Here is a 44,227-nt window from a genome sequence, read left to right on the forward strand (position 1 = left end):
GCTGTCGAATTATTACCAGGGCCAGCCCAGCTACCGCCTGCTGTGGCGGGGCCGCTACAGCAGGCCGCTGCTGCTCACTCTGCGCCGGACGCCGGACGGGGGCGTGCTGCAAACCCAGTTTCTGAACAAGCATCCGCAGCAGTTCGGCGTCACGACGCTCCCGCCCGGGCCCAACCCCGACCATCCCCACCTCACGCCTGACGAGCGGAAACGCCTCCTGCAGGAGCAGCAGCTGCTGGCCACCAACGATGAGTACCTGGCAACCGCGGCCCGGGCCCGGGCACCAGTAGTGGTGGTGAATGCGGAGCTGGTTGCGCTGAACACCGCGCAGGTTCGGCAGTTTACCACCCTGCTCGACCAGGCCGGGTTCTGGCAGCTGCCCGCCTGCGTGGCCGACACGGGAGCCGCGGAAGGCGGGTGGACGCTGGAGGCGGCCACTGCCGGCGGGTACTACGTGGTAAGCCGGCATCGGCCGGGCAGCGGGCTCCGGCGGTGCGGCGAATACCTGCGGAGCCTGAGCCCCGCCAGAATGGACGAGCTGTTGTAGCGCGGACGTTCAGTTCGCGTTTGTGCCCGTGGAATTGTGTGGTCTCGGCTGGGGTGGCGACTTCAGCAGCTGCTTTCCGTCTGCCTTTGGGCCCGGAGAGTCGTTCTGCCCCGCGGACTGAAAGCCCGCGCTACTTCCTGCCAAACAGCCGGGCGAAGAAGCCGCGCTTCTTCTTGGCTTCGGCTTTCACCTTCACCTTGTCCTCGGCCTGCTTGATTTTGACTTTTACCAGGTCGGCCTCGGAGGGCGTGACGGCCACGGGCGGGGCCATGACGATGGGCGGCGGGGTGCCGGCAGCCACGGCGGGGCTGCCGGCCTTCACCACCTCCACGGGCAGCTTGCCACTGGTGAACAGGCGCACCGGGCGGCTTTCGTTGTGCAGGCGGTCGAAGGCGGTGAGGTAGTAGGCGTAGGCCTGCCCGGGCACGGCCGTGGTGTCGATGTAGGCGCCGGGGTTGCCGGGGGCGGGCCGGGGCAGAGCCAGGATGCTGCGCGGGTCGTTGGGCGTGGGCTGCTCGTCGCCGTCGAAGCGGTAGAGGGCGTAGTAGGTGGCGGCGTCGCCATCGGCGGCCGGCGGGCCCGACTCCCAGCCTAGGGTAATCTGGCGGCCGGCACGGCTGAGTACGGCGTTGGCCACGGGCTGGGGCGGCACGGCATCAAGCCAGGGCATGGTGGGCACCAGGGCCGGGGCCCGGAACAGGTCCTGGCGCAGGCTGTCGGTGGTGCCCAGCGGGTTTTTCACCAGGGAGCGGGCCGAGAAAAACACGCTGCCGCCTACTTCGCCGCCATAGCTGCGGTTGAGGCGAATCTGCCGGGGCAGCTCGCGGGGGTTGCGCCAGGTGGTGTCGGAACGGGTGCTCTCCAGCATGCGGTAGGTGCCGTGCCCGATGTAGAGGTGGCGGTCGAAGCGGTTTTTCACCCACCAGTCCACCAGCACGGGGTAGGGGCAGAGCTTGAAGTTGGTGCTCCAGTAGAGCTGGGGCACGATGTAGTCAATCCAGCCCTTTTGCAGCCAGAGGCGGGTGTCGGCGTAGAGGTTGGCGTAGGAGGGCTGCCCGGCGCGGGTGTCGGAGCCCTCGGGGAAGGCCTTGGACTTGTTCATCCACACGCCGAAGGGCGAGATGCCGAACTTCACCCAGCGCTTGGCTGCCCGGATGCTGTCGTGCAGGTCGTGGATGAGGGCGTTCACGTTCTGCCGGCGCCAGTCGGCCAGCTTGAGGCTGTCGGGGTTGTGGGCCCGGAAGGCGGCGGCGTCGGGCAGCACCTTGCCGGCCTCGGGGTAGGGGTAGAAGTAGTCGTCGAAGTGCACGGCGTCGATATCATAGCGCCGCACCACGTCCATAATCACCCGCTTGATGTAGGCCCGCACCTCGGGCAGGCCGGGGTTGTAGAGGTACTGCCCGTTGTACTTGATAAACCACTCCGGGTGCTGCTTCAGCGGGTGGCTGGGCGCCAGCGTGCGCGTCACCGAGTCCATGGTGGCCCGGTAGGGGTTGAACCAGGCGTGAAACTCCATGCCCCGCTTGTGGGCTTCGGTGATGAGAAAGGGCAGGGGGTCGTCGTCGCCGGCCGGCGCCTTGCCCTGCTGCCCGGTGAGGTACTTGCTCCAGGGCTCCAGGCCCGACTTATAGAAGGCATCCGACACGGGCCGTATCTGCACGAAGGCTGCGTTCAGGCCTGCCTGCTGCCCGGCGTCGAGCAGCTTGAGGTAGTCGCGCCGGTACAGGGCCGGGCTTTGCCCGCGCTGCACGGGCCAGTCGATGTTGGCCACCGAGGCAATCCAGAAGGCCCGCAGCTCGCGCTTGGGCGGCGGGGCGTCTTCGTCGGCCTGGGCGCGGGCGGGGCCGGCCAGGCCGGCTATCAGGAAAAAAAGGAAACAGCAAAAAAGGCCAGCGGCGGGAAAACGAAACATCAACAGAAGTCAGCAACACGAAAAGTCCCGCAAATTACGGCGGTGGCGGCGCGTTAGCGGGGCGGGCGGCTGTAATTATGGCGCCGGTTCCGGGCTTTCTTCGGGGGCAGGCCTTATCTTACGGGTTGTATGAAGCGCATGTGTCACATTCTGGGGGCGGTACTAAGCTTGCTGCCGGCCGTGGGCCGCAGCCAGGCGCTGCCCACGGCCGGCTATGCCAGCCTCGACCGGTTTGCGCGCGAGCTGCCCGATGCGCAGGCCGCCACGGTAACACAGCTGGCTGCCAGCCTGGCCGCCCAGGCCTGCACCGACGAGGAAAAGGCCCGCCTCATCTTCGCCTGGCTGGCTACCCACGTCGCCTACGACACGGCTTTTCTACGCGGCGAGACCGGGCCGGGCCACACCCCTGCGCAGGTACTGGCCGGCCGCCGGGCCATCTGCCAGGGGTATGCCGACCTGTTTACGGCCCTGGCCACGGCCATGCAGCTGCCGGCCCGCACGGTGAGCGGCTACGGCCGCACCTCCGACCAGCCCGACCCGCTGGCCGGCAAAGCCCCCAACCATGCCTGGAACGTGTACCAGGCGGGCGGCACCTGGCACCTGGCCGATGCCACCTGGGGCGCGGGCAGCGTCGACGACAAGCTGGCGTTTACGCAAGGGTTCAACCCGTTCTGGTTTGATACGCCCCCGGCCGCCGCTATTTTCTCGCACCTGCCCACCGAGCCGAAGTGGCAGCTGCTGCCCCAGCCGGCCACTTCGGCCGAGTTCCGGGGCTGGGGCTGCGTGTCGTCGGTGTGGTTTGAGCTGGGGCTCGACGGGACCTACCTGCGGCGGGTGCTGGCGCCGCGCGGGCGTTTTCGGGCCGGGCCGTTGCCGGAGGTGTTCGCCACCCCGTACCCCGTTGGCCTGGTGCGGGTGCCGCGGCGGGCCAGGCTGGTATCGGGGGAGCCGGTGGAGTTTGTTTTCCGGGCCCCGCCCGGGGTGGAGCTAAGCCTGGAGATGGACTGGCGCAGCGTTCCGTTTCGGGACAGCGCCGGCTACCGCCGGGCCTTTTTCGTTGCCGACGTGCGGGACGCCAAAAAAATAGGCGTCGTCATCGGTCAGAAAAACGACGCCCATTCCCGTAAGTACCTGCTGCGGTATTCGGTAGAGCCCGCGGCCCGCGCAGCGCAGCTGGCCAGTGCTGATACCACCGGCTACCTGCGCCGCTAAGCCCCGGCTCAGGAGCCGGTCCGCTCGGTGTCGGTTTCGGGCGAGTCGGGGCCGCCTTCCATGCCGTTGGTCTGGCTGGCGTTGCCGTACTCGCCGCGGATGCCGGCACCGTCGCCCATGTTCTGCTGGGTGCTTTTGCTGGCGTTGGGCGACTCTTTCTGGTTGCTCTTCTGGGTGGTGGACTGCTGCTCCTGAGCCTGGTCAGGGGTATTGCTGGCCGGGGCCTGGTCGGGGCGCGGGTCGGTGGGGGTGGGCTGGGGGTCTGGCATGGCGTATTGAAAAGAGAAAGTGGAAGGTGGGCTGAAGGGCCCTGGTGAAGGCCTTAGTGTTGGGCTTTACGCGGCTTAGCGTAAGCGGTTGAGCGAAAAATTGATTTTGCCGCCCGAACTTGGCTGCCCATATTGTCCGGAAATTCTTCCGTGTTCTTTTTCATTCCTTATTCAGCTATTCCGTGTCGGACGCTTCCTACAATTTGCCTCAGCAGAAAACCCACCCCGATTTCTTATTTCCGGCTTCGGGCTACCGTCCCAATCCCACCGATGCAGAAGCTGCAGCGGGGCGGGGGGGCATCCCTGCGCGCTGGGGCCGGGCCACGCTGGTGCTGGCCCTGCTGATGGGCGCCGCCGGCCTGAGCAGCTGCGACAGCGCCGACGGAAGCAAGCCCGGGGCGGCCGCCAAGCCCCACAAAGACTACAAGCTGGTGGAGGTGCCCACCACGGCCATGCCCAACTACGAAGCGGCCGTAACCCGCAGCGTGGAGCAGCAGCTCAAGAAAGTGCCCGAGTCGGAGAAAGCCGATGCCATGGCCCTGCGTCAGTACCGTGAGCTCACCAAGCGGTTCTGGACGGCCGAGGCCCTGACCGAGTACATCACCGAGCAGGCCCGCAAAGGGCAGGGCGGCGAGCTGTTTGCCAACCAGGTTTCCCTGGTGCAGGGCGCCTGGCAGCAGCTCAACAAAGCCCTCGTGTACAGCTACAAGTTTGGCCCCACCATGACCAACCACCTCGACATTATGTCGCGGGTGTCGACGCAGCAGCAGTCGGCGTTATCCGACCTGCCGGCCCTGGTAGCCTCCCGCCAGCCCCTCGAAAATGCCGATACCAAAAAGCGTGATGCCGACACGTACGACATGCTAAGCGGGCTGCTGCCCAAGTCGCCCGCCACCGGCAAGCCGTACCGGGCCCAGGTGCGTACCATACACCTCTAGGCAGGTGGGCGCCGTACTGGCAAACTGTCGGTATCGCAATTATGGCGTGCTCCTTGCCGGCTCCCAGTAATGCAAGCGCCCTTTCCACCCGACCCGAACGCTGACCAAAGCCCTGCCCCGGGCTCTACTGCCGCTTTGGCTGCGCAGCTGTTTGCGCAGAAATCGGAGGCCGAGCTGCTGTATCTGGCCCAGAATGCGGGCCGCTACCCGCCGGCAGTGGGGGCGGCGGCTGTGGCCGAGCTGCAGCGCCGGGGCCTGCTGCCCGACGCCGCCCGGCCAGCACCGCCCCCGCCTCCCTCGCCCCCCGATACCTGGCTGGGCATGCTCAGGCAGCTGCTGAGTGGGCTGTTTATTCCTTCGCGCGACTTTGCGGCCACGCCCATACTGCTGCATTTTAACCTGCTGGTGTTCGGGGCCATGCTGCTGAGTGGGGTGTCGGCCACCCAGCCCTCGGGCCACGACCTGGTGCTCTGGGGCTCCAACCTCTCGGGGCTAACCCTGCCGGACCAGCCCTGGCGCTTGGTGACCAGTCAGTTTGTGCACGCCGGCACGGCCCACCTGTTGCTGAATATGTTGTCGCTCTGGCTGCTGGGCGTGCTGATTGAGGCGCGGGCCGGGGCCGGCCGGATGGCGCTGGTGTACCTGGTGAGCGGCATTGGCGGCGCCCTCACCAGCTTGTGGTACCATACCGGAGGCGTAAACTCGGTAGGCGCCAGTGGGGCTATTTTTGGCTTGTATGGCTTTCTGCTGGTCTTGCTGCTTAGCCGCCGCCTTGTGCTCGACAAGTTCAACCGGCGGGCCATGCTGGGCCTGGTGCTCTACCTGGTGGTCAGCAACCTCATTTCCGGCATCAACGGCAACATCGACAACGCGGCCCACATCGGCGGCCTGGCCACCGGCTTGTTTGTGGCCGGCCCCCTGGCGCTTATTCGGTTAAAAGGTAAAAGGTAAAAGTCATCTGGCTCCTAGGAATGCGCTGGGGTTAAGCTCCTTCTTTTAAGTATGTAAAAGCGCTGTGCAGCGCAATAATTCATAATTCATAACTCATAACTCAACAAAGCATGCTTGCCCTTCAGCTCGATGCCGTGCACCAGCCGGTAACCGTCCGCGACGTTCCTACGCCCAGCCCGGGGCCCGGCGAAATCCTGGTGCGGCTGCACGCGGCGGCCCTCAACCACCGCGACGTCTGGATTCAGAAGGGGCAGTACGCCGGGCTGCGCCTGCCCTGTACCCTGGGCGCCGACGGCGCCGGCACGGTGGCCGCCTGGGGCGAGGGCGTGGCCGGCTCTGCGCCCGCGGTGGGCACCGCCGTGCTCATCAACCCCGGCCTGGAGTGGGGCGACAACCCCCGGGCCCAGGGCCGGGCATTCCGGGTGCTGGGCATGCCCGACCCGGGCACCTTTGCCGAGTACATCTGCCTGCCGGCCCATTACATCCAGCCCATGCCGGCCCACCTCAGCTTTGAGCAGGGGGCGGCCCTGCCGCTGGCCGGCCTCACGGCCTACCGGGCGGCCTTCACCCGCGCCCAGGTGCAGCCCGGCGAGCGGGTGCTGGTAACCGGGGCCGGGGGCGGCGTGGCCCTGGTGGCCGTGCAGCTCTGCCTGGCCCGGGGCGCCGAGGTGTGGGTAACCTCGGGCTCAGACGATAAGCTGCAGCGGGCCCGGGCGCTGGGAGCCCGCGGCGGCATCAGCTACCGAGAAGAAAACTGGGCCGCCACGCTGGTAAAGCAGGCCGGCGGCCCATTCGATGTCATCATCGACAGCGCCGCCGGGCCGGGATTCAACGCCTTGCTGGACGCAGCCGCGCCGGGTGGGCGCATCGTGTTCTACGGCGGCACGCTGGGCGCCATTCCGCAGCTGCCCCCGGCCCGGGTATTCTGGAAGCAGCTCAGCATCCTGGGCTCCACCATGGGCACGGAGCAGGATTTCGCCCAGATGCTGGCCCTGGTGCAGGAAAAGCAGATTGTGCCGGTGGTAGATGAGGTGTTCTCCCTGGCCGAGGGCGAAGCCGCCCTGCGCCGCCTGGAGCAGGGCCTGCAGTTCGGCAAAATCGTGCTGCGGATTCCGTAGCAGTGCTTAGAAAAGCTGGGCCTGTACCCTTTGATTACGAGGTAGAATAATTGCTTTCTGCCGGGCTTTAAAACCCTGAAAAAGGGAATGAAAACAGCGTTTTTCTGGTTTACTAATCAGCCCGGTCGCCCTATCGGCCGGCTGCCATTTTAGCCATGAAAGCACCCGCCGAATACCTCGAAAATCTCGTCTTCGAAGCCCGCCGTCCGCGCCGTGAGCTGCAGCCGGTTGTAGCTTACCACGACGCCGTTCAGGCCGTAGAAAAAGCCCTGGCCGACGCTGAGCGCTACAAGTACCTGCTCATGCGCGCCCTGCGCCGCCACGCCGACGAATCCACCGGCACCACTCACCCCGTGCCCACTGCCATTCCGGCATCGTCGGTATTCTCCGCCGATGTGCCCGTGGTGCCTCTGTACCCCGGGCAGGAGCGGATGGCCGCCTAAAGCAGGTCGGCATTCCACGGTTTTGAAGTCAGTGGAATTGTAGCGTGGACTCTGCGAGTCCGCGCGGTTGAACGTTCACACGCGCGGACTCGCAGAGTCCACGCTACACCCGCGGCGAAACTGCGCTAAAGGGTAAAACCGGAACAGCTTTTAACTCCCAACTTTTAACTAAACCCCTGCCCTGTGAAGCGCTTTATTCCGGGCGCTTGCTTTCTGCCTACGCGCCCGTTAAGGCTGGTTGGCGGGGGCTGTGGAGGCAGCACCGGCAAGCTCCAGCATCGGTTCCTGCAGTACAACCTGCCCGGTATAGGCATCCACATAAACGTAGCTTCGGCTGCGCGGCTGCTGGGCCTGAACGTCGAATTTCCAGACCAAAGCCTGCGCGTTGGTGCGGGGCAGGCACACGGTAACCAGCTCACCCGTGGGGCGGTAGGTGGCATTCAGGTTGTCCTGCTCCCGCTGCAAGCGGGTTTCGGCAATCGAGTCCTGCCACAAGTAGCGCTGGGCTCCAATAAATTGAAGGGCCTGCCGCAGGGCTGCCGGTGCCCCCATCACCGGCAGCGTACGCGGACCCGAAGCTGGGTGCTGACCATGCGGCAGGCCGTTGCCAGCCCCCCCGCCAGGCTTTAAGGCATAACGGCTGATGTGAACCAGGTTTCCTTTGTAGTCGCGCACATAAGCCGGGTAGTAAGCGAAGGCGCTGTTAAAGCGTCTGTCCCACAGAGATTCTTCATCTGCGGCCTGTCGGCTGGCCTTCCAGTCCTGCAAAGCAGGCGGGCCGTCGGCTGCCGGCAATGCGTCCCAAGCAGGGCCTTGCGGGAATAATACCGGCAGGCTGCTGTGCTGTCGTGGGGTGGAAGTGGCCCCTGTGTGCTGGGCCTGTGCTGGTAAGCCCACCCGGGCATTAACCAGGAGCAACAAGATGAAGAGGTGCTTCATAGGAGGTAAAAAGCGAGTTGTGGAATGCCAAAGCCAGCATTTGTGCCGGCTGGTGGGGAGTAGCTGGCACAAAGGTTTGATGGCGAGCGGGGTTGCTCCAAGCATGGCGGCCCGTGGCTTGGACCAACAACCCGCTCAGCAGGACCAAGTGCTTAGTGCGTTGGATGAAGGGGCGGGTGCCTTTCGTGCAGGCCCTGGCAGGTGCCTTCGGGGCCGCCTGCTGCACGTATTCCGCCGGTTGTTGGCGCCGCCGAACTGGCCAACGGCATAGCGGCTCAGCCCCCACCGGCCCACTTTATGCGTTTCAGGATTCCGCGCTCAGGCAGCCCCGCATCAGCAGCGGGGTTCGGCTCTGGTCGGGCAGGTAGCGAAGTCGCCCCCTCGTCAGCAGGTAGTGGCGGGAGCCGGGGCGGGAAGCATCCTGCCTTTTGCCAGTAGCAGATGCTGCCCATTCGTATCAATCTTCTCTGCAGCCAGCAGCCGGCAGAGGGAAAAGCTTTATTCCTGCTGCAGGCGGACGGTGCGCCCGGCGCAGCGCACCACGTACAAGCCGGCAGGTACGGGCAGCTCGGCCGAGCCGGCCGGCCCGGTGCGCCCCTGCCATACCACCCGGCCCAGCGCGTCCACTACGTGCACCACTGCATTTGCCGGGCCGGTAAGCACGGCGCGGCTGCCCGGGCCGGCGGGGTTGGGCGCCAGGTGCAGCGCTTCCTGCCCGCTGCCTTCGCAGGACACGGCCTGTACCGGCGAGAACCGAAAGCTGCCGTCGGTATCGGTTTGCCGTAAACGGTAGTACACCGTAGCGGTGGCGTAAGCCAGAAGGCCCGGGTCGCGGAAGGTATAGGCAATGGGTGCGCTGCCCGAGCCCCGCCCTGCCACCCAGCCAATGCGCCGGAAGGTGCGGCCGTCGGCCGACGCCTCCACGCCGAAGCCCGCGTTGCGCGTTTCCGAAGCCGTGGCCCACAACAGCACGGCGGCCGGTCCCTGGCGCTGGGCCGTGAAGCGCAGCAGCTCGACGGGCAGCGGGCCGGCGTACTCGTAGGCGCCGAGGTCGTAGCCCGCGCCCACGGGGCGGGTGGCCCCCGTCAGGTCGGTGCCGGGCGCGGCGGTGGCTGTGCCGGCATTAATGGCCGGGCTGCTGGCCAGCAGGCGGAAGTTGGCCGTGGCCGGGTTCAGCGACGGGGCCACGAAGCGAGGGTCGGCCTGCACGGCATTCTGCCCAAGCACGGCGGCGGTGGTGCCACCAAAAAACAGGTTGTTGCGGTAGGCTACGCCAGTGTTGGAATACGCCGTATTGAGCCGGTTGCCAGCGCTGGCAACCAGTATGTTGTTGGCAATGAAGAGGTCGGATGCGGAATTGCCAAATATCTCTCCGCCGTCGATTTCCGGGCTCTGCGAGTTCTGGTAGGCTGTGTTGTTGACGATGTCGACGTGGTCGCTGGAGTAGGCATGAATGCCCGAGCCGCCGTTGTTGACCACCACGTTGTTGGCGATGAGCGTGCGGCTCTGGTAGGCCCCGAGCGCCGAGCCGTTCTGCGTGTTGCGGGTGTCGTCGATGATGATGCCGTTGCCGTCGGTGATTTCGCACATGCCAATCCACTTCACGTAAAGGCGGTTGCCAAAGCAGCGGTTGTTGCGCACCAGCATGTGGTAGCCCGGGGCCGTGTCGAAGTTCCAGCTTTGATAAAGCGAGATGCCGCTGTTGCCAAACAGGGAGGTCCAGCAATTATTGTACACCAGGTTGTCTTCTATCGTCACGTAGTCGCACTGAATGGCCCCGATTCCGCCGCCGCCGCACTCAAACACTTCGTTGCGGACGAAGCGCAGGTGGTGGGGGCGCACCTGACTGCCGCTGGCACTGCGCCCATCGGCTTCGATGCCGTTGCCGTTGTAGATGGGCTCGAACGAACCGGGGCGGATGGTACCGTCGGGGTTGCAGCTTTGGTTCTGCACCTGGGCGGCGGCTACCGTCACGGTACTTACTGCCCCCTGCACGCGAAACCCGCGAATCTCGATGTAGGCGGCACCGGGCCGCAGGGAAAAGCCTCCCCACCCGTTGAAGCGCAGCAGCGGCTGTTCGCCGGGGTAGTTGCGAAAGGTAATCCACTGGCTGGGCGTGCCGCCCCGGGAAATCACCACCACCTGGCATTGCGCGCAGGGATTGGTGTAGGTGCCGCCCCGCACCAGCACCGTGTCGCCGGGCTGTGCTACATCGGCTGCCCGCTGCAGGGTGGCGTAGGGCTGGGCCAGGGTTCCGGGGTTGGCGTCGTTGCCAGCCGGCAGGTTGGTGGGGGCCGATACGTAGCGGTTGGTGGCCCGGGCGGCCTGCGGAGCGGCCCAGGCAATAAGAAGAGCACAGAGCCCGGGTAAAAAACGCATAGCCATAAGGAATAGAGGAGCTGCCATTCCATTCGGAACTTCACATCAAAATTAGATAATAGAAAATATATGCTGCTGTGGCCTGTCCGGTTAGCAGAGCCCGATACATTGCCGGAGCATTTCCACAGCCTGCCACTTAGGGCCAGCCCCGCAGCTGTCAACCCCCTCGTTTTATGGCTGAGGTATAGATATTTAGTGGTTCAGATTTGCGAAGGCCTCGCGGCGTGTACGCCAGGGGAAGGACGTGCTGCCGTTGCTGTTGCTTAAGGCTATAACAGCACCTTGTCTTCTTATCCTTTGCTGCCAAACAGACAGACTTGCAGCAGCGCGGTCTGCCGGCTTACGCTGTCTTGCTCATCCGCTGTGTCAGCTCCCGGGCCAGGGCGGCGGCCTGCTGCCGGAGCTCGGGCACCGCTGTCGACTCGAAGTAGGCCGGGCGGCGGCTGGCACCCAGGGTGAAGAGCTGGGCCGAGGCGTGGCCTTGCCGGCTGAGCAGGGCGCCGTGCTCGTCGGTGAGCATGCCCAGGCGCAGGGGGTCGGGGGTGAGCTCGCCGGCCTCGCGCAGCTGCTGCACCAGGGGCTCCTGAATGCGGCTGTAGTCGAGCAGGGGGCCGGCGCAGCACACTACGTGCTGCATGGGGTACCAGGTGCCGGGCCGGTTGCCGGGCTTGATGCGTACTTCGAGGTGGTTGCCAAAGGGCTTTATCTCGCTTACCCGGCCCAGGGTGAGGCGCACCTTGCCGGTGCGGGTGAGGGCCGCCAGCGCGGCCGCATTTTCCGGCGGACTGCGGTGCCGGGCCGCCGACCAGATGCCGGCCCAGTGCCGCAGAAACAGACGCTGCTCGGCCAGGGGCCAGGCGGCCCAGATGTGGCCCAGGTGGGGCCGCAGCGAGTCAAGCACCGGGCGCCAGTCCAGGCCCTGCGCGGCGGCCTCACGCATGTGGCGGCGCACGGTGCGCAGCACGCCGCTGACGGTGGTTTCGCCGGCCAGCTCGGCGTAGAAGCTGGGGTAGGCGGGGCCGGGCTTGCCGTGCGCGGCGGGCCAGCGGCCGTGGCCGGCCACCACCGTCACTGGGGCTTCGTGCCCGTCCTGGCGCAGGGCCAGCAGCACGTCCACCGCCGTCAGGCCCGAGCCGATGAGCAGCACCGAGTCGTGGGCGCCAATGCGGCGCAGGTTGCCGGCAGCCCAGGGGTCGGCGTGGTAGCCAGGGTGCTCCAGGTAGGCGAGGTCGGGGCCGGCCGGGGGCGGGGGCGGGAAGTTGCCCAGGGCCAGCACCACGTAGTGGCTGGCAATTACCTCGCCGCTGGCCAGCTCCACCGCCCGCAGGCCAGTGGGTAGGGGAGAGGCGGCCAGGGCCTTGCTGTGGTGCCAGTGCACGCGGTTGCCGCTGGGGCTGGGCGCGGCCAGCACGGCCGCCACTTCCTCGGCCAGGTAGCGGCCGTAGGTGGCGCGGGAAGCAAAGTCGGGCAGGCCCTGCCGGGCTTCGGGCTGCTGCTGCAGCCAGTGCAGAAAGTGAGCGGGCTGCTCGTGGTAAAAGCTCAGGGCGCCGGGGCGCACGTTGAGCAGGTACTCCGGCCGCCGCGCCGTGTAGGCCAGGCCGGGGCCGGGCTTTTCCCGCGGCTCAATCAGGTGAATGTCGGCCCCGCTCAGCCCCGGCTGCCGGTACAGCTGCACGGCCAGCGCCGAGCCCGCAAAGCCGCCGCCCACAATGGTAATGACGGGACGAAGCGAAGACGGAGTCACAGTCGGGGGCACGGAAAGCGGATAGGTGTAGCCTGAAAGGCATTCAAACGGCTGGGTGAGCGGGCAGTACCGCGGACTCTGCGAGTCCGCGCGCAAGAACAATCGGGTGGGCCGGCAAGGCGCGGACTCGCAGTGTCCGCGCTACTAATAATACCTGCCCGGTAGCAGGTAGTGCTGCACGTAGTCGGCAATGCCGTCTTCGAGCCGGGTGAAAGGCTGGCTGTAGCCAATGCTTTTAAGCTTGCCCATCTCGGCCTGGGTGAAGTACTGGTACTTGTCGCGGATGTCCTCGGGTGTGTCCTTAAAGCGAATGTCGGCCGTGCGGCCCAGGGCGTTGAAGGTGTTCAGGGCCAGGTCGAGGAAGGTGCGGGCCTCGCCGCTGCCCAGGTTGTAGATGCCTGAGTCCTTGCGGTGCTGCATCAGGAAGAAGCACACGTCCACTACGTCCTTCACGTACACGAAGTCGCGCATCTGCCCGCCGTCGGTGTAGTCGGGGTGGTGCGACTTAAACAAGGTCATGGACCCCGACTGCTGAATCTGGTGGAAGGCGTGGAAGATTACCGACGCCATGCGGCCCTTGTGGTACTCGTTGGGGCCGTACACGTTGAAAAACTTCAGGCCGGCCCAGAAGTAGGGCTTTTCTTCCTGAGCCAGGGCCCAGTTGTCGAAGTCATTTTTCGACTCGCCGTAGGGGTTGAGGGGGCGGTAGAGCGGGAACAGGGCGTCCTCGGTGTCGGAGTAGCCCAGCATGCCGTCGCCGTAGGTGGCGGCCGAGGAGGCGTACACCAGCGGCAGCTGGTAGCGCACGCAGGCCTGCCACATCTGCTTGGAGTAGTTCAGGTTCAGCAGGTCGAGCACGGCGTGGTCCTGCTCGGTGGTGTCGGTGCGGGCGCCGAGGTGGAAGATGAACTCCACCTGCGCATGGTTCTTGTCGAGCCAGTCGAAAAACTCGTTGCGGTCGACGTACTCCCGCAGCTGCTTGCCCTGGATGTTGGGCAGCTTTTTTTCCACAGAAAAGTTGTCGACGACCACGACGTCGTTGAAATTGGCCGCGTTCAGGCGGGAGACAAGGCAGCTGGCAATAAAGCCGGCCGCGCCGGTGACGACTATCATACTGGGCAGGGTTGGGGAGAGGGCAAAGGTAGCGTAGCGCGGAATTCCAGTCCGCGCCGGGTGTGACAGGGCGCAGAATGGAATTCCGCGCTACCCGGGCGCCTACCTTTGCGGCATGCGTTTTTACCCTTTTCTGCTGCTGTTGCTGCTCGTCGTTGGATGCGAATCGGCCTCTCCCGGACGTGAGGACCCGGCTCATGCAAGCCTACCTGCCTCAGCGGAGATGGAGAAACAATCACCACGCTACATCGATACGCTCGACTTCCAAGCCCACCCGCGCTACGAAATTAGCGGTGTCTACCAGCGGAGCGATACCCTGGTCGTTGTGTCGGGAAGTAGTGCCGTGGCTTATCCATTGGGAAAGTTTGAAACCCCCAAGGCATTTCTGACTCGCTACCCAGGCTTCACCCTTACCTCTGAGCTCGAAAACCCTGGCAATACCGGGCCGGTGCGCGTCTACACCTTTACCAGGGGCACGAACAAGGTACGCATGGTTAAGATGTCGCCTGGTGAGGAGTATGACTACGGGCCCTGGCTGGATATAACTTCCGGCCTATTGACGGAACCAGCCATACCGCTAGCCACCGGCATACACGTGGGCATGACTCAGCGCGACGTGCTGGCCGCGCTTTTTCAATCGTTGCACCTGGAAGAGGCGCACCCTTTACGCATTATAGCCCTCACATATGTAGTCGATGGTCAAATCCAGTACTGCCATCTCGACCAAGGTGTAGTGACGGAAATTCAACTCATATCTGATTACACCATTAAGTAGGCATGCTCCGTTTCCCTTTTCTGCTGCTGTTGCTGCTGGCCGTAGGCTGCCAGTCGGAACACCCCCAAACCCCAGCCGCCCCCCTGCGCGACGACCTGGGCCGCACCGTCAACCTTCCCGCTCAGCCGCGCCGCATCCTGGCCCTGGCCCCCAGCATGACCGAGATGCTGTTTGCCGTGGCCGACACCAGCACCATCATTGCCCGCGTGCCCCAGGACAACTACCCCGTCGGTGCCCTGCGCAAGCCCGTGGTGAATAACTACCCGCTGGACCTGGAAAAGCTGGTAGCCCTGCGCCCGGATGTGGTATTCACCATTGAAGGCATCACCTCGCCCGACGACGCGCAGCGCCTGCAGGAGCTGGGCATCCCGGTGTATTTCCAGCGCTACCAAAAGGTGGAAGACGTATTTCGCGGCCTCGACGACCTGGGCCGCCTGCTGGGCCGCGCAAGCCAGGCCAAAAAGCTCACCGACTCGCTGCGTCGGGAAGTGCGGCAGCTAACCAAGTCCCCAAGTCCCCAAGACTCCAAGACCCCCAACGTGCTGGCCATCACCTGGCAGGACCCCATCTACTGCTACGGGCAGAACACGCTGTTCACCGACCAGATTCGCCTGGCCGGCGGGCAGAATGCGGTGCAGGAAACCTTCGCGCAGCCTTTCCCGGCCCTCACCCGCGAATACATCCTCAAGCTCAACCCCGACGTGCTGCTGGGCGGCAGCTTCGGCAAGCTCGACAGCACCTTCTTCAAAAACTACCCCGAGCTGCGCCGCATCCGTGCCTATCAGACCCGCCGCGTGTATCCCATCACCGGCGACCTCATGGAACGCCCCGGCCCGCGCGTAGTGGAGGCCGTGCGGGAGCTGCAGAAGTTAATTAAAAATTAAAAATTATGAATTAAAAATGGTCTGCTCCGGTAACAAGTCTGCCTCAATTTTTAATTTTTAATTCATAATTTTTAATTGAAAGCCCGCCCCGTTTTCTGGCTCATCGCCGGCCTGCTGCTCACGCTGGCGCTGCTCATCCTGGGCCTGCGCGTGGGCAGCTTTGCCACCGACTACGGCTTTATCCTGAACACCCTGCGGCACTACGACCCCAGCGACCCTGCCCAGCTAGTGCTGGTGGAGCTGCGCCTGCCCCGGCTGCTGCTGGCTTTGCTGGCCGGCGCCAGCCTGGCCCTAAGCGGCTACCTGCTGCAGACGCTCGTGACCAACCCCCTGGCCGACCCCTACCTGCTGGGCACGGCCTCGGGGGCCTCGCTGGGGGCCATTGCGGCCTATGTGCTGTTTCCCTCGCTCACCGTGGCCGGGCTGTACCTGCCGCCCGTGGCCGCTTTGCTGGGCGGCGTGGGCACCACGCTGCTGGTAGTAGCCCTGGGCACGCGGCGGGGGCGCATTCTGCCCGCGCCGCTGCTGCTGGCCGGCGTAGCGGTGGGCGCCCTGGCCTCGGCCCTGGGCAGCCTGGCCACGTTTCTGGCCACGCCCGAGGGCAGCCTGCGCACGGTGGTATTCTGGGCCTTCGGCTCCTTCGAGCGGGCGGGCTGGCGCGTGCTGCCCTACCCGGCCCTGGCTTTAGCTGCCAGCCTGCTGCTGCTGAGCTTCCTGCAAAAAGATTTAAACCTGCTGCTGCTGGGCGAGGAGCGGGCCGCCGCCCTGGGCCTGCCCGTGGCCCGACGCCGCTGGCTGCTGGTGCTGCTGGCAGCCGGCCTCACCGGCGGCGTGGTGGCCCTCTGCGGGCCCGTAGGCTTTGTGGGCCTGCTCATTCCCCACCTCACCCGGGGCCTGCTGGGCACTACCGGGCGCTACAACCTGCTGTTTTGCGCGCTGCTGGGCGGCAATTTCCTGCTGGCCTGCGACCTGCTGGCCCGGCTGCTCTACCCGCCCGCCGGCCTGCCCGTGGGCCTGGTAACGGCCCTGTTCGGGGTACCCTTCTTCGTATATTTGCTGCGGAAAAAGTTTTAGTTGTCAGTTGTTCGTTGTCAGTTGTCAGGATTGTTCTGGTAGCACCTGTCAGAACAATCCTGACAACTGACAACGAACAACTGACAACCAGAGAATGATATACATCAGCCGCCAGGAGCATTTCAACGCCGCGCACAAGCTCTACAACCCCAAGTGGAGCGAGGAGCGCAACCGCGAGGTGTTCGGGCCCTGCGCCAATACCAACTGGCACGGCCACAACTACGAGCTCATTGTGACGGTGAAAGGCCAGCCCGACCCGGAAACCGGCTTCGTGGTCGATTTGAAGGCCCTCTCCACCCTTATCAAGCACCACATCGTCGACCAGGTCGACCACAAGAACCTTAACCTCGACGTGCCCTTCATGGCCGGGCAGATGGCCAGCACCGAAAACCTGGCCATCGCCTTCTGGCAAATCCTGGCCCGGGAGCTGCCGGCTATTACGCATGCCCAGCTGCACTGCATCAAGCTCTACGAAACCCCCCGCAACTTCGTGGAATACTACGGCGAAGGGAGTTATGAATTATGAGTTATGAATTATTTGACCGGCATTCGGTATGAACAACTCATAACTCATAACTCCTAACTCATAACTCAACCTTATGAAGTACTACCTTATTGCCGGCGAACGTTCGGGCGACTTCCACGCGGCTCACCTCATGCGGGAGCTTAAGCTTCAGGACGCGGAAGCGCGGTTCCGGTGCTGGGGCGGCGACATGATGCAGGCCGAAGGCGGCGAGCTGGTGCACCACTACCAGGACCTGGCCATCATGGGCTTCTGGGAAGCGGCTACCAGCATCCTGAAGTTTCGCGGCTACCTTAAGGAGTGCGAGCGCGACCTGCTGAGCTACAAGCCCGACGTTCTGATTCTGGTAGATTACGCCGGCTTTAACCTGCGGGTGGCCCGCTTTGCCAAGCAGCACGGTATTAAGGTGTTTTATTACATCTCGCCCAAAATATGGGCCTGGAACCAGGGGCGGGTGGAGAAAGTGAAAGCGCGGGTTGATAAGATGTTTCTCATCCTGCCCTTTGAGAAAGAGTTCTACCAGGGGCATGGCTACGAGGCCGAGTTCATCGGCAACCCCACCGCCGATGCGGTGGCGGAGTTTGAGCCTTCGCCCGACTTTTTCCTGAGCAACCAACTCGACCCGGAGCGGCCTATTATTGCCGTGCTGCCGGGCTCGCGCAAGCAGGAGATTGAGGAGATGCTGCACGAGATGCTGGCCATTCTGCCCGCCTTTCAGGAGTACCAGTTTGTGGTGGCCGGCGTCAACAACCTCGACCGCAACTACTACGCCCACTTCGAGCGCAACGGCATCCGCCTGGTGTTCGACCAGACCTTCGACCTGCTCAGCCACGCCAAGGTGGCCCTGGTTACCAGCGGCACGGCCACCCTGGAAACGGCCCTGTTCGACGTGCCCCAGATAGTGTGCTACCGCACCAGCGCCGTGAGCTACGCCATCGGCAAGATGCTTATCAAAGTGCCCTACATCTCGCTGGTCAACCTCATTGCCGGCCGCGAAGTGGTGAAGGAGCTGATTCAGCACGACTTCACGGCCCGCAACCTGATGGACGAGCTCAAGAGCCTGCTCACCGACGAAGCCTACATGGCCCGCATGAAAGCCGGCTATGCCGAGCTGCGCCAAAAGCTGGGCCAGCAGCAGGCCGCCCGCAAGGCCGCCGAGCTGATGGTGCGCTACCTGAAAGCCTAAGCCGGAGGCCTGCCGGCCAAAGGCACCTACTACCTGTTAAGCCAGGTCTTGAAGCCCGCCGTCAGCGGGCTTCTTTCATTACTATAGAACCCCGGAACTACGCTTGAAAAGCACGTTAGTCGGGCGGCAAGCGGATTCTGTCGAGTGTTATAAGGTTTTGTCGCTTGGAGCGGAAAAAGCCTGCATGGATGCGCGGCTTTTTTCTTAGCTTTACAGCAACTTTTTTTTCGTCAACTAATTCTACATGAAGCAAGATTACATGCGTTTGCGGGGCACGCATAGCCCGGCCAAGCCATTTTTCGCGGGGGCCGGTTTTCGGCGGGCAAGCGCGATTCTGGCCATCCTCGGGCTGTCGCTGGGCAGCCAGGCGCAGCAGCGCCAGGCCCCGTCCTTTTTCCAGGAAGACGGCGCTGCCCGGGCAGCCGCTGCCAACTCCCCCCTGGCCGCAGCCCTGTTCAGCTCCCGCCCGCTGACGCTGGACCTGACCGCCATTCGGGCGGCGCTGGCCACGGCACCGCGCGAAACCCAGGCCGGCACCGCGCCCCTGGTACTGGCCCTGCCGCTGCCCGATGGCAGCACCGCCCGCTTTGCCGTGCGCGAGGCCCCGGTGATGGCGCCGGCCCTGGCCGCGCAGTTTCCGGCCATCAAGACCTACGCCGGCGTGGGCCTCGACGACGTACACGCTTCGGTACGCCTCGACGTTACGCCCCAGGGCTTCCACGCCCAGGTACTGTCGCCCACCACGGGGGCTTTCTACATCGACCCCGTTAGCCGCACCGACGTGCAGCACTACCTCAGCTTCTTCAAGAAGGATATGAACCGCGCTGCCGTGGGCGGCGTGACCCCTTGCGGCTTCACCCCCAGCGCCGAAGACGTGGCGGCCTCCAAGCAGCGCGAGGCCCTGGCCAGCAGCACCGCCGGCCGTAGCCTGGCCGCCCCCAGCGGCTCCCTGCTGCGCACCTACCGCCTGGCCCTGGCCTGCACCCCCGAGTACTCGGTTACCAAAGGCAACACCATGGCCGGCGTAATGGCCGGCGAGGTGACGTCCGTTAACCGCGTAGTGGGTGTGTACGAAAAGGAGCTGGCCGTGCGCCTGGAGCTGGTAGCCAACAACAACCAGCTGGTTTTTCTTAACGGCACCGGCACCCAGCCCAACCCTGCCTATTCCAACAACAACGGCTCGGCCATGCTCACGCAGAACCAGAGCAACGTGGACCGCATCATCGGCAATGCCAACTACGACATCGGCCACGTGTTCAGCACCGGCGGCGGCGGCGTAGCCGGCCTGGGCGTGGTGTGCAACAGCACCCGCAAAGCGCAGGGCGTGACCGGCTCGGCCAGCCCCGTGGGTGATGCCTTCGACATCGATTACGTAGCCCACGAGATGGGCCACCAGTTTGCCGGCAACCACCCCTTCAACGGCGATGCCGGCAGCTGCGCCGGTGGCAACCGCAACGCCAACACGGCCTGGGAGCCGGGCTCGGGCTCGACCATCATGGCCTATGCCGGCATCTGCACCGCCACCAACGACCTGCAGCCCAACTCCGACGCTACCTTCCACACGGGTAACTTCCAGGAGATGCGCACCTTCATCGAGAACTCGACCTGCAACACCACGGCCAACCTGATGACGGGCAACACCGCCCCGGTGGTAACCGTGCCCACGGTCAGCAAGACCCTGCCCATCGGCACGCCCTTCAAGCTCACGGCCACGGCTACTGACGCCGACAACGACCCGCTGACCTACTCCTGGGAAGAAATGGACCTGGGCGCCCAGAGCTCGCCCACGGCCACGCAGGTAGCCGGCCAGAACGTGCCGCTGTTCCGCTCCTTCAACCCCACCGTGTCGGGTACGCGCTACTTCCCCCGCCTGAGCAACCTGCTGGCCAACACCACGGCCATCGGCGAGCGCCTGCCCACCGTGACGCGCACCATGCGCTTCCGTGCCACGGCCCGCGACCAGCACAGCGGTCCGGCCGGCGTTATCGGCGGTGTCGACTTCAGCTCCTTTGTCAACCTGAACGTGAGCAGCACGGCTGGCCCCTTCGTGGTAACGGCTCCCAACACGGCCGTCACCTGGACCGCCGGCGCCGCCCACACGGTTACCTGGAACGTAGCCGGCACCACGGCTGCTCCCGTAAGCTGCGCCACGGTTAACCTCCTGCTGAGCACCGACGGCGGCCTGACTTATCCCACCGTGCTGCTGAGCAGCGTGCCCAACAACGGCAGCGCCGTAGTGATAGCTCCCTCGGTTACCAGCTCGCAGGCCCGCCTGATGGTAGAAGCCGCCGACAACTACTTCTTCGATATCTCGAACGTTAACTTCTCTATCGCTCCCGCTTCGGGTCCGGTTATCACCAGCTTCTCGCCGGGTGGCGGACAGCCGGGTACGGTGGTTACCATCCTGGGCGGCGGCTTCACCGGCGCCACGGCCGTATCCTTCAACGGTACGCCCGCCACGTTTGTCGTAAACTCGGCCACGCAGATTACGGCCACCGTAGCAGCCGGTACTACCACCGGTACCATCACCGTAACGGCGCCCTCGGGCACGGCTACCTCCACGCAGAGCTTCGTAGTAGGCAACCCGCCCTCCATCACCAGCTTCACGCCGGCCTCGGGCGCAGTAGGCAGCACCATCGTTATTACGGGTACTAACTTCCTCGGTGCTACCGGCGTTTCCATCGGCGGCGTCAACGCGCCGATGTTCACCGTGAACTCGGCCAACCAGATTACGGTAACGGTTCCCGCCGGTGCCATCACCGGCCCCATCACCGTGACCTCGCCCATCGCCTCGGGCACCTCGGCTACCAACTACACGGTAATTCCGGCCCCCACCATCACTTCGTTTACGCCCACGGCTGGTCCTATCGGCTCGGTGGTTGTTATCACCGGCACCAACTTCACCGGGGCTACCCAGGTGGCTTTCAACGGGGTTAACGCGCCGATGTTTACTGTAACCTCGGCTACCAGCATCACGGTAACGGTGCCGGTTGGTGCCACCAACGGCCCCATTTCCGTAACCGGCCCCGGCGGCGTTGCCACCTCCACCACCAACTTCGCTATTCCGCCCGCAAACGACCTGTGTGCTAACGCAATTCCCATCATGTGCGGGCAGACAGTAACGGGCACTACGGTGGGCGCTACCACCACCGGCGACCCCACCGCGACCTGCACTACCTCCATCACGACGGGCGGGGTGTTCTACACCATCGTGGGCACCGGGGCTAACATCACCCTCAGCACCTGCAGCGCTACCACTACTTACGACAGCAAGCTCTATGTATTCACCGGCACCTGCGGCAGCTACACCTGCGTAGCCGGCAACGACGACAACGCGGCCTGCACCGGCAACACGCTGACCTCCCTGGTGACCTTCCCCTCGGTAGCGGGCACCACCTACCTGATTTTTGTGGCCGGCTACAACACGGCGGCCGGTCCGTTCGGCCTCTCGGCCACCTGCGCCCCGGTAGTGCCGGCTCCGGCCATCACCAGCCTCAACCCCGTTACCGGGCCCGTGGGCACGGCCGTGACCATCACCGGCACCAACTTCACCGGTGCTTCCCGCGTGGCCTTCAACGGCACCAACAGCATCTACACGGTTGTGAATGCCACCACCATCACCACCACCGTGCCCACGGGCGCTACCACCGGCAACGTGGTAGTAACCACGCCGGCCGGTGCCAGCAACGGCAGCCTGTTCACGGTAACTATTATTTCGAGCACCGCCAACGCTTCGGGCAGCCAGTTCAGCGTGTACCCCAACCCGGCTTCGGCCAAGGTGGGCCTGCACATCACCCTGGCCTCGGCTACCAAGGCTGCTACCGCTACCCTGCACAACGTGCTGGGCCAGGTAGTAAGCACGCGCAGCTTCAGCGGCAACTCGGCCGACCTGGCTACGGCCGGTCTGGCCGCCGGTACCTACCTGCTCACGGTGCAGGTAGCCGGCCAGTCGCCCACCATTCAGCGCGTGGTGCTGGAGTAGTGAGGCTTCTGCCTGAGTAAAAGAAAAGGCCCGTCGGAAGACGGGCCTTTTTTTGTGGCAGGGCTAAGCAGGAGCGCACATTCTACAGGGTATCACTCGGTGGCATTCTGCTTAAGGATGGTTGTTCAAAGTCCCATCCATACACCGTGCTTGCCTTTGGTGTTGAGCTTGGGCAGGGGCACAATCAGCTCCTGAAGCCAGGTAGGGCGGGGTGGGGGCGACTTGGCCAGGCGGGCCTGCCATTCCTCGTCGGTAAGCCGGTTGGGGCTGCTAAACTCGTAGTAGCTGAATACCGGGCCCACCGCTACCACGGCCGCGCCGTTGATGTCGACAATGGTGTAGAGGGCATCGGCCGTGCCCACGCCCACTTCCAGAATCGTGTTGTTGGATACGTCGGCGTTGTGCGCGTACACATCGGCCACCACGCCCATGTGCCGCTCCCGGTCGGGCATCTGGTCGGTTTTGAGGATTTGGAAGGTGAGCCGCTCGGCCCAGCCGCCGACGTAGGCCATTTCCCTCATGTATTCCTGGCTTACTTTCTCGCCGCGCAGCTCCAGCTGGGAGATGGTGCGCATCTTCTCAATTGTTTCGCGCAGCTCTTTGTTAATCTCGCTCAGGTGCTCGGTGTTGACTTTGAGGCGGGTGAGGGTGCGGTCTTGGTAGGCCAGCAGCTCCAGGGCCGCTTCCCAGAAGGGCAGGTTGGGCTCTACGTAAGCCAGCACGTCCGGCTCAGGCGGGCCCTCACCGCCGCCGCCCATCTCGGCGGCTATCGGTTGCTCGGTGTACAGCAGCAGGTCGTGCTTGAGCTCGGCCCAGCCGGCCAGGGCGGTGCTCAGGTTGCGCTTCTGCCAGGCCGGGGTGCGGGCAAACAGCGGCGTGCCTTTGGCCACGGGCGCGGGCTTGTTGAGGCTCAGCAGGGTTTGCAGGGTTTTGTTGTAGAGGTTGCGGTCCCAGGCCGCGGTGCGGCCGAAGTACTGCTGCAGCTTGCGCAGCGTGTCGGGGTAGGCCGGCCAGCGGGCCGCCTCGCGGTAGTGGTTGCGCAGCACGTCCTCGGCCGTGCGGTCGCCGAAGGTGGCGAATACGTCCAGGCCCCTGGGCACCGGGCGCATGGCCTTGGGCCGGAGCACGTGGGTGAGGCGGGAGAGGATTTCCGCGTCGAAGGAGTAGCGGCCGGCCGTGAACAGCAGCGTGGGCCGGGCCAGGGCCTCTTTCGCGTTTTCCGTAATGGGCTTGGCTTTGATGCGGTCGGTGCCGGTAGCCAGCAAAGCCGGGCGCAGGCGGGCCAGCACGGCGGGGTCGGCCAGCTCGTCGAGGCTCTTGCCCGCGTAGCCGGGGCCGGCCAGCAGCCGCAGCAGGTTGGTCAGGGAGCGGTTGTCTTCGTCGCCGGCCAGCACGTCGAGCACCCCGGTAAAGGTCTGGAAGCCGCGCGCGGCGGCCGGGCTGCCGGCCAGCGCCTTGGCCAGGGCCACGGCCCGCAGCAGGCCCGCGTCGGTGTCGAGGAATACCGGGGCCGTGTTCAGCCACTTCACCGTGCGGAAATAGCGCCTGGTGGTATCGGTGCGGGTGTACATGCCGCGGGGCTTCAGCATTTCATACTGGTAGAGGGAGTCGCCGAGCAGCCCTGAGCCTTTGCCGCTGGCCTCGGTAGCCTTGGTCACTTCGTCTCGCACGGCGTCGACGTAGGCGTCGGGGATTTGGCCCGAGCGGCTGGTGAGCAGGTAGTGGCCCACGGAGTAGTAGGCGGTGGCCCACTCGGCCGCGTCGCGGGCCGCGGGTTGCCGGCTTTGCTGGGCCAGCCGCTGGGCCTGGGCGCTGCCTTGCGCCAGCATGTCGGTTACTATTGGCCCCAGCTTCTTTTCCTCTACGTCCATAAGGATGCCGTTCAGGTGCTTGTGCAGCAGCTGCAGAAACAGGTCGGTGGTGACGAAAGCCGGCGTGTAGGCATACTCGCCTTTGTCGTAGATGTAAAAAAGCTGCTCCTCGCGGGTGGGCACGATGGCAAAGTTGTTGCGGGCCAGCCCCTGCCGCAGGGCCGGCGGCAGCAGAAACTCGTGCTGGTTGGTTACGAAGTCCGGGTTAATCATTGCAAAGCCGCCCTGCGGCGCGATGCGGCCGGCCAGCAGCCTGGCTTCCAGGGCCTGCACTTTCTGCTCAAACGCCACTTCCTGCCGGTTGAGCGGCACGGCAATGGCCACGGAGTCCCACAGCGGGGTGTACCAGCTGGTTTTGTCGAAGTAGCGCCGCAGCGTGGCGTTCATGAAGCAGTAGCCGTTGCGGGCGTACAGCGTGTTGCGCAGCAGCACCAGGTCGAGGTAAGACTTGCCGTCCAGCGGCTGGTTGTAGTCGAACGCGGGCAGCGCCGTGCGCTTCGCCGGGCTGGCGTTGGGGTACTGGGTGTAGTCTATTTCGTAGTACTCCTTGATATCGGGCCGGGCGTAGATGCGGGCCAGCTCCGATTTGTCTTCGGTAAACGTTACCGGTACCTGCTCGCCAAAGCCATTGTCGTGGAACACACTGCCGGCGGGGGCTTGGGCGGGCACCGTACTGGTGGAAGTAGCAGCCGGCGCGGGCACTGCCCGGCGCTGCCAGAAAAAGTAGGCCGTGCCCAGGGCCAGCAGCACCAGAAGGCCAATGAGGGGTAGTAAAACTTTACGATTCATAAAAGCAGCTGCGGAAAAAAGGGAGTTATAAAAAGAAGCGGCGGTAAGCGGCGTCCAGCCCCAGGCTCTGGCCCAGGAAGCTGTCCAGGGCCAGCCCAAAGCCCTGCCAGCGGTAGCGCCCCACACAGTAGCGCCCGTTGGGAGCCCGCTCGATGGTGCGAACATACGTCCGGCCGTCTGCCGCGCGCTCGGCCCGGAAATACAGCAGCTGGAAGGTGAGGCGCGAGCCCCGCCAGCGCGGCTGCAGGCGCCCCAGCGTGTCGAGCGAGTACACGAACAGCCGCCGCTGCCGGCTGCTGTCGAAGCGGGTTGCTTTCACCGGGCCTACCAGCAGGTCACGGTAGCCGTCGTTGTCGACGTCGCCCGCCGCGAAGGCATAAAGCGGAAAGCTGAAGTCGACCACCGAACGCCCGCCATCGGCCGTGGGCAGCCAGGCCTGGTGCTGCCCGGCGTGGCGCAGGTAGCGCAGCCGCACCTGGGCCACGCCGGCCGGGCCGGCCACCGCCACCTGCCGCCGGAAGTAGCCCGTGAGCGAGTCGGTAGCTACCAGTTGCCGGGGCTGCAGCCGCCAGCCGCCGGCCGCAGCGGGCTGTAGCTCTACTTCGGGGGAGTAGCGTCCCAGCCGCGCCGCCAGGGCAGCCCGGGCCCGGGCATCGGCAGGGTGGGGCAAAGCCTGGCGCAGCTGCAGGGGCCGCAGGTAAGTAGCCACCACCTGGCCGCCCTGCAAGTCAAAATCGGCCTGCAAAGCCAGCGTGGTAGCCGGCCCCTGCTGGTCGAACAGGAAGTTGCCGAGGCTGTACAGGATGGGCCGGCCGCGGTAATACTCCACGGTTTGTGCCACGTGCGGGTGGGCGCCCACCACGGCCGCCGCCCCGTGGTCGATGAGGGCGCGGGCCTGCTCGCGCTGCTCGTCGCCCGGGCGCCCCGCGTACTCGCTGCCCCAGTGCAGGTACACCAGCACCGCCCGCTCCGGAAACAGGGTTTTGTAGGCCGCCAGCCGCTCGCACAGCGCCGCGAAGTCGCGCCCGCACACGCAGCCCTCGCCGGGCCGGCCTTCCCGAAAGGCGGAGTACGCCAGCACGGCCACGCTGCTGTCGGGCCCCAGCAGGGTGGGCAGGCAGCCGGCGGTCGAGTCAGGCTGGAAGCCCAGCACGCCCAGCCCGGCGGCGCGGGTAGCAGCATCGGTGTCGCGCAGGCCCGGCAGGTGCTGGTCGAGGCTGTGGTTATTAGCCAGCGAGAGGTGGGTGAAACCGGCCCGACGCAGCCAGCTGGCCCAGCGCGGCTCGCCCCGGAATACAATTGGCTTGGCGGCCGGCTGCCGGTGAGTGGTTAAAGGGCACTCCAGGTTGCCGACTACGTAGCGGCTGCCGGACCAGCCGCGCCGGGTGCGCTGGCTTAGCGCGGCGCTGTCGCGGGCCAGGGCGGGCGCGGCGTCGCGGGCCAGCAGCACGTCGCCCACTAGGCTCACCCGCAGCGGGGGCGGCGGGGTGGGCTGGCAGGCGGCCAGTGTTCCGCCAAGTAAAAAGGCTCCCGCAATCCGAACGCGCAAAATCATAAGTGGAGCTTTCCCGGCACGAAAGATAGGGCCAGCCACCTGGTCAGAAAAAATACCGTCGGTTAATGGATATTTCCAATTAGGCCCTCTAGCCATCAAAACACACCCCTGCCTGGGGCGTACTGTCAATCATGCTGATGGTTAGCATATGGTTTTCGTCGTGTACGGTTTCAAACGACCATTCCCATTCTACTGGTGACGCACCGAGCTCTGGAATGGACAAGCCCACCAGCCAGAACTCAGTGGCAAAGTCCTGAATTTTAAAGTCTGGTTTCCAGTTTTGAAACTCGTCTTCCAGCACTGGAATAAGGGCACTGCGCAGGGTCAAATAGTCCTGCTCAATTTTCTGGAAGAAGGCCTGTTGCTTCTCCGTGGGGCCGTCCGGGCCGGCATCAATTGCGCAGCTTACGTTACGACTAGTCGGCTCAAAGCACAAGCTCTCAGTACGCCAGCTCGTTTGCCGGTTCTTACCATATGTTTTCTGTCTGAGCGTGCCAAAAACCTTGTCCTCAATGGTTATAGGCTTGTCGAATAAAAAAGAAAAGAAGCCCATAGAATGAAGTGCTTGGCTGTATGCCCAACAAAAATGGGAAGCCCGGCCCAAACCGAACTTCCCACTACCAGATACTGACTACTCAGTACCGAAAATAAAGCCTGCTACGCCGCCCGCATGTGCCGCAGCGGCGACTTCTCAAACTTGCTGCGGGCATAGCTCAGGCTGATGGTCAGCTCGTCCGAGTCGGCATCCGAGGGCATCTCGAACATGGCGTCGGTCATAATGCTTTCGCAGATAGAGCGCAGGCCGCGGGCCCCGAGGCGGTACTCGTCGGCTTTCTCCACGATGTACTCCAGGGCCTCGTCGGTAAAGGTGAGGTCGATGTTCTCCATGTGGAACAGGCGCTTGTACTGCTTCACCAGCGAGTTCTTAGGCTCGGTCAGAATCAGGCGCAGCGTGTTGCGGTCCAGCGGGTTGAGGTGGGTGAGCACAGGCAGGCGGCCAATGAGCTCGGGGATGAGGCCGAAGCTCTTGATGTCCTGGGCCGACACGTAGCGCAGGAAGTTCTGCGTATCCACCTGCTCGTCGAGGTTGGTTTTGGCAAAGCCCAGGGGCTTGGTGTTCAGGCGGCCCTTGATGATGCGGTCGAGCCCGCTGAAGGCGCCACCGCAGATGAAGAGGATGTTCTCGGTGTTTACCGAAATCATCTTCTGCTCGGGGTGCTTGCGCCCGCCCTGCGGCGGCACGTTGATGCTGGTGCCTTCGAGCAGCTTCAGCAGGGCCTGCTGCACGCCTTCGCCGCTCACGTCGCGCGTGATGCTGGGGTTGTCGCTCTTGCGGGCAATCTTGTCGATTTCGTCGATGTAGACGATGCCGCGCTCGGCGGCTTCGAGGTTGTAGTCGGCCGCCTGCAGCAGGCGGGTGAGGATGCTTTCCACGTCTTCGCCCACGTAGCCGGCTTCGGTGAGCACGGTGGCGTCGGCAATGCAGAAGGGCACCTGCAGGATTTTGGCCAGCATGCGGGCCAGGAAGGTTTTGCCGGTGCCGGTTTCGCCCACCATGATGATGTTGGACTTCTCAATCTGCACCTCGTCGTCCTGGGGCTTCTGCATCAGGCGCTTGTAGTGGTTGTACACCGCCACGGCCATTACGCGCTTGGCTTCGTCCTGGCCTACCACGTACTGGTCGAGGTGCTCCTTGATGGCCCGGGGCTTGATGAGGTTGAAGCGCGGCGTGGTCGCGGCATTCTGCATCTTGGTTTCCTCGCTGAGGATGTGCTGGGCCTGCCCCACGCACTTTTCGCAGATATGAGCATTGATGCCCGATATCATCACAGCCACTTCGCGCTTGGGCTTATTGCAAAAGGAACAGGTTATTTCAGCCACGGAACAAAGAGTGCGAAAGGGTGGGAGAGGTTGCGTTTTGGCAAAACGGACTCAAAGGTACGACAAGTGCAACGTTGGATGCACACCAAATGGTGTCCAAACCAGATAAGACGCCTGAAGTTGGCCCGGCATGACTCCGCTTGCCAGCGCTTTATTAGATTTATGCAATAATTTGAAGTACAATTGCGGAGTCAGCCCCTTGGGTTGCTATTGCTTAGCTTAAGGCCGTCGTGAAAAGCCTGTTGCGCATCCTGTGTGGTTTACTTGTGTGGCAGCTGGCCGCCCCGCCCGCCCGCGCCCAGACCCTGGCCCTGCACCGCTACACCACCGCCAACGGCCTGCCCCAGACCATTGTCTACTCCATCTGCCAGGACCAGCGCGGGCAGCTTTGGGTGGGCACCCAGGGCGGTGTGGCTTCGTTCGACGGCCAGCAGTTTCGCACCTACGACGGCCGGCAGGGCCTGCCCGACAACCACGTGCGGGCCGTGGCCGCGGCGCCGGACGGCACCATCTGGCTGGGCCACGAGTACGGCGGCCTGTCGTGGCTGCGCGCGGGCCGCATTCGGGCCTGTCGCCTGCCGGCCCTGAAGCTGCCCGGCCACATCCGCAGCCTGCACCCCACGGCCAGCGGCACGGTGTGGGTGGCCACGGCCGGCCAGGGCCTGCTGCGCGTGCAGTGCGGTCCCCGCGACACGCTGCTGGCCCGCATCGGCCTGGCCCAGGGGCTGGCGTCCGATTCGGTAAACTTTGTGAAGCCGGGCCCTTCCGGCCAGCTCTGGGTGGCTACCACTCGTGGCCTGCAGGCCCTGGAGGCGGCCACGGGAAAGGTGCTGCCCGCCACTCGCCTGCTGCCGCCGGAGCTGAGCCGGCAGGGCGTGAATAGCTTTTTTAAAGTCAGCGACACCTTATTCTGGTGTGCCACGCCCAGCGGCCTGCTGCGGCTGAGCCGCGGCCGCGGCGCCTGGCAGACCCGCCGCTACACTGTAGCCGACGGCATCTGCGACAACCTGGTGCTGAGCGTGGTGCAGGACCGCCGGGGGCAGGTGTGGGCCACCACGTCCGAGGGCCTGTGCCGGGCCCCGGCCGCCAGCGGGCGCTTCACCTGCTTTGCCGGGCAGCACGCCTTCGACAGCGACCAGGCCCACGACCTGCTGGAAGACCGGGAAGGCAGCCTGTGGATTGTCGACGACAACGGCCTGGGCCAGCACCTGGCCGACGAGCGGTTTATGCAGTACGGGCCGGCCGACGGATTGCCCGACAACGAGGTGCACGCCATCCTGAAAATCCGGGACGGCGAGTACTGGGTAGGCACCCGGCTGGGCATTGTGGCCCTGCACACGGCCTCGCCGGGCCAGCAGCTGTTTGAGCCCGTGCCGCTACCGGGCGGCCCCGAGGGCCGCTTTGTGCGCTGCCTGCTGCGCGACAGCCGGGGCGGCATCTGGCTGGGCACGCTGGGCGAAGGCGCCCTGCGCTACGAGCCCCGCACCCGCCGCTGGACGTCCTACAACCACGTGCCGGGCCTGCGCAGGCAGCGCATTGCCAGCCTGGCCGAAGACCGGCGGGGACGTATCTGGCTGGCCACGCGGCAGGCAGGCGTGACGGTGTTCGACCCCGCCACCGGCGCGTTCACTACCTACAACAAGCAGCAGAGTGGCCTGGGCAGCAACAGCTTCTGGAAAGCTTTCCGCGACCACAGCGGCCAGCTCTGGCTGGGCTCCGACGATGCCGGCCTTATCCGGGTGGATACCGAGCACGACACCTTTCGGCGGGTGGATGGGCAGCCGGGCCGCCTCAGCGTGGGCTCCATCAGCGAAGACCAGCAGGGCCGGCTCTGGCTGGGCAGCATCGGCGCCGGCCTGCTGCGCTTCGAGCCCCACACCAGCCGCCTGCGTGCCTACGGCCTCGAAACCGGCCTGCAAACCCTCAACCCCTACTTTGCCCAGTGCGACAGCGCCGGCCACGTCTGGCTGGGCACCAACCGGGGGCTGGACTGCTTCACCATTGCTACGGCGAAAGCCGTGAGCTACAGCCTGGCCGAAGGCTTCGCGGGCCTGGAAACCAACCAGAATGCCGTGCTGCTCGACCAGGGCAACCAGCTCTGGGTGGGCACTGTGAACGGCCTCATGCACTACAACCCGGCCCTGGCCCACGCCAACCGGGTGGCCCCCCAAACCCAGCTCACAGGCCTGCGCGTGGCTTTCCGGGACACCACGCTGCTGGGCGGAATGGCGCTGCCCTACCGGCTCAACACCGTGGCGTTCGACTACATCGGCGTAAGCCTGACCAACCCCGGCAAGGTGCGCTACCAGTACCGCCTGCTGGGGTTCGACGACGACTGGGTAGGCCCGCTTTCCGCCACTTCGGCCACTTACACTAACCTGCCGCCCGGCAGCTACACCTTCGAAGTGAAGGCGGCCAACAACGAAGGCGTGTGGAATAGCCGGCCCGCCTCCTTTGCCTTTACGGTGCGGCCGCCCTGGTGGCGCACCTGGTGGGCCTACCTGGCCTACACCGGCCTGTTTGGCCTGGCCCTCTACACGGTGCGCGCAAACACCCGGGCCCGGGAGCGGCAGCGCGCCGACCGCCAGCTCGAGCGCCAGGCCCTGCAGCACCTGCAGGAGCTCGACCGCGTCAAAACCGACTTCTTTACCAACGTCAGCCACGAGTTTCGTACGCCGCTGACCCTGATAATGGGGCCGGCCGAGGAGCTGGCCAGCGAAGCGCCCGACGCCAGCACCCGCGAGCGCAGCGGCCTCATCCTGCGCAGCGCCCGCAAGCTCTTACGCCTCATCAATCAGCTGCTCGACCTGAGCAAGCTCGAAGCCGGTGCCTTGCAGCTCCAGCCCAGCGCCGGCGACCTGGCCGCCTTCGTCCGGCAGCTAACCGCCTCCTTTGCCTCCCTGGCCGAAAGCCGTGAGATTACGCTGACCAGCCAGGTTCCAGCTCAGCCCCTGCCTTTTGTGTTTGATGCCGCCAAGCTGGAAGATGTGCTGACCAACCTGCTGGCCAATGCCTTGCGCTTTACCCCGGCCGGTGGGCAGGTTAGCGTAACGCTACAAGAAACGCCGGCCACGGTGGTGGCGCCGGCCGGGGGCATTTGCCTGCTAGTTCACGACACCGGGCCGGGTATTGAGGCCCAGCACCTGCCTCACCTGTTCGACCGGTTCTACCAGGTGGCGCCGGCCACGGCTGCGGCCCCGCGCACCGGCACGGGCATTGGCCTGGCCCTGGTGCGCGAGCTGACGGAGCTGCACGGCGGCAGCGTAGCCGTGGAAAGCCAGCCGGGTGCGGGGGCCACCTTTACCATTCACCTGCCCCGCCTGCTGCGCGCCACCGATGCCGCCGCAGCCGAGCCCACCCTGCCGCCGGCCGAAGACTGGCATAAGCCGGGTAGCGCTGCTTCCGATGCCACGACGCCCGACGCCGGGCTTATCCTGATAGTGGAAGACAACGACGACGTACGCCAGTACGTGCAGGCCACGCTGGCCCCCGCCGGCTACCGCCTGCTGCTGGCGGCCGACGGCCTGGCGGGCCTGGCCCAGGCCCGCGCCGAGGTGCCCGACCTGGTGGTGAGCGACGTGATGATGCCCGGCCTGAACGGCTACGAGCTGTGCCAGCAGCTCAAAACCGACCCGGCCACCAGCCACATCCCCGTGGTGCTGCTCACGGCCAAGTCCGGGCCCGATGCCCGGCTGGAAGGCCTGGAAACCGGCGCCGACAGCTTCCTGCCCAAGCCTTTCAACCCCCGCGAGCTGCGGGCCCAGGTGCGCAACCTGCTCAGCCTGCGCAGCAGCATTCAAGCCCGCTTCAACCCGGTCCCGGCCGCTAAGCCGGCGGCCCCGGCAGTGCCCGAAGCTCCTGCGGGGGCCGAAGATGATGCCCTGACTCCAGTACCCGGCGGCAGTGCCGCTGCGGTAGGAGGGGAGCGGCCCCCAAGCCTGCTGGTCGACCCCCTGGCCGCGCATGAGGCCGCCGTAGCGGCGCTGCCTTCCCTCGACCAGGAGTTTTTGCGGCGGGTAAATGAGTCGGTGCTGCGCCACCTCGACGACGAGGAGTTTGGCGTCGACCAGCTGGGGTCTGACGTGGCCATGAGCCGTACCCAGGTGCACCGCAAGCTGAAGGCCCTGACCGGGCAGTCGCCGGGTGAGTACATCCGCACCACGCGCCTGAACCGGGCGCTGGCCTTGCTGCGGGCCCGGGCCGGCACGGTGGCCGAAGTCTCGTACCAGGTAGGCTTTGGCAGTCCCACGCATTTTTCCACGGCCTTCTCCAAGCACTTCGGCTATCCGCCCAGCGCCGTGGCCAAGCAGCAGCTGCAGGACCAGGCCGGAGTATGAGCCCGGCCAGCGCAGTCTTCAAACCCCATCGGCACTTGGCCGCTGGGGTTTTTTTCTGCCTTTCTGCCTGCCGCGCCGCCCCTGGAACAAAATCAAACGAATGTGCAACACCGATGAATGGCCATCGGCAGCCGGGCAGGCTTCCTTTGCCAGCAGCAAACAGCACTTCCTTCGCCCTTTGCCTCAGCTTGTTGCTCACGCTCATGTCCGAAGCCCTCACTCTTCATTTCAGCCAGATGCTGGCCCCGGCTACCCCGGCCCGCCACCTGGAGGCCGACGATATGCCGTGGGCCACGGAGCTCCTGATTGCCGCCCTGACCGAGCACCCGGTCATGCGCTACATCTGCCAGGGCCCGGCCGAAGCCGAGCAGAAGCGGTGGCTGCTGCAGGGGCTGCTGCGGTTTGGAATGCGGTACGGCACCGTCTATGCCAATGCTGGCCGCACGGCGCTGGCCATCTGGCTGCCGCCCGGGCGGGTGGCCATCACGCCGGCCCGCCTGCTGCGGGCCGGGCTGCTGCCGGCCGCCCCCTGGCGCCTGGGACTGGCCGGCTTTAAGCGCCTGCGCCGCCTGCTGCGGGCCAGCAGCTGGCTACGCCGCCAAAGCCTGAGCACGCCCCATCACCACCTGCTGGCTTTGGTGGTGCATCCCGATGCACAAGGCCTGGGCGTGGGCCGCCGGCTGCTGCTGGCTACCCTGGCGGTGCGCCGGACAGCCCAGGCTCCCAGCTACCTCAGCACCCAGGTGCCGGCCCACCTGCCTTTCTACCAGCGCCTGGGCTTTCAGGTAGTGGGCCACTGCTCGGTGGGGGAGGGCCCCACCGCCCTTATCGACTGGGGGATGCTTCGTACCCCGCGCGCATAGCTGAATGGCTTGACTTTAAAGAAAATTGATTGAGCACATCCACCATTTCTTACCTATGAAAACCTCATCTCTCCTCCTTTTCGCCGGGCTGCTAGGCGTGGCAGCCTGCTCAAAAGACAAGTCCGACGCCCCCCAGCCGGCGCCCGGCAGCGCCAACAGCGCCGGCAATGTGCTGAGCGCCACCGTGGGCAGTAGCCCTTTTCAAGCCAGCGGCACTTCCGATGTCGACGGCACCCGGGTGGCCGTAATGTCGCCCGACGAAGGCCCGGCCCGGCTGGTGCTGCGCGGCCGCAGCGGCAACAACGACATCACCCTCAGCCTGGTGCGGTTTACCGGCACCGGCACCTACACGGTGCTGCCCGCCGGTCCCAACGTGGCCTCCTACTCCGAGGGTACCAGCAGCGCAACCTCCTATAACTCTCAGTTTATGCCAGGAACTGCCGCCGTGGGGCAGGTAGTGGTCACGAGCTGGGACCCGGCCACCCGCCGCATTCAGGGCTCCTTCAGCTTTAGCGGCCGCCCCCGCATCTCCAGTGGCAGCTACGGCCCGGTGCAGCAGGTAACGGCTGGCTCGTTCACCGTCAGCAATGTCTTCTCATTTTAGAAAGTGGCCTAACCAAGCCCCTGGCCGACAACTCCACTGATGGGGACAAGGCCAAAAACTGCCGCATCAAGCTGGTACGGCGCCAGCCCTTCTTCCATTTTCTGCTATCACCTCTCCTTCTCAAGATGATGAAACTCCATACCTCAATTTGCACGGCTGCCCTGCTGCTCCTGGGCGCCTGGCAGCCTTTGGCAGCCCAGTCCACCACCAAAAGCCCAAGCAAGGCGGCCGACTGGCCCGCTGCCAAACCAGCGGCCCGGCCTGCTGCCAAGCCCGCCGCGAAGCCCGCCGCCAAACCTGCCGCTAAGCCTGCCGCCAAACCAGCTGCCGCTCCTGCTAAACCAGTGGCTACTCCTGCACCCGCCCCGGCACCAGCGGCTGCGGCAGTGCCGCCTCCTGCCGCCACTTCCACCACCCGGGCCGTCGTAGCCGGCCCCTTCGGCGTTGGCAGCAGCGCACTAAACCTCGGCATTGGCTTGGGCAGCCGCTACGGCTACGGCGCCGGCTATTTCGGGGGCAGCTCCTCCGTCTCCCCAGCCTTCAGCCTGTCTTACGAGCGGGGCTTCCGGCAGCTGGGGCCGGGCGTGCTGGGACTGGGCGTATTTGCCGGCTATCAGGGCGCCAGCTACGATTTAGGGGGCAACGACAAAATCAAGTACAGCGACGTCATCGTCATGGTGCGCGGCGCCTGGCACTACCCCGTTACCCCGCAGTTTGATGCTTATGGCGGCCTGGGCCTCGGCATCCGCCGCGGTGCCGTATCCTACTCCGGCCCTTTCTTCTCCGATTTGGCTTCCAGCAGCTACACCGAATTCACCAACGGCCTGTTTGTCGGCGGCCGCTATTTCTTCAGCGAAAGCTTCGGCGCCTTCGCGGAGGCTGGCTACGACCAGACCTTCCTGAAAGTAGGCCTTAGCCTCAAGCTCTGATTCCAGAACCGGCCTAAAGCATCAATAAAAAAAGCCCCTGCCGCAAAGCAGGGGCTTTTAAAATTAACGACTAACTACAGGTAGTCGTCTACAACCGAAGGTCAGCGAAGCCAAAATCCGTGTCAAACGAAGTTCGGCGTAGCCAATCCGTGGTTCAGACTTACTTGGCCGCCGGCTTCTTTTCCAGCACTTCGTCAATCAGGCCGTACTCTTTGGCTTCGTCGGCACGCATCCAGTAGTCGCGGTCGGAGTTGTCGTGGATTTCCTGGTAGGTCTTGCCGGTGTGCTGGGCCAAAATGTCATACAGCTCCTTCTTGAGCTTAAGGATTTCGCGGGCCGTGATTTCAATGTCCGACGACTGGCCTTGCGCGCCACCCGAGGGCTGGTGAATCATGACGCGGGCGTGGGGCAGCGCCGAACGCTTGTCCTTGGCCCCGCCGGCCAGCAGCACGGCGCCCATGGAGGCCGCCAGGCCGGTGCAGATGGTGGCCACGTCGGGGTTCACATACTGCATGGTGTCGTAAATGCCCAGGCCGGCATATACCGAGCCACCGGGCGAGTTGATGTAGAGCAGAATGTCTTTCTTGGCGTCTACCGACTCCAGGAACAGCATCTGCGCGGTCAGGATGTTGGCGATGTAGTCGTCCACGGCCGTGCCCAGGAACACGATGCGGTCCATAATCAGGCGCGAGAACACGTCGATTTCGGCGAAGCGCGTGGGGCGCTCCTCAATCACCGAGCGGGTCATGCCCGTGGGCAGCATCAGGCCGGAGCGCACCTGGCCTTCCACGTGGTTCAGGTACTGGTCAACGCCCAAACCGCTCAGGCCTTGGCCTTTCACGGCAAACTTGCGGAACTCTTGTTTATTCAGCATGGGTAAGAAAAATGAAACGCGGGCCCTTGCCCACGCGGTTAGGTAAGCAGAAGACGGACGAAGCAAAGTAATGTTGCCCCCAGGCAACAAAAAAGCCCTTACCGCCAAAGTAAGGGCTTTTTAAATCAGTAGCGCTGGGCAGCTGAGATTAGCTGTGCAGCGTCCGGAATTCTTCGGCCGTTACGGGCTTGTCCGTAACAACAACTTTGCCGCGCAGGTTTTCGAGCACTTTCTCTGCCAGAATGGCTTCATACTCGCTGATGTAGAGCTTGCCGTTGTCCTGGCGCAGCTGCTGGTCGGCGAAGTTGCGCATGGACTCGCGCAGCTCCTCGGGCATGTTGGGCATGTTGAACTGGGCGGCAATTTTGTCCATGGTGCGGTCCATGATTTCCTCGTTGCTCACCTTCAGGCCGGTTTCTTCCACCACCTTGTTGCGAATCATGCTCCACTTCAGCTCCTTCTCGTAGTCGCTGTAGTGCTGCTCCACCAGCTCGGGCGTGAGCTTGCCTTCGTTGGCGCGCACCAGCCACTTCTTGAAGAACTCCGTGGGCACCTTGATGTCGACGGTGTTCACCAGCTGGTCTACCAGGCGGTTGTTGAGCGAGCCCTCGGCTTCGCGGTCGTAGTTCTGCTGAATTACCTCGCGCACCTTGGCGTCGAACTCCTCCTGGCTTTTCACCGCCTCGGGGCCGAATACCTTGTCGAACAGCTCCTGGTTCATCTCGGGAGCGGCCGTGCGGTTGATTTTCTCCACGCTCAGCACGTAGTCGCCGCTGGCTTCGGCAGCTTCGGCCTTGCTCAGGCCGGAGAAGGCGGCAATGGCCGAGGCGTCGCCGCCGAAAGCCTTGCTCAGGTCAAATGTCAGCGAGTCGCCGGCCTTCACGCCGATGAACTGCTCCTGGCCTTCCGTCACCTTGTTGATGGGCAGCAGCACCATGCGGCCTTCGCCTTCCTCGTCGGCCTTCTTCAGCTTGCCGAACAGGTAGTCGCCGGCTTCCGAAGCCTCGGGGTTGGTGGTTTCGCCAAACTGACGGGTAATCTGCTCGTTGGTCTGGGCCAGGGTCTCGTCGTCGATGCTCACCTGGTGGCGCTCCACTTCGATGCCGGTGGGCAGCTCGAAGTCGGGCAGGAAGCCCAGCTCAAACTGGAATTCGAAGTCCTTGTCGGTGTCGAAGTCCACGTTGCTGGGTACGGGCAGGGGCTCGCCCAGCAGCTTGATGTTGTTTTCCTTGATGTAGCCGTCGACGGCCTTGCCCAGCATCTTGTTGATTTCCTCAGCCATGATGCCTTTGCCGTACATCTTGCGGACCATTCCGGCGGGTACTTTGCCCGGGCGGAAGCCCTTCACCTGGGCGCGCTTGGTGTATTCTTTGATTTGCGACTCCACCGTGGGGGCATAGTCGGCCTCGGTCAGTTGTACGGTCAGCAGCCCGGTCAGCTGCTCGTCGTTGCGGTCCAGCGTAATGTTCATCTAGAGAAAGTTGCAGGGCCGGCACAAGCAAGCCCTCAGCAGGTTGAGGTGGTAAAAAGAAGCCCCCAACCGCAAAGCTGAGGGCCATATCAAACTAAAAAGTGCGGATAGAGGGACTCGAACCCACACGCCTTGCGGCACCAGATCCTAAGTCTGGCACGTCTACCAATTTCGCCATATCCGCATGACTCCGCCCAAAGCCGGTTGCTATGGGCCCGCAAAGGTAGGCAAACAGGACACAAAATCAAACCGTAGTGCAAAGGCCGGAGTAAGCCCAAGGGTGGGAGGGCCGTGGATGCTCTAGGAGTAAAATGAACGTCATGCTGAGCGGAGCGCAGCGGAGTCGAAGCATCTTTACCACGAGAGTATACCAATCGAAAAATTTACTGCTGCGGGCAAGATGCTTCGACTCCGCGGACGCCAGATGAGCATGACGCTCATTCTCGTTGTTCTCGTAATCAAAAACGACCTTTTCCCCGCGCCGTTTGTTACTTTAGTCCTTATGCCACCCGTTATCTCCCCCGAAGCTGAGCGTCAGGAAATCCTGCGCCACTACCGCAAGCTGCTGCGCACGGCCAAGCCTTACCTGAAGGATGGCGACGCCAAGCTGATTAAAAAGGCTTTCAATACCTCCCTGGAAGCTCATAAGGAAATGCGCCGCAAGTCCGGCGAGCCCTACATCCTGCACCCGCTGGCCGTGGCCCAGATTGCCGTGGAGGAAATCGGGCTGGGCACCACCAGCATCGTAGCGGCCCTGCTGCACGACGTGGTGGAAGACACCAGCTGGGAGCTAAGCGACGTAGAGCGGGAGTTCGGCACCAAGGTGATGCGCATCATCGACGGGCTGACCAAGATTTCCGGGGTGTTTGAGTACGGCACCAGCGAGCAGGCCGAGAACTTCCGCAAGATGCTGCTGACGCTCAGCGAAGACGTGCGCGTGATTCTTATCAAGATTGCCGACCGCCTGCACAACATGCGGACCCTGGACTCCATGCCGCGGCACAAGCAGCTCAAGATTGCCTCCGAGACGCTGTACCTGTACGCGCCCCTGGCCCACCGCCTCGGCCTCTATACTATAAAGAGTGAGCTGGAAGACTTGTACCTCAAGTTTACCGACACCGAAACCTACAACGACCTCAAAGCCCGCGTGCGGCAGAGCCGCAGCGCCCGCAACCGCTTTATCAAAGAGTTTGTGCAGCCCATCGAGGACGAGCTCAAGGACCAGGGCTTTGAGTTTGAAATCAAGGGCCGCCCCAAAAGCATCTACTCCATTCTGAAGAAGATGCGCAAGCAGAACATCACCTTCGACGAGGTGTACGACCTGTTTGCCATCCGCGTGATACTGGACGTGCCGCCGGAACAGGAAAAGGCCGCCTGCTGGCAGGTGTACTCCATCGTCACCGACTTCTACCAGCCCAACCCCGACCGCCTGCGCGACTGGGTGAGCACGCCCAAGGCCAATGGCTACGAAAGCCTGCACACCACCGTGATGAGCCGTGCCGGGCAGTGGGTGGAAGTACAGATTCGCTCCCGCCGCATGGACGACATTGCCGAAAAAGGCTACGCCGCCCACTGGAAGTACAAGGACACCGGCAGCATTCAGCCCGAAAGCACCCTCGAAGCCTGGGTGAACAAGGTGCGCGAGATGCTGGAAACCAACAACTCCAGCGCCCTGGAGTTCATGGACGAGTTCCGCCAGAACCTGTTCGTGAAGGAAGTGTACGTATTTACGCCCAAGGGCAAGCTGGTGATTTTGCCCGACAAGGCCACGGCCCTGGACTTTGCCTTCGACATTCACTCCCACATCGGCCTGCACTGCATCGGAGCCAAGGTCAACCAGAAGCTGGAGCCCTTCAGCTACCAGCTGCGCAACGGCGACCAGGTCGAAATCCTGACCTCGCAGAAGCAGCGCCCCACCCAGGAGTGGCTCAGCTACGTCATCACCACCAAGGCCCGCAGCAAAATCAAGGACTTCCTGCGCGACGACAAGCGGGCCAAGGCCGAAGACGGCAAGTACATCCTGGAAAAGCGCCTGGAGCTGATTGGCGTGAAAAACACCCCGGAAAACTTTAACCGCCTGCTCGCTTACTTCAACGTGGCCTCCGCCCAGGAATTTTACTACCGCCTGGCCATCGGGCAGGTAGATGGGCGCGACATCCGCGAGTCCTTGTTTGCCGAAAACACCAACCGGGTGCCCTCGGTACTTGAGCCCAAGAAGTTCGACCACGAAGTGCAGAAAATCCGCGGCGTGCGCTCCGACATGCTGGTGGTGGGCGAGCACACCGACAAGTTCAACTACAGCATCGCCCGCTGCTGCAACCCCATTCCCGGCGACGACGTGTTCGGCTTCGAAACCGACTCGGGCATCATCATCCACCGCACCAGCTGCCCCCGTGCCGTGGATTTGATGTCGAATTACGGCAACCGCATCATCCGGGCCAAGTGGACCGAGCAGCTGGAGCTGGCCTTCCTGGCCGGCATCCGCATTAAGGGCTCCGACCGGGTAGGGCTGGTGAACGACGTAACGCGCATCATCTCCAACAGCCTCAAGGTAAACATGCGCTCCATCACCATCGACGCCAACGACGGCATCTTCGAAGGCCAGATTCTGGTGTTCGTGAACGATACCGACCACCTCAACAAGCTCATCCAGCGCCTGAGCAAGGTCAACGGCGTGCTGCAGGTGGAGCGGTTCGACTCCGGCAAGATGGGGTAGGGGAGAGCGGCGCTTATGATAACGAAAACAGCCGTTTCCGTTTGGTTTAGCTATAATTTCGATTGGGATGTTTGGGCCCGCCAGGCACGTGGAGCAGAAAAGGAAGCCTTAACCTCTGACGATTGGGGTCGCATCGGCCGCTACATCGATGCGATACGCCTCGACCGGCTGGGCCAGCTCACGGCTGACGAGCGAGATGCCGCCGATGCCGAGCTGCGGGCGCACTGCAGCAGCGACGAAGTATGCGCCCACTTAATCCGGGGGGTAGGAGAGCACCTGGATTATCATGCGAAAAAGCCAACCCTGAGCATGCGCATTAAGGGTTGGCTCTTTGACCTGTTTCTTTCAGGGTTATGGATAACTGCAAATGGGGTGCGTTGGCTGGTGGTGCTACTTGTGATAGCGCTGCCCCTGGGAGGACTTGCTTGGCTTACAATATGGTCGTCGCCCTCCAAGCAGATGGTTGAGCTGGAAGTACAGGATATGCTTTACGCCTGCGAGCCCTGCAACCGGTTCCGGGTGCTGGCGGTGCATACCGCGCCACGCCACGAGCTACTGGGAAAGGACGTGGACATCAAGCTGCGAGGTGAGCCCCTGGGGCCAGACTACCCATACGCAGATGCTGACCAACAACAAACTCGGTACCGAATATTTGGCTCGGTGGGCTGGTTGGGCTACACCGTTCACGCTGACAGTGTGCAGAAATTGCCATAAGTGCGTCTGCTCAATCTATATCTGTGTTACCATGCGTTCAGTACGGCCAACGGCCTCTAAAACCCCTGACCCGCGAACCGGTTATCTTTGCTTTCGCGTTCCGACGCCTACCCAATCTATTGCCTTCTCTTATTCCTCCCGCTATGTCTGCTAACGCCGAAGCTGCTTTCCAGCCGGCCCCGGTGCCTACCTCGGCCGAAACCCGGGCCGCGGAGGTGCTGGCTGAAGTAAAAAAGATTTTTACGGCCCACCTCGAAAACAAAGGCCTGCGCAAAACCGGCGAGCGGTACGCCATCCTCGAAGAAATCTACGCCCGCTCCGGCCATTTCGACGTCGACGAGCTGTACGCCGACATGAAGGCCCATGGCCTGCAGGTGAGCCGCGCCACGGTTTATAATACGCTCGACCTCTTGGTAGAGCAAGGCTTGGTGAGTAAGCACCAGTTTGGCCGCAACCTGGCCCAGTACGAGAAAAGCTACGGCTACCGCCAGCACGACCACGTCATCTGCACCGAGTGCCACAAGGTGGTGGAGTTTTGCGACCCACGCATCCACGGCATCCAAACCATGGTGGGCGAGCTGCTGAACTTCCATATCTTGCACCATTCCCTAAATTTGTACGGCATCTGCGGCGACTGCCGCGCCCAGGCCGCCGCCCGCAACAACGTTCCCAGCTAACCCAAAACCACCCCGTATGCTCCCGTCAGGCTCCCCCTCCCCAGCAGGGGAGGGGGCCGGGGGGTGGGGCTGCACCACATGACTATAACCAGCTCCGTCCAGGACGGCATCCTGCTCATCCGCCTCAGCGGCGACCTCATCGGCAGCCCCGATACCCAGCAGCTCCTTCAATCTGTAAACGAGCACCTCGGCGAGTCCGTCACCAACTGCGCCGTCGACCTCTCCGAAATCCGCTACATCAATAGCACGGGCATTGGCGTCCTCGTCTCGCTGCTCACCAAGTTCCGCAGCCGCGGCGGCGAGATGATACTCATCAACCCCGCCGACCACCCCAAGAAGATGCTGGCCCTTACCAAGCTGAACAACATTTTCTCGGTAGCGCCGGACGAAGCCGCCGCTCGCCAGCAACTCGTTCCAGCCGCCCAGTAGGGCGGCTGTTTTTTTTGTAACTCACTCCATTTTCTTCCATTCACCAAAGGCTAACAGCCAACAGCTATTAGCTAACAGCTTAAAATAATGCCCGTAGACGTACTAGTAGGCCTCCAGTGGGGCGACGAAGGAAAAGGAAAGATTGTCGACGTACTCGCCCCCACCTATGATGCTGTAGCCCGCTTTCAGGGCGGCCCCAACGCCGGCCACACCCTCACCTTCGACGGCCTCAAGCACGTCCTCCACCAGGTGCCGAGCGGCATTTTTCACCCCCATATTATTAACGTGGTCGGCAATGGCGTCGTCCTCGACCCAGTGGTGTTCCGCCAGGAGCTGCAAAAGCTCACCGATAGGGGAGTAGACTGGTCCCGCAACCTCTACATCTCCAAGAAGGCCCAGCTCATCCTGCCCAGCCACCGCGCCCTCGACCGCCTGAACGAAGAAGCGCGCGGCAGCACCCGTATCGGTAGCACCCTCAAAGGCATCGGCCCCACCTATTCCGACAAGATTGGCCGCGTTGGCCTGCGCGTAAGCCACATCCTGCTGCCCGATTTCGAGCAGCGCTATAAGGAAGCCGTAGCCCAGCACGCGGCCATTGCAGGACATTATAATAAGGAGTTGCATATCGAAGCCGAAGAAGACGCTTTCTTCTCCGCCGTCGAGTTCCTGCGCACCCTCCAGCTCACCGACACCGAGTTTTTGCTCAACGACCTGCTTCGCCAGGGCAAGCGCGTCCTCGCCGAAGGTGCCCAGGGCTCCCTGCTCGATATTGATTTCGGCACCTATCCCTACGTCACCTCTTCCAGCACCATCGCGGCCGGCGCCTGCACGGGCCTTGGCATCGCTCCCCAGCACATCGAGAAGGTATACGGCATCACCAAAGCCTACTGCACCCGCGTGGGCAGCGGCCCCTTCCCCACAGAGCTCGCCGATGAAGTAGGCGAGCAAATCCGCCAGGCCGGCCGCGAGTTCGGCTCTACCACCGGCCGCCCCCGCCGCACCGGCTGGATAGACCTGCCCGCCCTGCGCTATGCCATCATGCTCAACGGCGTCACCGAGCTCCACCTCATGAAAGCCGACGTCCTCGACGACTTCACCGAAATCCGCGCCTGCACCCATTACCGCACTGCCACCGGCGAAGTCACCCCCAACCTGCCCGACCCCGGTGAGCTGCAAAGCGTCACCCCCGAGTACGTCACCCTCCCCGGCTGGGCCACCAGTTTAACCCAGGTTACTGATGCCGCAGCTTTTCCTGAAGCCCTACAAGCGTATCTGGCCTTCTTGGAGAAGGAGCTACAGGTACCGGTACGAATTGTTAGTGTTGGGCCGGATAGAGTGAGTACGCTCTTCCGCTAACAGCGCCATTTCAAAAAGTGCCCAAGCTTCCTTCAAAGAAAGCCTGGGCACTTTTCCTTTTAGCTGCTACTCACAAAGTCACTGTATGACTGACAGCAGGCTCATTCGTTCGCCACATCAGCTAGGCCTTGATAACTCCTGGAGCTCTTGGTCGAATTGCTCACGAGTACAAACCTTAACCAGCGCTTCCAGCATTGAGGTAGTCCCACCGGCCGCGGCACTCCATTCATGTGCTTACTATTTGAATAGGAAACTACTGTCAATTAAGCCTCGCTAAATCGGTGATAAAAGGCTTTTGCATGGCTGTGAGATAGTTATCCATTCGCCAGGCTAGAGAAACTCTTTATGAGACAGACTTAACTGTTCGAATTGTCTTTTTAGCCAAAAAACAACTGTTCCGATACCGCAAATTTTTTTGCCGCCATTCTCAGTTACTTACAACCCTCACTGCAGTTATTTCGTAAGCCTCCCCTTGCCCAGCGAAAAAGTCCTTCTACCTTTGCAGTCCCAAATCGTCAAACGGACTACGGGGTGCCCACACCGCAAGGCTTGAGCAGTTTTTTGGAAACACCGGAACTCCTGGGCTTGCAGCTTTGTCTTTAACCCGGGACAGATAGGAAAGTGCTGGTCAACCAAAATAAAATAACGGGTACGGAACTTCAGGAAAGCAAGACTTGTCTTGTCTCTCGTGCTGCCGACCCAGGAGCCTCGGAAAAAAAGTTTTTCGAAAGTTCTTGGAAAGTAAAAAAGCTCAACCGTACCTTTGCAGCCCGCTTCAATCGGAAGCAGCTAAGCTTGAAAACCGAAAGCAAAAATCATCAAAAATTTTTCGCTTAAAAGTTGACAAGTTAAAAAGTTTTCTTACCTTTGCACTCCCAAAACGAACAGGGCGCTGCAACAGCAACGAAAACAGGGTTTGAAAATAGCCCGCACTGTTACTTCAAATGGAAGTAACACACGTTCTTTGAATGACGGAAACAAACAAAATAGTAAGAAATTTTACTGACAAGTATTTCTTCGGAAATCACATGTAAGTAAGGTGACAAGCGAAACGAATTAAACGATAACGTCAATACGTGAGCAAGGTCAGCACTCGACATCAGCTAGTCTTCGGGCTAGTGTAGAACATTATACAATGGAGAGTTTGATCCTGGCTCAGGATGAACGCTAGC

The 44,227-nt window shown here is 63.4% G+C and carries 33 protein-coding genes and 1 tRNA gene (1 of these 34 cut by a window edge); 21 read left to right on the forward strand and 13 right to left on the reverse strand.

Features of this window, described 5'->3' with window-relative positions; genetic code table 11:
• Positions 1-547: the 3' portion of a hypothetical protein gene (locus ABD919_RS01180; protein WP_345233027.1), read on the forward strand. It extends 143 nt beyond the left edge of the window; 547 of the gene's 690 nt are visible here — the last part of the coding sequence; its start codon lies off the left edge, out of view; its stop codon occupies positions 545-547.
• 130 nt (positions 548-677) lie between these two features.
• On the opposite strand, the gene ABD919_RS01185 is transcribed toward ABD919_RS01180, so the two are convergent.
• A complete protein-coding gene (locus tag ABD919_RS01185; RefSeq protein WP_345233028.1) occupies positions 678-2,459 on the reverse strand; it encodes a family 10 glycosylhydrolase in 1,782 nt (593 codons plus the stop codon).
• A 129-nt stretch (positions 2,460-2,588) separates the two neighbouring features.
• On the opposite strand from ABD919_RS01185, the gene ABD919_RS01190 reads away from it, so the two are divergent.
• Complete coding sequence (locus ABD919_RS01190) at positions 2,589-3,671, forward strand: transglutaminase domain-containing protein (RefSeq protein ID WP_345233031.1); 1,083 nt, start codon at positions 2,589-2,591, stop codon at positions 3,669-3,671.
• Between the two features lie 8 nt (positions 3,672-3,679).
• Here ABD919_RS01190 and ABD919_RS01195 read toward each other — a convergent pair whose 3' ends face one another.
• Positions 3,680-3,940 carry a hypothetical protein gene (locus ABD919_RS01195; protein ID WP_345233033.1) on the reverse strand — a complete coding sequence of 87 codons (261 nt, stop codon included), beginning with the start codon at positions 3,938-3,940 and terminating at the stop codon, positions 3,680-3,682.
• 182 nt (positions 3,941-4,122) lie between these two features.
• Between ABD919_RS01195 and ABD919_RS01200 the strand changes: the two genes are divergently transcribed.
• The 4 genes from ABD919_RS01200 (at position 4,123) to ABD919_RS01215 (ending at position 7,390) form a co-directional block, all read left to right on the forward strand.
• Positions 4,123-4,878 carry a hypothetical protein gene (locus ABD919_RS01200; RefSeq protein ID WP_345233035.1) on the forward strand — a complete coding sequence of 252 codons (756 nt, stop codon included), beginning with the start codon at positions 4,123-4,125 and terminating at the stop codon, positions 4,876-4,878.
• A gap of 69 nt (positions 4,879-4,947) precedes the next feature.
• A complete protein-coding gene (locus ABD919_RS01205; RefSeq protein WP_345233036.1) occupies positions 4,948-5,829 on the forward strand; it encodes a rhomboid family intramembrane serine protease in 882 nt (293 codons plus the stop codon).
• A gap of 110 nt (positions 5,830-5,939) precedes the next feature.
• Positions 5,940-6,947 carry a zinc-binding dehydrogenase gene (locus ABD919_RS01210; RefSeq protein WP_345233038.1) on the forward strand — a complete coding sequence of 336 codons (1,008 nt, stop codon included), beginning with the start codon at positions 5,940-5,942 and terminating at the stop codon, positions 6,945-6,947.
• Positions 6,948-7,102: 155 nt separating this feature from the next.
• Positions 7,103-7,390 carry a hypothetical protein gene (locus ABD919_RS01215; protein ID WP_345233040.1) on the forward strand — a complete coding sequence of 96 codons (288 nt, stop codon included), beginning with the start codon at positions 7,103-7,105 and terminating at the stop codon, positions 7,388-7,390.
• Positions 7,391-7,618: 228 nt separating this feature from the next.
• Here ABD919_RS01215 and ABD919_RS01220 read toward each other — a convergent pair whose 3' ends face one another.
• The 4 genes from ABD919_RS01220 to rfaD form a co-directional block, all read right to left on the reverse strand.
• A complete protein-coding gene (locus tag ABD919_RS01220) occupies positions 7,619-8,329 on the reverse strand; it encodes a hypothetical protein (protein ID WP_345233042.1) in 711 nt (236 codons plus the stop codon).
• Between the two features lie 498 nt (positions 8,330-8,827).
• Entirely contained in the window at positions 8,828-10,708 is a 1,881-nt protein-coding gene (locus ABD919_RS01225; protein WP_345233044.1) for a choice-of-anchor Q domain-containing protein, read from the reverse strand.
• Positions 10,709-11,048: 340 nt separating this feature from the next.
• Positions 11,049-12,452 carry an FAD/NAD(P)-binding protein gene (locus ABD919_RS01230; protein WP_345233046.1) on the reverse strand — a complete coding sequence of 468 codons (1,404 nt, stop codon included), beginning with the start codon at positions 12,450-12,452 and terminating at the stop codon, positions 11,049-11,051.
• Between the two features lie 144 nt (positions 12,453-12,596).
• On the reverse strand, positions 12,597-13,565 hold the full coding sequence (gene rfaD / locus ABD919_RS01235) for an ADP-glyceromanno-heptose 6-epimerase (RefSeq protein ID WP_345233047.1): 969 nt from the start codon (positions 13,563-13,565) through the stop codon (positions 12,597-12,599).
• Between the two features lie 115 nt (positions 13,566-13,680).
• On the opposite strand from rfaD, the gene ABD919_RS01240 reads away from it, so the two are divergent.
• The 6 genes from ABD919_RS01240 (at position 13,681) to ABD919_RS01265 (ending at position 21,989) form a co-directional block, all read left to right on the forward strand.
• Positions 13,681-14,340: a hypothetical protein gene (locus ABD919_RS01240; protein WP_345233049.1), complete on the forward strand. Its 660-nt coding sequence runs from the start codon at positions 13,681-13,683 to the stop codon at positions 14,338-14,340.
• Positions 14,341-14,342: 2 nt separating this feature from the next.
• Complete coding sequence (locus tag ABD919_RS01245) at positions 14,343-15,224, forward strand: ABC transporter substrate-binding protein (protein ID WP_345233051.1); 882 nt, start codon at positions 14,343-14,345, stop codon at positions 15,222-15,224.
• Positions 15,225-15,299: 75 nt separating this feature from the next.
• Positions 15,300-16,298, forward strand: a complete 999-nt coding sequence (locus ABD919_RS01250) for a FecCD family ABC transporter permease (RefSeq protein ID WP_345233053.1) — start codon at positions 15,300-15,302, stop codon at positions 16,296-16,298.
• 94 nt (positions 16,299-16,392) lie between these two features.
• A complete protein-coding gene (locus ABD919_RS01255) occupies positions 16,393-16,824 on the forward strand; it encodes a 6-pyruvoyl trahydropterin synthase family protein (protein ID WP_345233055.1) in 432 nt (143 codons plus the stop codon).
• A 73-nt stretch (positions 16,825-16,897) separates the two neighbouring features.
• A complete protein-coding gene (gene lpxB / locus ABD919_RS01260; RefSeq protein WP_345233057.1) occupies positions 16,898-18,007 on the forward strand; it encodes a lipid-A-disaccharide synthase in 1,110 nt (369 codons plus the stop codon).
• 244 nt (positions 18,008-18,251) lie between these two features.
• A complete protein-coding gene (locus ABD919_RS01265) occupies positions 18,252-21,989 on the forward strand; it encodes a reprolysin-like metallopeptidase (RefSeq protein WP_345233059.1) in 3,738 nt (1,245 codons plus the stop codon).
• Between the two features lie 125 nt (positions 21,990-22,114).
• On the opposite strand, the gene ABD919_RS01270 is transcribed toward ABD919_RS01265, so the two are convergent.
• The 4 genes from ABD919_RS01270 to clpX all read right to left on the reverse strand — a co-directional run bounded on the left by ABD919_RS01270 (position 22,115) and on the right by clpX (position 28,085).
• A complete protein-coding gene (locus ABD919_RS01270) occupies positions 22,115-24,649 on the reverse strand; it encodes a DUF3160 domain-containing protein (RefSeq protein WP_345233061.1) in 2,535 nt (844 codons plus the stop codon).
• A 25-nt stretch (positions 24,650-24,674) separates the two neighbouring features.
• Positions 24,675-26,198 (reverse strand): CapA family protein, encoded by a 1,524-nt coding sequence (locus tag ABD919_RS01275; RefSeq protein WP_345233063.1) that lies wholly within the window; start codon positions 26,196-26,198, stop codon positions 24,675-24,677.
• A 94-nt stretch (positions 26,199-26,292) separates the two neighbouring features.
• Positions 26,293-26,757 carry a hypothetical protein gene (locus ABD919_RS01280; protein ID WP_345233065.1) on the reverse strand — a complete coding sequence of 155 codons (465 nt, stop codon included), beginning with the start codon at positions 26,755-26,757 and terminating at the stop codon, positions 26,293-26,295.
• 104 nt (positions 26,758-26,861) lie between these two features.
• The gene (clpX, locus tag ABD919_RS01285) at positions 26,862-28,085 is read right to left on the reverse strand and encodes an ATP-dependent Clp protease ATP-binding subunit ClpX (protein WP_345233067.1); all 1,224 of its coding nucleotides are present in this window, start codon (positions 28,083-28,085) and stop codon (positions 26,862-26,864) included.
• Positions 28,086-28,315: 230 nt separating this feature from the next.
• On the opposite strand from clpX, the gene ABD919_RS01290 reads away from it, so the two are divergent.
• The 4 genes from ABD919_RS01290 to ABD919_RS01305 all read left to right on the forward strand — a co-directional run bounded on the left by ABD919_RS01290 (position 28,316) and on the right by ABD919_RS01305 (position 34,818).
• Positions 28,316-32,422: a two-component regulator propeller domain-containing protein gene (locus ABD919_RS01290; protein ID WP_345233069.1), complete on the forward strand. Its 4,107-nt coding sequence runs from the start codon at positions 28,316-28,318 to the stop codon at positions 32,420-32,422.
• A gap of 203 nt (positions 32,423-32,625) precedes the next feature.
• Positions 32,626-33,285 (forward strand): GNAT family N-acetyltransferase, encoded by a 660-nt coding sequence (locus tag ABD919_RS01295; protein WP_345233071.1) that lies wholly within the window; start codon positions 32,626-32,628, stop codon positions 33,283-33,285.
• A 55-nt stretch (positions 33,286-33,340) separates the two neighbouring features.
• The gene (locus ABD919_RS01300; protein ID WP_345233073.1) at positions 33,341-33,889 is read left to right on the forward strand and encodes a DUF6252 domain-containing protein; all 549 of its coding nucleotides are present in this window, start codon (positions 33,341-33,343) and stop codon (positions 33,887-33,889) included.
• A gap of 125 nt (positions 33,890-34,014) precedes the next feature.
• Positions 34,015-34,818, forward strand: a complete 804-nt coding sequence (locus ABD919_RS01305; RefSeq protein WP_345233074.1) for a hypothetical protein — start codon at positions 34,015-34,017, stop codon at positions 34,816-34,818.
• 160 nt (positions 34,819-34,978) lie between these two features.
• Here the strand turns inward: ABD919_RS01305 and ABD919_RS01310 are convergent, their stop codons facing one another.
• From ABD919_RS01310 to ABD919_RS01320, 3 genes are all read right to left on the reverse strand, one after another.
• Positions 34,979-35,692, reverse strand: coding sequence for a ClpP family protease (locus tag ABD919_RS01310; protein ID WP_345233076.1), 714 nt, complete (start codon positions 35,690-35,692; stop codon positions 34,979-34,981).
• A 148-nt stretch (positions 35,693-35,840) separates the two neighbouring features.
• Positions 35,841-37,163, reverse strand: a complete 1,323-nt coding sequence (gene tig, locus ABD919_RS01315) for a trigger factor (RefSeq protein ID WP_345233078.1) — start codon at positions 37,161-37,163, stop codon at positions 35,841-35,843.
• A 102-nt stretch (positions 37,164-37,265) separates the two neighbouring features.
• A tRNA-Leu gene (locus ABD919_RS01320) sits at positions 37,266-37,347 on the reverse strand.
• Between the two features lie 318 nt (positions 37,348-37,665).
• Between ABD919_RS01320 and ABD919_RS01325 the strand changes: the two genes are divergently transcribed.
• The 5 genes from ABD919_RS01325 (at position 37,666) to ABD919_RS01345 (ending at position 43,055) form a co-directional block, all read left to right on the forward strand.
• Entirely contained in the window at positions 37,666-39,879 is a 2,214-nt protein-coding gene (locus tag ABD919_RS01325) for a RelA/SpoT family protein (RefSeq protein ID WP_345233080.1), read from the forward strand.
• 15 nt (positions 39,880-39,894) lie between these two features.
• The gene (locus tag ABD919_RS01330; protein WP_345233081.1) at positions 39,895-40,593 is read left to right on the forward strand and encodes a hypothetical protein; all 699 of its coding nucleotides are present in this window, start codon (positions 39,895-39,897) and stop codon (positions 40,591-40,593) included.
• Positions 40,594-40,736: 143 nt separating this feature from the next.
• Positions 40,737-41,270, forward strand: coding sequence for a Fur family transcriptional regulator (locus ABD919_RS01335; protein WP_345233083.1), 534 nt, complete (start codon positions 40,737-40,739; stop codon positions 41,268-41,270).
• A 78-nt stretch (positions 41,271-41,348) separates the two neighbouring features.
• Positions 41,349-41,699, forward strand: a complete 351-nt coding sequence (locus ABD919_RS01340; protein ID WP_345233085.1) for an STAS domain-containing protein — start codon at positions 41,349-41,351, stop codon at positions 41,697-41,699.
• Between the two features lie 87 nt (positions 41,700-41,786).
• Positions 41,787-43,055, forward strand: coding sequence for an adenylosuccinate synthase (locus tag ABD919_RS01345; RefSeq protein WP_345233086.1), 1,269 nt, complete (start codon positions 41,787-41,789; stop codon positions 43,053-43,055).
• Positions 43,056-44,227 lie beyond the last annotated feature (1,172 nt).

This window comes from Hymenobacter saemangeumensis, assembly GCF_039541835.1.
GTDB classification, from domain to species: domain Bacteria; phylum Bacteroidota; class Bacteroidia; order Cytophagales; family Hymenobacteraceae; genus Hymenobacter; species Hymenobacter saemangeumensis.

Bases quoted from the DNA above. Each gene is read 5' to 3' on its own strand.
- ABD919_RS01185 (WP_345233028.1), bottom strand. From the start codon at position 2,459: ATGTTTCGTTTTCCCGCCGCTGGCCTTTTTTGCTGTTTCCTTTTTTTC.
- ABD919_RS01190 (WP_345233031.1), top strand. From the start codon at position 2,589: ATGAAGCGCATGTGTCACATTCTGGGGGCGGTACTAAGCTTGCTGCCG.
- ABD919_RS01195 (WP_345233033.1), bottom strand. From the start codon at position 3,940: ATGCCAGACCCCCAGCCCACCCCCACCGACCCGCGCCCCGACCAGGCC.
- ABD919_RS01205 (WP_345233036.1), top strand. From the start codon at position 4,948: ATGCAAGCGCCCTTTCCACCCGACCCGAACGCTGACCAAAGCCCTGCC.
- ABD919_RS01210 (WP_345233038.1), top strand. From the start codon at position 5,940: ATGCTTGCCCTTCAGCTCGATGCCGTGCACCAGCCGGTAACCGTCCGC.
- ABD919_RS01215 (WP_345233040.1), top strand. From the start codon at position 7,103: ATGAAAGCACCCGCCGAATACCTCGAAAATCTCGTCTTCGAAGCCCGC.
- ABD919_RS01220 (WP_345233042.1), bottom strand. From the start codon at position 8,329: ATGAAGCACCTCTTCATCTTGTTGCTCCTGGTTAATGCCCGGGTGGGC.
- ABD919_RS01225 (WP_345233044.1), bottom strand. From the start codon at position 10,708: ATGCGTTTTTTACCCGGGCTCTGTGCTCTTCTTATTGCCTGGGCCGCT.
- rfaD (WP_345233047.1), bottom strand. From the start codon at position 13,565: ATGATAGTCGTCACCGGCGCGGCCGGCTTTATTGCCAGCTGCCTTGTC.
- ABD919_RS01240 (WP_345233049.1), top strand. From the start codon at position 13,681: ATGCGTTTTTACCCTTTTCTGCTGCTGTTGCTGCTCGTCGTTGGATGC.
- ABD919_RS01245 (WP_345233051.1), top strand. From the start codon at position 14,343: ATGCTCCGTTTCCCTTTTCTGCTGCTGTTGCTGCTGGCCGTAGGCTGC.
- ABD919_RS01255 (WP_345233055.1), top strand. From the start codon at position 16,393: ATGATATACATCAGCCGCCAGGAGCATTTCAACGCCGCGCACAAGCTC.
- lpxB (WP_345233057.1), top strand. From the start codon at position 16,898: ATGAAGTACTACCTTATTGCCGGCGAACGTTCGGGCGACTTCCACGCG.
- ABD919_RS01265 (WP_345233059.1), top strand. From the start codon at position 18,252: ATGAAGCAAGATTACATGCGTTTGCGGGGCACGCATAGCCCGGCCAAG.
- ABD919_RS01270 (WP_345233061.1), bottom strand. From the start codon at position 24,649: ATGAATCGTAAAGTTTTACTACCCCTCATTGGCCTTCTGGTGCTGCTG.
- ABD919_RS01280 (WP_345233065.1), bottom strand. From the start codon at position 26,757: ATGGGCTTCTTTTCTTTTTTATTCGACAAGCCTATAACCATTGAGGAC.
- ABD919_RS01295 (WP_345233071.1), top strand. From the start codon at position 32,626: ATGTCCGAAGCCCTCACTCTTCATTTCAGCCAGATGCTGGCCCCGGCT.
- ABD919_RS01300 (WP_345233073.1), top strand. From the start codon at position 33,341: ATGAAAACCTCATCTCTCCTCCTTTTCGCCGGGCTGCTAGGCGTGGCA.
- ABD919_RS01305 (WP_345233074.1), top strand. From the start codon at position 34,015: ATGATGAAACTCCATACCTCAATTTGCACGGCTGCCCTGCTGCTCCTG.
- ABD919_RS01310 (WP_345233076.1), bottom strand. From the start codon at position 35,692: ATGCTGAATAAACAAGAGTTCCGCAAGTTTGCCGTGAAAGGCCAAGGC.
- tig (WP_345233078.1), bottom strand. From the start codon at position 37,163: ATGAACATTACGCTGGACCGCAACGACGAGCAGCTGACCGGGCTGCTG.
- ABD919_RS01325 (WP_345233080.1), top strand. From the start codon at position 37,666: ATGCCACCCGTTATCTCCCCCGAAGCTGAGCGTCAGGAAATCCTGCGC.
- ABD919_RS01330 (WP_345233081.1), top strand. From the start codon at position 39,895: ATGATAACGAAAACAGCCGTTTCCGTTTGGTTTAGCTATAATTTCGAT.
- ABD919_RS01335 (WP_345233083.1), top strand. From the start codon at position 40,737: ATGTCTGCTAACGCCGAAGCTGCTTTCCAGCCGGCCCCGGTGCCTACC.
- ABD919_RS01340 (WP_345233085.1), top strand. From the start codon at position 41,349: ATGACTATAACCAGCTCCGTCCAGGACGGCATCCTGCTCATCCGCCTC.
- ABD919_RS01345 (WP_345233086.1), top strand. From the start codon at position 41,787: ATGCCCGTAGACGTACTAGTAGGCCTCCAGTGGGGCGACGAAGGAAAA.